Here is a 55,912-nt window from a genome sequence, read left to right on the forward strand (position 1 = left end):
CGGCCGGGGCGGGCGGGTGCTGGCCACCGATCTCGACACCACGCACCTTACGCCCACCGGCAACCTCGACGTACGCCGGCACGACGTGCGCACCGAGCCGCCGCCCGGCGACGTCTTCGACCTGATCCACGCGCGGCTGGTGCTGCTGCACCTGCCGGAGCGGCGGCGCGTGCTGGCCTCGCTGGCCGGCGCGCTGGCCCCCGGCGGGTGGCTGGTGGTCGAGGAGTTCGACTGCACGGCGCCGCTGCGGGTGCTGACCGCCCCGAGCGACGACGCGGCGAAGCTCTTCGCCCAGGTGACCGACGCGATGCTCGACATCCTCCAGAGCCACGGCGCCGACCTGGCCTGGGCGCAGGACGTGCACGGGGAGCTGGTGGCGGCGGGGCTGGTCGAGGTGGACACGGTCGTCCACGCGCAGAGCTGGCCCGGCGGCTCCCTCGGAGCGTCGCTGTACGGGACGAACTCCCGGCAGCTGGAGCCGGAGCTGCTCGACGCCGGGTTGTCGCCCGGCCAGCTGGAGGCGTTCCGCCGGCTGCTGCGGGACCCGGGGTTCGCCGTGATGTCGTACCAGTTCGTGTCGACGCGGGGGCGGCGGCCGGCGGCGCGGTGAGCGTCGTCCCGCCGCTACCGCCCGAGGAACTCCTCGATGACCGTGGCCAGCCGCACCGGGGTCTCGTACATGGCGTAGTGGCCCGCGTTGGCGAGCACCTCGAGCCGGGCGTTGGGGTAGTGGCGCAGCCAGGTCTCGCGCATCGTGCCGGCGCCCAGCGCGGGGTCGTGCTCGCCGACCACGGCGAGCGCCGGCACCGGGTTGCCCTTCACCTCGTCGGTGAAGTCGGTCCGCGCCCACGCGGTGAGGTAGGCGCCGAAGGCCTCCGGGGTGGAGTGGGCGAGGGAGAACCGGACCATCTCGTCGAGCCAGCGGCCGGACAGCCGGTTGCCGGTGGTGAGGTCGATGATCGCGCGGCGGTTGGCCGGGTCGGCGGCGGCGCCGTCGAACAGCGTCCAGCTCTGGAGGTCGAACGGCACGCCGCCCGCCGGGACCGGGCTGATGCCGACGAGGTGGGTCACCCGCCCGGGGGCGTCGGCGAGGACCCGCTGGGCGGCGCTGCCACCCATGGAGTGCCCGACCACCGAGAACGTGTCCCAGCCGAGGGAGTCGACAAGCGCCAGGGCGTCGCGGGAGATCTCGGCGATGGTGTGCTCGCCGGTGACGCCGGCGCGCTCGCCGTAGCCGCGGTAGTCCGGGAACGCCCAGGTGAAGCGCTCGGCGTCGATCAGCTCCGGCAGCCAGCCCCAGCCGCGCGCCGAGCCGAACCACCCGTGCAGGGCCAGCACCCGGTGCGGCCCGTGACCGACAGTGCGGTGGCTGATCGTCATGTGGGTGCCCCTTTCACCGGTGCGGCGTGGCGACAGTGAACGACCTGACGGCCCGGCGGGGAACACCGGCGTCGGATAGGCGACGGTGTCCGAGGTGACCGCCCGCCCCGGTCGGGGGTGGACGGTCACCTCGGAACGGGGATCAGATCAGGCCGCCCATGGCCGGGTCGCTGATGCTGGGCTTGCCGTTCTCGACGTGGCCGGCGTACCGGGCCGTGAACGCGGCGTCGGCGGAGACCGTCACGGTCAGGTCGTACCAGCCGTGCGCCCGCGACACCGACCACGACGGCGACTCCGTCCCGCCGGGCTTGAGCGACAGCCTGGTCCGCCGCGACGAGTAGCGGTCGGCGACGGTCACCTCGACCCGCTTCGCGCCCCGGTTCACCAGGGTCAGGCCGACGTGGTGGTCGCGCTCGTCGTACCGCGCCCGGACGTCGACACCGGCGCCCGCGCCGCCGGTGAAGCGGCGGAAGAAGCCGTTGGGGCCGTGCACCTCGAGGTCGTACCCGGCGGTGGCGTCCCAGGTGTCGCTCACCTGCCGGCCCGGCTCGACCGTGTAGGTGCGGGGCGGCTGGGCCGGGTCGGCCGAGCGGACCCCGAAGACGCCGGTGGCGCCACCGGAGTTGCGGAGGTCGAGGTGGAACGACGTGCCGGCGGCCCGCCCGTCCACGTGCAGGGTGTACGGGATGGCCCGGGCGGGCCGTACCCCCCGCTCCTGGCCGGGCAGCCGCGGGTCGGCCGGCGGCACCGGCGCCTCGTCGGGCTGGCGGGTGAGGTCGACCGGCTTGAGGTCGGCGGTGTCCGGCAGCTTGACCCGCGGCGAGGCGTTCGGGGTCCGGAAGTCGAACGCGCTGGTCAGGTCGCCGACCACCGCGCGGCGCCAGGGCGTGATGTTGGACTCGACCAGGTCGGCCCTGCCCTTGGCGAACCGGGTCTCCAGGAAGCGGATCAGCGAGGTGTGGTCGAACACCTGGGAGTTGACCCAGCCACCCCGGGTCCACGGCGAGACGACGATCATCGGCACCCGGATGCCGAGGCCGTACGGGCCGGCGGCCCGCCGACCGTCGCCGGGGAAGATCTCGTTGGTGGTGGGCACTGTCGACAGGCCCTCGGCGCGGCTCTGCGGCGGCGTCGGCGGCACCAGGTGGTCGAAGAAGCCGCCCTCCTCGTCGTACGTGATGAACAGGGCCATCCTGCTCCACACCTCGGGGTGGTCGGCCAGGATGTCGACGACCTGCGACATGTACCAGGCGCCGTAGTCGGGACCCCAGTTCGGGTGCTCGCTGTAGGCCTCCGGCGCGACGATCCAGGAGACCTGCGGCAGCGTCCCCTTCGCCACGTCGCGCCGGAAGTCGGCCAGCAGCGCCTCGGGGGAGCGGTCCTGCGCCACGATCTCGGTGCCGGTCTTCGCCTGGTCGGCGAGGGGGCTGCCGGGCCGGGCGTTCTGGTACTGGTGGAAGTAGAGCAGCGAGTTGTCCCCGTAGTTGCCGATGAACGGGTCCCCGGTCCAGCCCCAGTAGCCGTCGGCGGTCAGCCCGAGACCGGCGTCCTGGTAGACCTTCCAGGACACGCCCGCGCGCTCCAGCCGCTCCGGGTAGGTCGACCAGTCGTAGCCGGCCTCGGCGTTGTCGATGACCGGGCCGCCACCCTTGCCGTCGTTGCCGACCCAGCCGGTCCACATGTGGTAGCGGTTGGGGTCGGTCGAGGCCAGCACCGAGCAGTGGTAGTTGTCGCAGACGGTGAAGGCGTCGGCGAGGGCGAAGTGGTACGGCAGGTCGCCTCGGGTGTGGTGGGTCATGGTGACCACGCCCTTGTTGGGCACCCACCGGTCGTACCGGCCGCCGTTCCAGGCGCCGTGCGTGTCGGCCCACCCGTGCGGCGGGTCCGGCAGGAACGTCTGCCCGAGGTCCGGCACCTCGGGCCGGAAGGGCAGCAGGTCGGCGGAGCCGTTCGGCTGGTGCCAGACGCTCCGGCCCGAGGGCAGCGTCACCGGATGCGGATCCGCGAAGCCCCGGACCCCGCGCAGGGTGCCGAAGAAGTGGTCGAAGGAGCGGTTCTCCTGCATGAGGATGATGACGTGCTCGACGTCCTCGATCGAACCGGTCCGGTTGTTCGCCGGGATGGCGAGGGCCTTGCTGAAGTCCACCGGCAGGGCGGCCGCCGCCACCGGCGCGCTCATCATCTTCAGGAAATTTCGACGGTCAACACTTGCCATGACAGAGCACCCACCTGACTGACGCCGAACGATTGGCGGGTGCACGCTATTGGCGCCAGGTGGATCTCACGTGTCCGGAACGCGAGCGTTGCGCCAACGCCGGTCGAGCCGTGGGCCGGGACGGGCGGACCGTAAGGTCCACGAACCCTGGCGAGCCCCTCGCCTCCGCCCCTCCGGAGCCCGCACGTCCGAGCCTCGGGACGCCACCATCCCGCGTCAGCGCAGCGGGCCGTCTCCCGGGCCGTTCGGGTCGTCGACCAGGTGCATCGCGGCCTCCTCGGCGCTGGCCGCGCCCCCGTCGATGCCGGCGTCCCAGGCGACCGAATCCGCCTGCTCGTCCTCGCCGAGGCCCTCGTCGTCGGCGACCAGGCGCCCCGTCCGGGTCTCCCGCTCGTAGCCCCGACGGGTCAGCTCGTCCTCGTCGTCGGCCACCTCGGCGTACGGGTCGATGTCCGGTTCCTCCTGGGCGAGCAGGTGCGCGAGGGAGTCGCCGGCCCGCTCCTCGGCGGCCGTGGTGCCGAACCGGTTCGCGGCCGTCCAGTGGTCCGCGGCGACGATGCCGGTGTCGAGGGGATCGCCGGTCCGGTCGTCGAGGGTGTCGGAGGCGTCCAGGACACCGTCGTCCTCGGCCACGTTCCACTCGTCCGCGAAGTCCGTCCGCTCGGTCTGGCTCATGGCGATCCTCCCTGGTCAACGCCCAGCACTGCCGTTCAGCCTAGAACCCCCGCCGGGGCCGACGACGACCGCGGGGGTCCGGTCACAGCCGCCGCCCACGGGCGTCGCGGGCGACGATCCCGTCCAGTGGTGTCGCGGGGGCCAGCGCCCCCGGGTCGAACCAGAAGATCACCAGTCGCTGGTCCTCGCTCCACCGGGCCAGCTGGGCCTCGACGTGGCGGCCGTCGACGGTGCCGACGATCCGCGCGGCCGGCCCGACGAAGTACCCGAACGTGGGCACCGGGGTGTCGGAGGGCACCCGTCCCTGCGGGTCGTAGCCGATCTCGTGGAAGCCCGGCCGGCGGTCGCTGCCCGTCACGTCGTTGATCAGGTAGTCGGTGGTCAGCTCGCCGGTGGGGGAGCGCCGGCCGCCGACCAGGCCGATCGTCACACCGGGCAGCTCGGGCACGTCGACGGGAACGACGTAGAAGACCCGTTCGTCGTCGCCGTACCGGATGCCGGTGCCCACCACGGCCCCGACCGGCCGGGGCTCCGCGGGGCTGAGGGTCATCGGGCTGAGGGGCGTCGGGCCGGGGGTCGTCGGGCCGGGGTCGGCGGTCGCCGGGGAGGCGACGACGGGCGCGGTGGCGACCGGCCCGGGCCCGGGCGGCTCCGGGGGGCGGGTCCGCGCCACCGCACCGCCGACGCCGATCACCACGGCGGCGACCGCCACCGCCACGGCGCCGGTCCCGGCGACCCGCCGGCGGCGGCGCACCCGCCGGCCCTCCCGCATGATCCCGGCGAGGTCGAGACCGTTCCGGTCGGCCCGCTCGGTCGCCCGCATGGCGTGGCGCAGCTCGTCCGCCTCGTTCATCGCCGGGTCCCCTGCGGCTCCGGCGCGGTGAGGCCCGCGCCGCGCAGTTTGTCCAGCGCACGGGAACCGGTGCTCTTGACGGTGCCCACCGAGACGTCGAGTTCGCGGGCCACCTGGGCCTCCGGAAGGTCGAAGTAGTAGCGCAGGACGACGACGGCCCGCTCGCGCGCGGTGAGCGTGCCGAGGATGGCGAGCAGCCAGCGCCGGGTCGCCACCTCGTCCGCGACGTCGCCGCCGTGCCGCTCCGGGAGGTCCTCGGTGGGGTACTCCCGGATCGGCCGCCGCCAGGCGTCGACGAGATGGTTCACCAGCACCGACCGGGCGTAGCCGTACGCGTCGCCGTTGCGGATCCGCGACCACGACGCGTAGGTGCGGACCAGCGCGGTCTGGGCCGCGTCCTCGGCCTGGTGATGGTTGCCCGTCATCAGGAAGGCGGCGTGCACCAGCCGCGCGGACGCCGCCGTGGCGAACTCGACGAACTCCGCGTCACCCCGGGCCATGCCCGCCCTCTCCGCATCCCACCTGGTTCAGGACGGGTGAGTCGGGCGAAAGGTTGAGTCCCCGCCGGACCAACTTTGTCACCGGGTCACCCGTCCTCCTCCCCGCACACCACCCGGCGACGGCGAGGGAGACCGACGATGACGAGGACCGTGGACCGGGCTCGCGGTGGCGCGACGATGCTACTGCTGGTCGCGCTGCTGTCCGGCTGCGCGCTGCCCGCGGCCGGCCGGCCCGCCGGCCCGCCGCCCGCCGCTCCGGCCGCCACCGAGCGGGCGGCGGCGCCGGCTCCGGCGTCCGCGCGGCGGCCTCCGGTCCGGATCGGCTATCCCGGCCACGGCCACGGCCGGTGGCGGTTCGCCGCCGCGGAGCCCACCACCCCGAGGGGTACGGGCCGGCTGCTGCGCTACCGGGTCGCGGTGGAGGGCGACATCCACGGGCTGCCGCCGGCCGACTTCGCCGCCGAGGTCACCCGCACCCTCAGCGACCCGCAGGGCTGGACCGCGGACGGCAGGCTCGCCCTGCGCCGGGTCGGTCGGGACCAGCCCGCCGACTTCACCGTCTACCTCGCCACCCCCGGCACCCGGGACGAGCTGTGCCAGGACCGGCCGGACGGCTACACCTCCTGCCGCCACGGCGACCGGGTGGTGCTCAACGTCGCCCGCTGGGCCGGTGGTGTGCCGGGCTACGGCGCGAGTCTCGCCACCTACCGCCGGTACATGGTCAACCACGAGGTCGGCCACCGGCTCGGCCACGGGCACGAGCGGTGCCCGGGACGGGGCCGGCCGGCGCCGGTGATGCAGCAGCAGACCCTGGGCCTGCACGGCTGCACGCCGAACGCCCTGCCCTACCCGCACGGCCGGCGCTACACCGGGCCGCCGGGGACGTACGCCGACCCGGTGCCGCCCCGCGATCGCGGCCGGCCCGACTGACCGGGGCGGGGACCGCGCGTGGTGGGGGTCGGGCGGCGATGGTGCTTTAGTAGACGCCATGCCCAACCCCGCGATCCTCACCGTCGACGACGACCCGGCCGTCTCCCGGGCGGTCGCCCGCGACCTCCGGCGCCGCTACGGCGACCGCTACCGGGTGGTGCGGGCCGACTCCGCGGAGGCGGCGCTGGAGGCGCTGCGCGAGCTGAAGCTCCGCGGCGAGCAGGTGGCGGTGCTGATCGCCGACTACCGGATGCCGCAGATGAACGGCATCGAGTTCCTCGAGGCCGCCATGGATCTCTTCCCCACGGCGCGCCGGGTGCTGCTCACCGCGTACGCCGACACCGACGCCGCGATCAACGCCATCAACGTGGTCGACCTCGACCACTACCTGCTCAAGCCGTGGCACCCGCCGGAGGAGAAGCTCTACCCGGTGCTGGACCAGCTGCTGGAGTCGTGGACGGCCGGTGCGGCCACGGCCACCGCCGAGCTGCGCGTGGTCGGGCACCGCTGGTCGGCGCCGTCGTTCAAGGCCCGTGACTTCCTGGCCCGCAACCTGGTGCCGTTCCGCTGGGTGCTCGCCGACGAACGGGAGGGCGCCGAACTCCTCGCGGCGGCCGGGGTGACCGCGAACGACGTACCCCTGGTCGTGACGGCCGATGGCAAGTCGCTGGTGCAGCCGACGACGGCCGACCTGGCCGCGCAGGTCGGGCTGGCCACGACGCCGGCCGCGGAGTTCTACGACCTGGTGGTGGTCGGCGCCGGTCCGGCCGGGCTCGGCGCCGCCGTCTACGGCGCCTCGGAGGGGCTGCGGACGGTGCTGATCGAGCGGCGGGCCACCGGCGGCCAGGCCGGGCAGAGCAGCCGGATCGAGAACTACCTCGGCTTCCCCGACGGCGTCTCCGGCGCGCAGCTGACCGACCGGGCCCGCCGGCAGGCGCTGCGCTTCGGCGCGGAACTGCTCAGCGCCCGCGAGGTGGTGTCCCTGGAGGACGCCGGCGGGGCGCGGGTGCTGCGGTTCCCCGACGGCAGCAGCGTCGCCGCGCACACGGTGGTGCTCGCCACCGGCGTCTCCTACCGGATGCTGCCCGCGCCGGGGCTGGCCGAGCTGACCGGCCGGGGCTGCTTCTACGGCTCGGTGGCCAGCGAGGCGCCGAGCTGCTCGGGGGAGGACGTCTACATCGTCGGCGGGGCGAACTCGGCCGGCCAGGCCGCCGTGCACTTCTCCCGGTACGCCCGCCGGGTGCACCTGCTGATCCGCGGCGACGACCTGACCCGCTCGATGTCCAGCTACCTGATCGAGCAGATCGCCCGGATCGACACCATCGAGGTGCACCCGCACACCGAGGTGGTCGGCGGCGCCGGCCAGGAGCACCTCGAAGAGGTGACCCTGCGCGACACCCGCACGGGCGAGACCCGGCGGGCCGACACGTCGTGGCTGTTCGTGTTCATCGGCGCGGAACCGCACACCGACTGGCTCGACGGCGCGGTCGCCCGGGACAGCCGGGGCTTCGTCCTCACCGGGCCGGACCTGACCCGAGGGGGCCGCCGGCCCGCCGGCTGGGGCCTGCCCCGGGACCCGTACCACCTGGAGTCCAGCATGCCCGGCGTCTTCGCCGCCGGTGACGTGCGGGCCGAGTCGGTGAAGCGGGTGGCCTCGGCCGTGGGCGAGGGCGCCATGGCGGTCTCACTCGTGCACCGCTACCTGGAGGCGCAATGACCAGCGAATCCGACCGGCTCACCCCCGACGAGCTGCGGCGTCTCTTCCTCTTCGAGTCGCTCACCCCGGAGCAGCTCGCCCACCTGGCCGAGCACGGCCGGGTCGAGCAGCGGCGTGCCGGCGAGGCCGTCTACGTCGAGGGCGAGCCGGCCAGCTGCTTCTACGTGCTGCTCGACGGCACCGTGACCCTGCACCGCCGGGTCCAGGGTGACGAGATCGAGATCAGCCGGACCAGCCAGCCCGGCGTCTACGGCGGCGCCATGCAGGCGTACGTGGGCGACCTGGCCGAGCAGCGCTACCAGAACAGCCTCTTCGCGGTGACCGACTGCGACGTCTTCGCGCTCCCCGCCCAGATCATCGCCGACGCGATGCGCAGCTGGTTCCCGATGGCCACCCACCTGCTGGAGGGGCTGTTCATCGGGATGCGCAACACGCAGACCATCGTCGGTGAGCGGGAGCGGCTGCTGGCCCTGGGGGCCCTCTCGGCGGGGCTCACCCACGAGCTCAACAACCCGGCGGCGGCCGCGGTGCGGGCCACCTCGGCGCTGCGCGGCCGGGTCGCGAAGATGCGGCACAAGCTCGCCATGATCGCCGATGGCCGGCTCGACGGCCGGCGCCTGCACGACCTTGTGGCGTTGCAGGAGGAGGCGGTGAAGCGGGCCGCCGCCGCACCCGCGCTCACCCCGTTGGCCGCCAGCGACGCCGAGGACGAGCTGGCCGACTGGCTCGACGAGCACGGCGTCCGGGGCGCCTGGGAGCTGGCCCCGACGCTGGTCGCCGGGGGCATCGACAGCGGCTGGTTGAGCCAGGTGGACGCCGCGGTCGGGGCCGACGACCTGGAGTCGGCCATCCACTGGATCACGTACACCATCGACACCGAACTGCTCATGGGCGAGATCGACGACGCGGTCACCCGGGTCTCCGGGCTGGTCGGCGCCGCGAAGCAGTACTCCCAGCTGGACCGGGCGCCCTACCAGACGGTCGACGTGCACGATCTGCTCGACGCCACCCTGGTCATGCTCCACGCCAAGATCCCACCCGGGGTGCGGGTGGTGAAGGAGTACGACCGGGCCCTGCCCGCCGTTCCCGCGTACGCCGCCGAGCTGAACCAGGTCTGGACCAACCTCATCGACAACGCGCTCGGCGCCATGGCCGGCACGGGCACGCTGACCATCCGGACCGGCCGCAAGGAGGACCGGCTCATCGTGGAGGTCGGCGACACCGGCGGGGGCGTCCCGCCGGAGATCCGGCCGCGCATCTTCGAGCCGTTCTTCACCACGAAGCCCGTCGGCGAGGGCACCGGCCTCGGGCTGGACATCTCCTACCGGATCGTCGTCAACAAGCACCACGGGGACATCCGGGTACGCTCCGAGCCGGGCGACACCCGGTTCGTGGTGCTGCTGCCGCTGACGCCGGCCTGACCGGGCGCGGTCGCCGCGCGAACCGGCGTCGGCAGGGCGGCGGCTCGCCTCAGAACAGCGTCGTCGGGGCCACCGGCGCCGGCTCGGGCAGCGGCGCGACCTCGGGCAGGCGCGCCCGGACCTGGTCGTGGAAGCGGCGGGCGAGCCCGGGCGCGTCGGCGTTGTCCGGGGTGTGCACGAACACGGTCGGCGAACGGCCCTCGCGCAGCCAGCCGGTCACCACGTCGAGCCACGGCTGCCAGCCCTCGACCGTCCGCGCCGGATCGTCCCGGCCGAGGTAGCGGACGATCGGCCGGTCGGTCAGCGCGCGGGTCCGCAGCGGGAGGCGCGGCTTCTTCAGCCACGCCTCCCGCTCCGCGTCGCTGGTCGGCGGGGTACGGAAGAACGCGGTGGTGTCGAAGGGGATCCACTCCGCGCCGACCCGGGCGAGCGCGTCCTCCAGAGCGCGTACGGCGCCGGGGTCGGTGAAGAACGCGGGGTGGCGGACCTCGACGGCGTACCGGTGGGTGGTGGGCAGGCCGCGCAGGAAGCGGGCCAGCGTGGGCACGTCGCCGGGGCCGAACGAGCCTGGCAGCTGCACCCAGAGGGCGTGCGCCCGCTGGCCGAGGGGTTCGACGGCGTCGAGGAAGGCCCGCAGCTCCGCGTCGGCGCCGGTGAGCCGGCGCTCGTGCGTGACCACCTTCGGCAGCTTGGGCACGAAGCGGAAGTCGGGACCGGTCTGCTGGGCCCAGGACGCCACCGTCTCCCGGGACGGGGTGGCGTAGAAGGTGGTGTTCCCCTCGACCGCGGTGCACCACTCGGCGTAGGCGCGCAGCCGCTCGTGGGCCGGCAGCGGGTGCGCCAGGTAGCGCCCCGGCCAGGCCTTGTGCGTCCACATGGCGCAGCCCACGTGCAGGCGCATCCGACCCCTCCCACCGCTCGACGGCCCGGCGCGGCCAGCCGCGCCGCGGCAACGGTATCCGGGTCGTGCGTGCCCGGCGGATTCGACCGGGCCGCCGCCGGGCAGGAGGGATCGCGGAGGTGAGCGACGTGCGCGACGGGGAAGGTGTGCCGAGGTTGTGTCAGGTGGTGCTGGACTGCACCGACACGCGGGCGCTGGCGGAGTTCTACCGGTCGTTGCTGGGGCTGGTCTACCGGCCGGGCGACGAGCCGCCGGAAGCGGGTGACGCGGACGGGCGGGGCCCGGACTGGCTCGTGCTGAGGACTCCGCAGGGCGCCCCGCAGCTGGCCTTCCAGCGGGTCGACCGGCTGCCCGCGGCGACCTGGCCGGCGGGGGAGGTGCCGCAGCAGTTGCATCTCGACCTGACCGTGTCGTCGGTCGAGGAGCTCACCGCGCAGCACGAACGCGTCCTGCGGCTCGGCGGTCGCCTGCTGCGGGACCTGATCGACGACCCCGACGAGCCGCTGCGGGTCTACGCCGACCCGGCCGGCCACCCCTTCTGCGTCTTCGTGGGCTGAGCCGGGAAGCCCGCCGGGGCCGCCGTTTCCGGTCCGTTCAACCGCGGCCGGTGCCGTCCGCGAGCAGCCGCCCCCTCGCCCGGCGGCGCTGCTGTTTCACCAGGTAGAGCCGCTGGTCGGCGACGTGCAGCAGCCGGTCGAGGGTGTCGCCGTCGTAGGGGGCGGTGGCCGAGCCGACGCTCACGCCGGCCAGCCCGCGCAGGGCCGCCTCGATCCGGGCCGCCGTGGCCCGCGCCGATTCCCGGTCGGCGTCGGAGAGCACCACCACGAACTCGTCGCCGCCGATCCGGGCGAGGGCGTCCTCCGCCCGCAGCACGTCCTTGGTCGCCGCGACCACCCGGCGGAGCAGGTCGTCGCCGGCGGCGTGCCCGAGGCGGTCGTTCACCAGCTTGAAGTCGTCCAGGTCGAGGCAGAGCAGCGACGGGCCGGGGCGGCAGCCGGCGTGGAACAGGAACGTGGCCAGCTCGGCCAGGCCGCGCCGGTTCAGCGCGCCGGTGAGCGGGTCCAGCGATGCCAGCGCGCGCAGCTGGGACCGCTGCCGGGCGAGGGCCCGGGTCTGCGTGGAGCAGACCGAGGCCAGGACCAGCATGCCGGCCAGGTAGACGAACACGTGACCGGCGGGGGCCGGCGGCCCGGCGACGGCGACGACGAGGTACGACCCGACGGTGAGCACCTCCAGCCCCACCATGAGCCGCAGGTGCGGGGTGTACCCGGCGACGAACACGGACGTGGTGACGAAGCCCAGCGCGGCCGGCGACGTCACGCCGCCGTCCCAGTACGCGCCGAGCGCCGCCATCACCAGCGTGATCATCAGGAGGGTGAACGAGACCCGGTAGCTGGACGCCTTGGTGGTCACCCGGGTGGCCGCCCACGTGCCGACGGCACCGGCGGCCAGGCCGCAGCCGTACGCCGTGAGCATCAGCTCCCGGTTCGGCGCGCCGAGCGTCAGGAGGCAGTAGACGACGGCGACCGAGTGGGAGACGGCGTGGAGGGCCGCGCTGAGCAGGGTGCGGCGGCGGCGCTCTCTCATCCCGCCGTCCACCGTGTCCTCGACCGGGCGCCCGTGCCCGTGCGGGCACGACGTCGTTCGGCCGGCGCGATCGCGCCGACCGCCGGTGTGGACGCCACTCGGATGAGGCAGCTCACCACGTCGAAATTCAATGACCTGCATCAACGGCAGTCAAGAGACGAGTCGTTAACCAGCCGTTCATATCACGTACGGGAGTGCCGAGGTCACCCTGGGCTGACGGCGGGCGCCGGCGCCGGTGGCGCCGACGCCCGGCCGGTCACCGCTTGGCGTGTTCCTTCGCCATCTGCGGGCGTTCTCCCTTGCCGGTACGCCGCAGCGCGTCGCGCAACTGCTGCTCGGTCATCTTGGAGTTCCCCTCGATGCCCGCGTTGTGGGCCTGCTGCCGCAACTCGTGCAACCGATCGCGGTCACCCATGTCGAGCTCCCTCCGTGGGCTGGCGCGGGTGGCTCCGCGCGCCACTCCGACGTCGGCTTCCCGACCCGGCCGGGAACAAACGGGCGGCGCCCCTCACCGGCGCCCGCCGCCGTCGCGTGTGATGACGCTGAACTGGCCCTGGCTCTCCATCCGGACCTCCTTCACGTCGGTGAGGTCCTCGACGCCCTGCTGCCGGAGCTGGGCGTACAACTCGTCCTCGGTGACCAGCTCGCGGCGCATGTTGCGGTGCAGCATGCGGCCGTCGCGTACCAGCACGAGGGACCCCGGCTGGATGATCCGGGCCACGGCGGGAAAACGGTACGCCAGCAGGTCGAGCAGGTACGCCCAACCGATGATCACCGCGACCAGCACGACGCCGTCCGTGATCGAGGTGTAGTTGGCCGCCATGGCGTTCTGCGCGGCGTCGGCGATCAGCACGATGACCAGCAGGTCGGTCATGCCGGTGCTGCCGCTTTCGCGCTTCAGGAGCACCCGCAGGAGGAAGAACAGCGCCAGATAGATCACGCTGCCGCGCACCGCGATCTCCCACAGCGGCGTGTCGGGCACCAGCAGTCTCTGCCAGTCGCTCACCCGGTGCGCCTACCCGGCCGGTCCGCCGCTACACCGCCCCGGGTCACCGCCGCACGTGCTGCGGGAAGCACCCGGGTCCCGGGGAGGTCTAGGCGTTCGGCTCGGATCCGCTGCGGCCGACCGCGTTCGCCTGGTCCGCCACGGCGGTCAGGAGTGCGGTCAGCGCGGGAGCGGGTGGGGTGTCCCGGGTAACGGCGACCAGGCGGCGCCTGATCGCGCCTTCGGCGACGTCGCGGATCGCGACGGCGGGGTCGCTGGCGGGCAGGGTCAGGGCCGGCATCAGGGCGACCGCGGCCCCGGCGCGGACGAGTTCGAGTTGGATGTCGGCATCGTTGGCGCGGTGCCGTACGTCCGGTTCGTAGCCGCCCAGGGACCGGCAGGTCCCAACGACCATGGCGTGGTGACCGGTGCCCTCGGCGGAGGTGGCCCAGACCTCGGACCGCAGCTCAACGACCGGGACGGGGCCTCCCGCCCGGGCCAGCGGATGCGCCGCCGGCAACACGATCTTCAGCGGCTCCTCCAGCAGGACCGTGAAACGCAGCCCGGCCGGGCGCGGTCGGGGATGGCCGTCGTACTCGTCGCCGATGACCAGGTCGACCGCGCCCAGGCGCAGACCGGGCAGGGACTGTTCGAGTTCGAGCTCGAAGATCTTTACGCGGACCTGGGGGTGATCGGCTCGCAGGCGGGCCAGGGCCGGGACCAGCAGGCGGCGGGCCGCGGATTGCAGGCCGCCGGCGCGTACGGTGCCCCGGATGTCACCGGTCAGCGCGGCCAGGTCGGCTTCCGCTGCTTCGGCCGCGGACAGCAGCACGCGCGCGTGCTGGGCCAGCAGGTGTCCGGCGTCGGTGAGTCGTACGCCCCGGCCGGCCTTGTCGAACAGCTGGGCGCCGACCTCCTTCTCCAGGATGGCGAGCTGCTGGGAAACCGTGGAGGGGCTGTAGTCCAGCGCCGCGGCGACCGCGGCGAGGGTGCCGCGCTCCTCGAACTCCCGCAGGAACCGCAGCCGTCGAAGATCCAACACGGTGGGAATCCTAACGAGTTGGCTCCGGGAATCATCGCTGGACCTGACGGGTGCGGTCGCTGATCGTTGAGCCATGGGTCCAGCACTGTGCCTCCTGTCCGCCGCGGGGTTCGGCGCCATGGCGATCTTCGGCAAGCTCGCCTACGACGCCGGCGTCTCACCCGGCACGCTGCTGCTGGTGCGCTTCACCCTGGCCGCCGCACTGCTGGGGACGGTCCTGCTCCTGCGGCCGGGCCTTCGCCGCGCGGAATCGGGCCAGCACCGCGGCGGAGCGGCCAGCCGGCCGGCCATGACGCGCCGCCGCGTGCTGGCCACCGCCGTCGGGCTGGGCGCCATCGGCTACGCCACGCAGGCGAGCCTGTTCTTCTCGGCGCTGGAGCTGATGGACGCCTCGCTGCTGGCCCTGATCCTCTACACCTACCCGGTCCTGGTCACCGTGGCGGCGGTGCTGCTGGGCCGCGACCGGCTCACCCCGCGGCGGGGCGCCGCGCTGGTGGCCGCCTCGGGCGGCACGCTGCTGGTCCTGCTCGGCGCCGGGGGCGTGAGCTTCCACCCGCTCGGGGCGCTGCTGGCCTTCGCCTCCGCGATCACCTACACGCTCTACATCCTGGTCGCCGACACCGTCGTGCACCGGCTGGCGCCGGTGGTGTTGTCCGCCCTGGTGATGACCGGCGCCGCCGGCACCCTCGGCGCCCGCGCCCTGCTCACCGGCGGCGTCGACCTCGACTTCGGGGCGTCGGGATGGTTCTGGCTCGCCTGCATCGCCGTGGTTTCCACCGTGGTGGCGATGCTGGCCTTCTTCGCCGGGCTGAAGCGGACCGGCCCGTCGACCGCCGCCATCCTGTCCACCTTCGAGCCCGTGGTCACCGCCGCCCTGGCCGCCCTCATCCTCGGCGAAACCCTGACCCCGGTGCAGCTCGCCGGCGGCGCCCTGGTGCTGTCCTCCGTCGCCGTCCTCCAACTCCGACGCACCCGATCACGCACCGCGGCTCAACCCCTTGAGGCGCCTGACCGATTTCATTCGACGAGCCGTCAGGTGCCGGAGCCGGTCGGCGGCGGCCGTGCCGAACCGACTGCGGTGGCGCCGTAGACCGACGGCGCTCACCGGCCCCGGCTCACGCGGGTTCGGCGCAACGGCCAGGCAAGGGCAGGGAGACGTGGTGCAGAACGTGGCGGTCAAGGTGGTGGTCACCCCACTGCTGATCGGGGGCGCCACCCTGGCGGGGCGTCGCTGGGGTCACCAGCTGGGCGGCTGGCTCGTGGCGCTGCCCCTGACCTCCGGACCGGTGGCGTTCTTCCTGGCCACCGACCACGGCACCGGCTTCGCCGCGGTCACCGGGGCGGCGGCCGGGCGAACGTCCGGCGCCGCGGGCGGGCGGGCCCGGACGGCGCGCCCCGGACGCTCCCGCGGAACCCACCCGTCGGCGTCCCTGCGGGGTGGCGGGCGTCGATCCGGCCGGTGGACGGGCCCGGTCCGGGCGACGATGAGCCGCATGGGAATTCGGGCAGGGGGCGGCCAGGACCTGCTGGAACGGCGCGAGGACGTGCGGCAGGCCAACTTCCTGGAACTCTTCGTCGACCTGGTGCTGGTGTTCGCCCTGTCGGGCGTGGTGCGACGCGTGGTCCGCGACATCACCGCCGAGGATGCGGTCGTCCGCTGGCGGTCGCTGACCTACCTGCTGGTGCTGGCGATGCCGCTGATCTGGTTGTGGATCACCACAGCGCACATCACCAGCTGGTTCGACCCCCGGCGCCGCAAGATCCAGTGGCTGGTGCTGGCCAGCGCCTTCGGCCTGCTGGTCATGGCGGCGTCCCTGCCGGCCGCCTTCATCGGCCGCGGCTGGGCCTTCGTGCTGCCGTACGTGCTCCTGCTCTGCGGCCGGCCGCTCGTGCTCCTGCCGAGCCTGCGGGGCCATCCGCTCGGCCGGCTCTACCTGCGCTCGCTGCTCTGGTGCGGCGGCACGGCGGTGCTCTGGGTCGCCGGCGCGCTCGCCAGCGGCGGCGCCCGGGCCACGCTGTGGGGGATCGCGGTGACCGTGGACATCGTCGCCGCGCAGCTCCGGTGGCCGGTGCCGGGAATGGCCCGCCCGCCGATCAGCGCCTGGGCCATGGACAGCGGCCACCACCTGCCGGAGCGCTACCAGCAGCTGCTGTTGATCGCCCTCGGCGAGACCGTCCTCGCCGTCGGCGTCACCTTCACCGACCGGTCGATCGGCCCGGACACCGGGGCCACGCTGGCGGTCGCGTACGTCTCGACGGTGCTCATGTGGCGCATCTACTTCTACCGCTCAGGCCAGGTTCTCGCCGAGGCGGTGGCCGCGTCCGGGGACCGGCTGACCGCCGGCCGTGCCACCGGTGTCGCGCACATCGTCATGGTGATCGGGATCGTGGCCACGGCCGTCGGCTTCGAAGTCGTCATGGAGCATCCCGTCGGGCGGCCCGAGGCGGTCTGGCTGGCCGTGATCCTCGGTGGCCCGGCCTTCTTCCTGTACGGGCGCATCCGGCTGGAGCGGGTGGTGTTCGACCGGCTCTCGATCCGGCGGGTCGTGGCCATCGCCGCCCTGGCGGTCGCCGCGGTGCCCCTGTACCTCGCCGCGCCGCTGGCCGCCGCGGTCGTGGCCCTGCTGGTCCTGCTGGGCGTCGCCGTCGCCGACGCCCGCCACGCGGCCGGACGACCGCCGGAGCAGCCGTCCCCGGCCCACTGACGCACCGGCGGCCGGCTCCCGGGATCGACCGGTTTCAAGATCCGCCGCGAGTGCCGGAGCTGACTAGGCTGCCGGCATGGCAGACGAGGCGGTGCGCGCGCCCGCCGAGCCGATGCCCCCGTCGACCGCCGACCCGGTGGTGGCGGCGGTCCGGCAGGTGCTGGCGACGATCCCGGTGGGCTGCACCTGGCTGTTGCCGGTGCGGGCGCCGGACGGCGCGGTGGTCGACTTCCTGGTGGCCGCCGTCAGCGTCCAGGGGCGCGACGTCCACGGCCGGGGCGCCGGGCGGGTCGGCCAACCGCTCAGCACCCTCTATCCCGGCATGGTCGCCGGTCCGCTGTGGCGGGCGTACCACGAGGTGTTGGCCACCGGGGAGCCCGCCCACCTGCCCGACTTCCGGTACGCCGGCCGCGGCGCGGGCGTCGTCACCGACTCCGTCTTCGACGTGAGCGTGCACCGGGTGCTGGGCGGCCTGCTGGTGTGGTGGCAGCGCCTGGACGAGCACCGGCTCCGGCTGGCCCGCACCGAGCTGCTGGGCAGCCTCGGCTGGGCGGAGTACGACCTGGTCACCGGCCGCAGCGAGTGGTCACCGGGGATGTACCGCATCTTCGAGCGGGATCCGGCGCTGGGGCCGATGTCCCGGGCCGACCAGGGCGCCGCGCTTCTTCCCGCCGACCAGGGCCTGCGCGAGGCCGCCTGGCAGACGCTGGACAGCGGCGCGGCCTCGGACGTCACGGTGCGGTTCCACGCGGGCGGGACGGTCAAGCACCTGCGGATCCTGTCGGACGTGGCCCGCGACGAGGGCGGCGCGCCGGTGAAGGTCTACGCGGTGGTCCAGGACGTGACCGCTCGGGAGGACTCACGGAGCGCCATCGAGCAGCTCCGCGACCAGCTGCGGACCCGGGAGACGACCGCGCTGGCCGAGCACCGCCTCGCCGGCCAGCTCCAGAACCTCATCCAACCGGTGCCCCGCGAGCCGGTCACCCTGGCCGGCCTGGAGGTGCTGGTCGGCTACCTGCCCGCGGAGCGGGCGCTGCGGGTCGGTGGCGACTGGTACCACGCCGAGACGCTGCCGGACGGGTCGGTCCTGCTGGCGGTCGGCGACGTGGCCGGGCACGGGCTGGAGGCGGCCAGCGGCATGGCCCACCTGCGCTTCGCGCTTGTCGCCTGGCTGTCGATCGGGATCCGCGACCCGGCGGTGCTGCTCGGGCACATGAACCGGCTCTGCGGCCAGCTGGCGATCACCGCCACCGCGGTGCTCGCGGTCTTCGACCCGGCGACCCGGCACCTGACGTGGGCGCGGGCCGGGCATCCGCTGCCGTTGCTGTCCCGGGCGGGCGCGACCGGCGACCTCGGCCGGCCCGCCGGGATGCTGCTGGGCGCCGACCTCGCCACCCGCTACCCGGTGGTCACCACCGAGCTGCGCGGCGACGACGTGCTGCTGCTCTACACCGACGGGCTGACGGAACGCCGCGTGGGGAACCCCGAGGACCGGTTGGCGGAGGTCCGTGCCGCCCTGGCGGCGCTCTCCGGCCGGCCGGGGGCACGACCCCTGGCCCGGCTGCGCGACGCCCTGCACCGGCCCAGCCCGGACGACGACACCTGCACCCTGGCCGTCCGCGTGCTGCCCTGACCGTCGACGGAGGTCGCACCGCGCGGCGCGGCGTCGACCGTCATCGACATCCGGCCACCACCTCCATAGACTCCGGTCTTTCTGGTACCACGAGTCCAGGGAGGACCCACGTGTCGAGCGAAACCCGACCGCACGCCGCACCGCCAGTGCTGGCCCGTCTCGCCGGGGTGGCGGTGATCTCCGCCGCGCTGGTCGCCACCGGTGGCGTCGCCGCCTCTGCGGCGCCCGCCCAGCCCGGGCCCACGAAGGGCCCGTGCGCGTACACGCCGACGCCGGACGAGCCGGCCGCCCGGCCGGTGCCGCTGCCGCCGGACCCCCGCCGCACGCCCGACCGGGGCACGGTCCGGGTCACCCTGCGGACCAACCAGGGGCCGATCGGGCTGACCCTCGACCGCGAGCAGGCGCCGTGCACCGTGCAGAGCTTCCTGCACCTGGCCCGGCACCGGTTCTACGACCGGACGCACTGCCACCGGCTCACCGCGTACCCGACGCTCAAGGTGCTCCAGTGCGGTGACCCGTCCGGCACGGGCGAGGGCGGGCCGGGCTACCGGTACGCCGACGAGCTGCCCACGGACCTGCCGCCCGCGCCGACCGACCCGACCGGGGTCCGCCGCCTCTACGCCCGGGGCACCCTGGCCATGGCCAACGCCGGCCCGGACACCAACGGCAGCCAGTTCTTCCTGGTCCAGTCCGACTCGGCGCTGCGCCCCAACTACACCGTCTTCGGCACGATCGACGCGGCCGGACTGGCCACTCTGGACCGGATCGCGGCCGGCGGGATCGCCGCCACGCCCGAGGACCCGGCGCCGGTCGACGGCGCGCCGGCGCTGCCCGTGGAGATCTGCAAGGCCACCCGGGGCCGCTGACCCCCGCACCCGGCGGGGTGGAGCCCACCGCCCCGCCGGGTACCCGGTGGCGTCGACCCGCGTCGACCCGGCGGGCCCGAACGCGACCCCGTCCGCGGCCGGGCCGTCGGAGTCGCCGGAGCAGCCGGACGACAACGCCGTGACGGCGCGCTACTTCAGCGACATGTCCTCGGTCTGCGACGGCAGCGCGATCCTCAACGCCGCGCCGTACACCCCCGGCTCCCGGGCCAAGGCCTACACGTTCGCGAACTCGCCCGACCGGCCCTCGTACTGGTCCTACAAGTCGGTCAGCTCCACCAAGCCGTACTACAGCAAGAGCGCCGACTTCGCGTCGGTCGCGGTGGTCGGCTGCCTGAAGGTCGTCGACGGCAGCGAGGGCACGCCCAAGAAGTGCGACTACAAGAGCGACGGGAAGGTCGTCACGGTCTCCTACATCTCCTCGCGCTACGAGCTGACGTTCTACGCGGCGAAGACCGGCGAGAAGATCGGCGACGGCGGCGCGGTGAGCGCGCCGGCGAACCGGTGCCCGAGTTTCATCTCGTACAACAAGGTCACCATGAAGTCGTACGCCGCGCCGGACAGCGGCACCATCGAGGCGGCGCTGGACCGGTTCCTGTCCTGAGCCGGGACCGCCCGGCCGGGTCGGCGTCGCCGCCACCCCGGCCGGGCGTCCTCGTTTCCACCGGTCAGCGCTGGGCGCCCGCCGTGACGGGGGCCGGCCAGCTGCCGGTGAAGACCTGCGGCGTCGTCGCGCTGCGCGCGGCGGCGAAGCCGAACAGCTGGTCGACCCGGGCGGCCTCGGTGGTGCTCGGGTACGGGTTGGTGCAGCTGGTGCCGGCGCTGCCGCCGGACATCAGGATGGCGCAGTTGCCGTTGTAGTTGTCGGGCAGGCCGAGGATGTGCCCGATCTCGTGGGTCATGATGCGCAGCGGCGAGTACTGCTGCGCCTGGTAGTAGTCGATCACGACGCGGCCGTTGCCGAGGCTCGTGCGCTGGGCGTACGAGCCGCCGCCGTAGGTGTAGTAGATCATCAGGTTCGAGCCGCACTGCGCCATGTTGATGTTGTTCGTGCGGTTGTTCCAGATCGAGGCGGCCTGGACGGCGTAGCTGGCGAACGGCCCGGCCTGGCTGGTGTTGTAGCAGACGTTGCGGACGGCCGCGGAGGCCGGCGCCGCGTCGACGGTGACGGCGCCCAGCGTCGCCAGCGCCGCGGTGGCGACGGTGGCGAGGAATCGGGTGACCTTGGGCAGACGCATCGCTCACTCTCCTTGTGGGACGGGGTCGAGCGGGGACCGGCACAGCCTATATATCGCCCTGTGTCGATATCAAGCATCGACAGAAATCACTTCCTCGGAGCGCCCGCCCGCCGGAGCCGGTAGCCTGCGTCGATGACGCACGAGCGGGAGATCACCGAGCCGGTCGACCTGTGCCGGCCGGACGGGCGGTTGAACCCGGCGGCGGTCGGCTGGAGCCGCCGGCCGCTGCACCGGGCGAACCTGCGCGGCTGGGGGCGGGCCAAGCGCTGGGAGCACTGGGGCGTCGTCACACCGACGCACATCCTCGGCCTTGTCGCGTCGTCGCTGGACTACGCCGGCGTGCACAGCCTCTACCTGCTCGACCGCCGCACCGGGATCGAGCGGTCCACCGAGGCCGTCGTCCCGCTGGCCCGCGGCGCGGTGCTCCCGCCGGTCAGCGGCGCCGGCGCGGTGCTGGCCCGCGGCGGCGGTCTGGTCGTCCAGGTCGACCAGCGACCCGACGGCAGCACCATCCGGGCCACCGCGCCCGGCGTGGAGGTGGACCTGGTGGCGCCCCTGCCGCCGGGGCACGAGTCGCTGGGCGTGGTGGTGCCGTGGAGCACCCGCCGGTTCCAGTACACCCACAAGGACATCGGCCGGCCGGTGCGCGGGACGCTCCGGGTGGACGGCACGGCGTACCCGGTCGGCGCGGAGTCGTTCGCGGCGCTCGACCACGGGCGCGGCAAGTGGCGGTACGCGGTGAGCTGGAACTGGGCCGCCGGCAGCGGACCGGGCCGGGCCATCCAACTCGGTGGCAAGTGGACCGACGGGACGGGCGCGACCGAGAACGCGGTCTTCCTCGACGGGCGGCTGCACAAGATCGGCGCGGACCTGACCTGGAGCTACGACCGCGCCGACTGGCTGCGGCCGTGGCGCGTCACCGGCGACCGGGTGGACGTGACGTTCCACCCGTTCCACGAGCGCGTGGCGCGCACCAACCTCGGCGTGCTGGCCGGGGAGACCCACCAGTGCTTCGGGCACTTCTCCGGGTGGGCCGCCACGGACGACGGCGAGCGGGTGGACCTCGACGGCCTGGTCGGCTGGGCGGAGGAGGCCCGCAACCGCTGGTGACGGCGGATCCCCGCCGCGCCCGGGCCGGCGCGGCGGGGATCACGGCCGGTGCTCAGACCGGCAGCCGCCAGACCTGGTTGGCCCCGCCGAAGCAGTCCCAGATCTGCAGCCGGGTGCCGTTGGCGGAGCTGTTGTCGGTGGCGTCCAGGCACTTGTTCGACTGCGGGTTGCGCAGGGTGCCGTTGGACTGCGCCTGCCAGACCTGGGCGCCGCTGCCGTTGCAGTCCCAGAGCTGCACCTTCGCCCCGTTGGCCGTGGAGCCGCTGGCCACGTCGGCGCACTTGCCCAGCGCCCGCAGGGTGCCGTCGCCCGCCACCGTCCAGCTCTGCGCGCCCGTGCCGTTGCAGGTGTAGAGCTGGATCGCCGTGCCGTTGGCGGTGCCGGCCGCGGCGACGTCGACGCACTTGCCGCCGATGCCGGTGATCGGGCCGGTTCGCCCGCTCGGCGGCGGGGTGCCGCCGCCCATGACGGTGTCGTAGATCGCGCTGACCAGCGACGTGGAGCCCGTGGTGTCCTGGGACAGCTCCCAGTTCATCATCCCGCCGGCGTTGGCCAGCGCCCACTGGGTCTTGCGCTTCACGGTCGGCACCCCGTTGTAGCACTGCTGCGCGCCGCTCACCGTGGTGCAGTCGCGGTTGGCGTTGGCCGGGTCCATGCCGACCAGGGCCGAATAGGTGTAGTAGCCGGGCCGGCTGTAGAAGGGCACGCCGAGCACCGCCTTGGCGGCGGGCAGGCCGCGCGACTTCCACAGGTTGACGCTGTTGACCGACCAGTCGTAGTTGGCGTGCGGGCTGCCGCCGTCGTACGCCATGATGTTCAGCCAGTCGACGGACCCGAAGACCGCCGGGGGCACGCCGTCGACGTAGTAGCCCTCGGAGACCACGGCGGCGGTGAGCAGCTTGCCGCGGCTGTGCAGGGCGCTGCCGAGCTGCTGCATGAGCGCCGTGTAGTTGGTGGCCGAGGCGCCCGGGTCGGGATACTCCCAGTCGATGTCGACGCCGTCGAGGTTGTACTGGTTGACGAAGTTGACCACGTTGGTGACGAACGCGCCGCGGGCGCCGGAGTTCGCGGCGAGCGCCTCGAACGCGGAGTCGTTGCCGTCGTTCCAGCCGCCGATCGCGATCGACACCTTGACGTTGCTGGCGTGCCCGAGCGACACCAGCGAGGAGAGCTTGCTCGGGTTCTCCACGGGGCGCAGGCTGCCGTCGTTGTTGGGCAGCACGAACGCGTAGTTGATGTGGGTGAGCTTGCCGTACTGGATGCTGTTGACGCTGCCGCTCCAGGACGGCATGTAGCCGACGCTCTTGAAGTTGTTCGGCAGGACGACGGCCTCGGCGGCGGTCGGGGCCAGCGCGAGCGTCGCGGTGGCGGTGGCGAGCGCGAGCAGGCCGGCGGCCACGGGGGAGCGGCGGCGGGGGCGCGGTGCGGACATCGAGGGCCTTCCCGGTGCAGGGGGCGCCGCAGCGCCCGGCCGGCGCTGGTCGGGGCCGGCGCGGCCGGGCGGTACGGGTCGGACGGGGGACGGTTCCTCGAGGTGGACCAAATATTAAAGAGTATTAACTAAGCCGTCAACGATGTCCTTCGATGAATCCGGGCGGGGTGGTCAGCGCAGGCGGACCGGTCCGGCGTCGATGCGGACGCGGAACAGGGCGTAAGGCTTGCGCCGCAGGTCGGCGCCGCACTGGTACTTCGCCTGCCGGTGCAGCTGGTTGGCGGTGACGTAGAGGTAGCCGTCGGCGGCCACCGACATCGTGTCGGGCCAGAGCAGCCGGGGGTCGTGCACCACGGTCTCGAACTCGCCGTCCGGCCGGCGGCGCAGCACGGCGTTGTGCTCGTAGGAGGTCAGGTAGAACGCACCGGAGTCGTCGGTCTCCAGGCCGTCGGAGCCGCCGCCCTTGTCGCCCTCGTCCACGACCGTGGCCGCCACCTGCTCCTCGCGTAGCGTCCGGTCGGCCAGGGCGTCGGTTGCCACGCTGTACCAGCGGCGCGAGGCGAGCGGGCAGTAGTGCAGCCGGGAGCCGTCGGCGGAGATGGCGATGCCGTCCGAGCCCATTTCGACCGGCTTCGGCGGCCCGTCGGCCGGGCGCTCCAGGAACGGCCGTCCCTCCACGACCGGCCGGAACGAGTCCAGCGGCTCCGCCTTCGTGGACGGGTGGTCGTGCAGCCGCCGCCACGATGCGCCGGTGGCCAGGTCCACCACGACGATGCCGTTCGGCCCGGAGTCGGAGGAGTCGGTGAGGTAGGCGAGGCCGGCGTCGCCGCGGCGCAGGTCGAAGCGCACGTCGTTGAGGTACGTGGTGGGCAGCGCCACGTCGGTCGGGAAGGTGATGACCTGCCCGACGGTGTCGGTGTCCAGGTCGACCCGGATCAGCTTCGGGCCGCCCGGCTTCGTCGGCTGGAACATCGGGCTGCCGGTGTCGACCACCCAGAGCCGGTCCGCCGGGTCCACCACGATGCTCTGCACCGAGACGAAGGCGTGCGCGTCGTCGTCCCCGGACGGGCTGTTCCAGGCCTCGTCCGGGAAGGGCACCTCCCGGCCGTCGCGCAGCTCGACGACGGTCGCCGGCACCTCGTCCCCCCAGTGGGGGAAGTTCACGAAGACCCGGCCGGTGTGCGACACGCTGACCCCGGTCGGCATCGGCCCGGTGAAGGTGTGCACGAGTTCGAGATCGCCGACCGGCTCGCCGCCCATGGGTCCGTTCATCCGCCGCTCCTGACTGTGAGGCCCCCGGCCTTCCCGTCGGCGCGCGGCGCAAACGTCGGCGGCTCACACCGCCGAAGGGGCGGCCCCCGACCGGGGGCCGCCCCTTCGGCATCCGCTCAGGAGACTGAGGCGGGGAACCGCTCCCAGACCCGGTGCGCCGCCATCAGCTGCTGCACCGTGTCGAAGACCTCGGCGCCGGAGTCGCCGGTGACCACACCGGGCGTGCCGGCCACCTCGGCCTGGCGCAGCACCTCGGCCCCGGCACCCCAGGCGCCGATCGCCTTGGCGTGCCGCCAGGCCTCCTCGACCAGCAGCAGCACCCGCGGGTCGACGGTGGTGGAGCCGGCCGCGCCCGCCTTGGCGTCCCGGGCGGGCAGCGCGTCCGGCGCGGGCGCCGGTGCCCCGGCCAGCAGGACCGCGTCGAACTCCACGGACCGGCCGGTGGCGAAGGTGCGCTGCACCGGCAGGTCGCCGACCGTGCCGCCGTGCGCGGCGACCAGCAGCGGCACCATGCCGGCGGCGAACACCGCCCGCCGAACCTGGCTCACCCCGTCGAGGTCGCTGTCCGCGTCCACCACGATGCCCACCATCCGGCCGTCCGCCGGCCACTCCCGGCCGACCTGCGACAGGGCCGGGCTCGGCTGCACCTCGGCCAGCGGCACGGTCGGCTTCGGCACCGGCAGGCCCAGGCCGGTGGCGACCTGCTCGCACAGCACCGGGTCGATGTTGGCCAGGCACTGGAGCTGGCGCTCCTTGATCGCCTGGTGGTAGCACTTGCCCAGCTCGAAGGTGTACGCCCGGATGATGTGTTCCTTCTCCACCGGCGACATGCTCAGCCAGAACAGCCGTACCTGGCTGTAGTGGTCGTCGAACGAGGCCGGGGCCGCCCGTACCTTCGGGGCCTCCGCGACCGTGACCGGCGTGTCGACGAACGCGTTCTCGCGGTCGCCGGCCGGGAAGGGGTTGCCGGCGTCGAGCGAGTTCGGCCGGTAGGGCGCCACGCCCGCGTGCACCGCGTGCTGGTGGAAGCCGTCCCGGAGCATGTCGTTGACCTCGGCGTGCGGCCGGTTGATCGGGATCTGGGTGAAGTTCGGCCCGCCGAGGCGGGTGAGCTGCGTGTCGAGGTACGAGAAGAGCCGGCCCTGCAACAGCGGGTCGTTGGTGACGTCGATGCCCGGCGGCAGGTGCCCGAGGTGGAAGGCGACCTGCTCGGTCTCGGCGAAGAAGTTCCGCGGCGTCCGGTTGAGGGTGAGCCGGCCGACCGGCTGCACCGGCGCCAGTTCCTCCGGCACGATCTTCGTGGGGTCGAGCAGGTCGATCCCGGCGAAGGTCTCCTCCGGGGTGTCCGGGAAGACCTGGATGCCCAGCTCCCACTCCGGGTACGCGCCCGCCTCGATGGCGTCGTAGAGGTCGCGGCGGTGGAAGTCCGGGTCGATGCCGCCGATCAGCTGCGCCTCCTCCCAGGTCAGGGAGTGCACGCCCAGCTTCGGCTTCCAGTGGAACTTGACCAGCACCGTGGCCCCGGCCTCGTTGACCAGCCGGAACGTGTGGACGCCGAAGCCCTCCATGGTCCGGTAGGAGCGGGGGATGCCCCGGTCGGACATGTTCCACATGGTGTGGTGCTGCGCCTCGGTGTGCAGGGAGACGAAGTCCCAGAAGGTGTCGTGCGCGCTCTGCGCCTGCGGGATCTCCCGGTCCGGGTGCGGCTTGCCGGCGTGGATGATGTCCGGGAACTTGATCGCGTCCTGGATGAAGAACACCGGCATGTTGTTGGCGACCAGGTCGAAGGTGCCCTCGTCGGTGTAGAACTTGGTCGCGAAGCCGCGGGTGTCGCGGACCGTGTCCGCCGACCCGCGCGAGCCGAGCACCGTGGAGAAGCGGACGAAGACCGGGGTCTCCGTGCCCTTCTTCAGGAAGCCCGCCCGGGTGACCTCCTCGGCGGTGCCGTAGGCGACGAAGACGCCGTGCGCACCGGCGCCGCGCGCGTGCACCACCCGCTCCGGGATGCGCTCGTGGTCGAAGTGGGTGATCTTCTCGCGCAGGTGGTGGTCCTGGAGCAGCACCGGGCCGCGCGGGCCGGCCTTGAGCGAGTGGTCCGTGTCGCGGAGCCGGGCCCCGTTGGCGGTGGTGAGGTAGGCGCCCTGCTGCCCCTTCGCGATCTTCGGGACGCCGGTCTCCGCGCCGGTCGGGGTGCGCGTGTCCGGGGCGCCCTGTTCCTCCTTCGGCGGCAACGGACCGTGCGGCGTCGTCGGCTCCTCGACGGACGGTGGGGCGCTGCCCGGCGCGCCGGGCACGTCCGGGGTCAGCACGTCGGTGACCTTCTCCGTGGCGGCCTCCACGACATCCTTGACGACCTTGGCGGGCTTGCTGGAATCCATCGGGGCCTGTCCTCCGTGGGGGGAAAATGACCGGGCCCTCACGGCCCTACCCTTGGCCGGACCGGGCAAACCCGGATCACCCGGGCGGGTGGGAGTCGTCACGCCCGGCCGGCGGCGCCACCGGGTCAGGGCTGCCGAGGCACGGCCACGGCCGTGACCACGAGCCCGCCGGCGACCAGCCAGCGGCCGTGCAGCGCGGCCAGCGGCGGGCCGCCGTCGGCGCGGGTGCCGTCGACCAGCACCCGGGCCGTGAAGCGCCCCGCGGCCGGGTCGACGGACAGTTCGGCGTCCTCGAAACCGAGCCAGCGCCCGGTCAGCGGGTACCACGCCTTGTAGACGGATTCCTTGGCGCTGAACAGCAGCCGGTCCCAGTGCACGGCCGGGTGGGCGGCGCGCAGCCGGGCCAGCGTGGCCGGCTCGCCGGCCGTGGTGACCACCTGGGTCACGCCGTCGGGCAGCGGCTCGTGGGGTTCGGCGTCGATGCCGAGCCCGGCCAGCGCGGTGTCCGGGGCGACCGCCGCGGCCCGGTAGCCGTCGCAGTGGGTGATGCTGCCGACCACGCCCGCCGGCCACCGCGGCTCCCGCCCGGGGCCGGGGCGGATCGGCGCCGGGGCGTACCCGAGGCGGGCCAGGGCCTCCCGGGCGCAGCGGCGGGCCGTGACGAACTCGCGGCGGCGGGCCTCCACGGCCCGGGCGAGGAGGTCCTCCTCACCGGGCCAGGTGGCCTCGCCGGGGATGTCGGCGAACGCCTCGACGGCGACCGCCGGTGGCGGGAGCAGGGCCTCGATCACGCGGCGCCGCCGAGGATGCGCCGCATCGGCCGGGGCTCGCCACCCCGCCGGCCCCACTCGCGCGGGTAGCCCAGCGACACCTCCTCGAAGCGCACCCCGTCGTAGTGGGTGGTGCGGGGGATGTGCAGGTGCCCGTAGACCGCCACGGCGGCGCGGTGCCGCAGGTGCCAGTCTGCGGTGCGGTCGGTGCCGCACCACTGGGCGAACTCCGGGTACCAGAGCACGTCGGTGGGCTGGCGGACCAGCGGCCAGTGGTTCACCAGCACGGTCGGCAGCGCCGGGTCGACGGCGGCCAGCCGCCGCTCGGTCTCGGCGATGCGCTCCCAGCACCAGGACTCCCGGTCCGGGTGCGGGTCGGGGTGCAGCAGCATCTCGTCGGTGCACACCACCCCCGCTGCGTACGCCGCGCGCAGCGACTCCTCCTTCGAGTTGGTGCCGGGGGCCCGGAACGAGTAGTCGTAGAGCAGGAACAGCGGCGCCACGGTGACCGGCCCACCCTCGCCGTGCCACACCGGATAGTCGTCCTCGGGGGTGAGCACGCCCAGGTCGCGGCACATCCCCACCAGCGCGTCGTAGCGGGCCCGGCCGCGCAGGGTCACCGGGTCGGCCGGATGGGTCCACAGCTCGTGGTTGCCGGGCACCCAGACGACCCGGGCGAACCGGTCGCGGAGCTGCCGCAACGTCCGCTCGACGTCCGCGAACACCTCGCCCACGTCGCCGGCCACGAGCAGCCAGTCGTCCGCCGACTCCGGCCGCAGGCCGTCCACGACGGTGCGGTTCTCGGCGTACGACACGTGGAGGTCACTGACCGCGAACAGCGCACCCGTCACCCCGCCGATCTTGCCAGCGCCGCTGGCGGATCGGTAGGCGCGGACTTGAGGGCTGTCGGGGGTCCGACGCAGAATGGCGGGCATCGGTGTCGCGACCCCGGCGGCGGCGCAGGGCCGCACGGGCTGAAACGTCGACTCTTCACGAAAGGGGCGACGGCATGCACCCGATGCTGCGCCGGCTCGACGACCTTGCCGCCCATCTCGCCACCCGGCCGGACACCGTGGCCCTGCTCGGCCTCGGCTCGGCCGGCGCCGACCACGACCGGCTCGACGACCACTCCGACCTGGACTTCTTCCTCGTCGTCGCCGACGGCGCGGTGGGCCGCTACGTCGACTCGACCGACTGGCTGGCGGCGCCCTGCCCGGTGGCGTACAGCTTCGCCAACGAGCGCAACGGCCGCAAGGCGCGCTACGCCGACGGGATCTTCGTGGAGTACGCCGTCTTCACCGTTGCCGAGCTGGCCCGGTTGCCGTTCACCGGCGCCCGGGTGGTCTGGCAGCGCCCCGACGCCCCGGCCGGGCTGGCCGACAGCGGTGCGCCGCCGCGCCCCGCCACGCCGTACGACACCGTGGAGTTCCACCTCAACGAGGCGCTCACCAACCTCTACGTCGGCCTGCACCGCGAGCTGCGCGGGGAACGGCTCACCGCCGCGCGGTTCATCCAGTCGTACGCGGTGGACCGGGTGCTCGCCCTGCTGCGGCTCGCCGAGCCGTCGGCGGCGCACCGGCGGGACCCGTTCGACCCGAGCCGCCGGGTCGAGCAGGCGTACCCGCCGGAGGTGCTGCCGCTGGCCGCCATGGTCCCCGGCTACCGGCACAACGCGGCGGCCGCCCGGGCCACGCTCGACTGGCTGGCGGCCCGGTTCCCGGTCGACCCGGCCGTCGGCGAGCCGATCCGGGCGCTGCTGGCGGACGCGGGGCCGGTCAGCTGAGCAGGTCGGCGAACCGGTCGGTGGCGCGGAGCAGCTCCCGGGCGATGCCCGGCTCGGCGGCCGAGTGGCCCGCGTCGGGCACGATCCGCAGGTCGGCCTCCGGCCAGCGCCGGGCCAGGTCGTACGCGGACACCGGCGGGCAGCACAGGTCGTAGCGGCCGTTGATGATCACGGCGGGCAGGTGGCGGATCCGGTCCACGCCGTCGAGCAGTTGCGTCTCGGTGAGGAAGCCGCCGTGCACGGCGTAGTGGGAGAGGATCCGCGCGATCGGCAGCGCCTGCTCCTCGGCGGTGAAGTGGGCGAGCACCCCCGGGTCGGGGCGCAGCGAGGAGTTGACCGCCTCCCAGCGCCCCCAGGCGACCGCGCAGGCCCGGGCCCGCGCCTCGTCCGGCCCGTGCAGCCGCCGGTGGTACGCCGCCAGCACGTCGTCCCGCTCGGCGGCGGGGATCGGGGCGACGAACCGCTCCCACTCGTCGGGCTGGAGGTGGCGCAGGCCGCCCTGGTAGAACCAGTCCCGCTCGCTGCGCCGCAGCAGCAGCACCCCGCGCAGGACCAGCCCGGTGACGCGCTCCGGGTGGGTCTGGGCGTACGCCAGGCCGAGGGTGACCCCCCACGACCCGCCGAACACCAGCCAGGAGTCGATCCCGAGCCGTTCCCGGATCGTCTCCAGGTCGGCCACGAGGTGCCAGGTGGTGTTGCCCCGCAGCTCACCGAACGGGGTGCTGCGCCCCGCGCCGCGCTGGTCGAACAGCACCGCGCGGTAGCGCAGCGGGTCGAAGAACCGCCGCGCCGCCGGCACCAGCCCGCCGCCCGGCCCGCCGTGCAGGAAGACCACGGGTACGCCGTCCGGCCGGCCCACCTCCTCCACGTGGAGTTCGTGGCCGTCGCCGACGGCGATCCGGTGGGTGGCGTACGGCTCGACGGGCGGGTACAGGCGTGGCTCGGTCATGCCGGACCATCCTGCCCGCTCGGTGCGGGCCGTGCGGGGGCGGTCAGCAGGCGACGCTGCTGCCGAGGTTGTCGAGCAGGGCGTCGGCGACCCAGCCGGACACCCCGGTCGTGCTGTCCCTCAGGTAGGTCCAGGTGTAGGTGGTGTGCCCGTTCGCGCTGACCCGGTCGCCGTTGGTGTAGCAGTGGAAGTCGACGCTGTGGCTGAGCTGGCCGTAGCCGAGCGAGCCGCAGGTCGTGTGCGGGCCGGTACGGATGTTGACGTTGGTGGCGTTGAAGAGCGAGCCCAACTTGGTGTCGATGTTGGAGTGCCCGTGGCTGCACGTCGCGCTCGCCGGGCCCGCCGCGCTCACCACCGCCACACCGGTGCAGCCCAGCGTCAGCGCGACCGCCGCCGCCATCGAGGAAGTCTTCCGCATGTCGATCAACCCCCGAACGTGAGAACCCCCACACGTACAGTGATCTGAATATTTGCATCTTCCACGTTCGGGGGCAAGGGCCGGCTCAGCGGGCCAGCAGCGCGCGCAGCTCCTTCACCACCTCGGCGGGAGCCTCCTCGGCCATGAAGTGGCCGTACGACACCGGCACGTGCCGCAGGTCCGGCGCCCAGGCCCGCCAGCGCGCCGCCGCGTCGAAGCCGAGCGCGGCACCCCAGTCCTGCTGGAGCACGGTCACCGGCATCCGCAGCACCCGGCCCGCCGCCCGGTCCGCCTCGTCGTGGGCGAGGTCGACGCCGGCCGACGCGCGGTAGTCCGCCACGATCGAGGGGACCGCCGCCCGGCAGGCCCGCAGGTACGCGGCGCGCACGTCGGCGGGGATCGCGTCCGGGTCGCCGGCCCAGAGGTCGAGGAAGTGGCCGAAGAACTCGTCCGGAGCGGCGCCGATCAGCCGCTCGGGCAGCCCCGGCGGCTGGGCCATCAGATAGAGGTGGAAACCGACCGCGGCGGTGACGCCGTGCATCACCTCCCAGGTGTCGAGGGTGGGCAGCACGTCCAGCGAGGCCAGGTGGGTGACCGTCTCCGGGTGGTCCAGGCCGGCGCGGATCGCCACCAGGGCGCCGCGGTCGTGCCCGGCCAGGGCGAACCGGTCGTGCCCCAGCGCCCGCGCCAGCGCCACCACGTCGGCCGCCATGGTCCGCTTGGCGTACGCCGTGCCGTCGGTGTCGGCGGGCTTGTCGCTGTCGCCGTACCCCCGCAGGTCGGGACAGATGACCGTGTGGTCGGCCGCGAGGTCCGCGGCGACGTGCCGCCACATCAGGTGGGTCTGCGGGAAGCCGTGCAGCAGCACGACCGGGCTGCCGCTGCCGCCCACCGCGGCGTGCAGGGCGACGCCGTCGGCGACGGTGACGCGCCGCGACTCGAATCCGTTGATCATGAGGTGTCCTCTCCGGGTTGATCGGGTCTCGTCGAGCCTGCCCGGCGCCCGTCAGTGGCCGATCAGCATCGGATGAGTGCCCTGGTCGGGCCGCCGGTGCGCGCGCACCGGGCTGCCTAGAGTGGGCGGGGTGACCAGCCAGCAGCGCGTACCCGGAGTGACCTTCGGGGTGCTCGGGCCGCTGGTGGCCGCGGGCGAGCGGGGCCCGGTGGCGCTGAAGGGCCCCCGGCAGCGCGCCGTGCTGGCCCGCCTGCTGGTCGCCCGGGGCCGCGTGGTGCCCGTCGACCGGCTCGTCGGCGACCTGTGGGCGGAGCCGCCGGAGGGCGCGATCGGCGCGGTCCGCACCTTCGTGGCCGACCTGCGCCGGGCCCTGGAGCCCGACCGGCCCCCGCGGCAGCCGGCCCGGCTCCTGGTCACCGCCCCGCCCGGGTACGCGCTGGCGGCCGCCCCCGAGGCGGTCGACGCGGGCCGGTTCGAGGCGGCGGCCGGTGCGGCGGGGGAACTGCTCGCGGCCGGGCGGGCCGGCCCGGCGCTGGCCGCCCTGGACGGCGCGCTCGCCCTCTGGCGCGGCCCCGCCTACGCGGAGTTCGCCGCCGAGCCGTGGGCACGGGCGGAGATCGACCGGTTGGACGAGCTGCGGATGCTCGCCGTCGAGCGGCGCGGCGAGGCCCTGCTGGCCCTGGGCCGCGCCGCCGAGGCCGCCGGCGACCTGCGCGCCCAGGCCGCCGCGCAGCCGCTGCGGGAGGAGACCTGGCGGCTGCTCGCCACCGCCCTCTACCGGGCCGGCCGGCAGGGCGACGCGCTCGCCGCGCTGCGGGAGGCCCGGGCCGTGCTGGTCCGGGAGCTGGGGGTGGACCCCGGCCCCCGGCTGCGCCGCCTGGAGTCGGACATCCTCGCCCAGGCCCCGCACCTCGACCCGGCGGCGGTCGCCGTCCCCGCCGCGCCACCGGCCGGGACAGCGGGGGAGGAGGGGCGCCCGTTCGTGGGACGCGCGGCCGAGCTGGCGACCCTGACGGGGCTGGCCGAACAGGTGTCCCGGCGCGGCCGGCCGGCCCTCGCCCTGGTCTCCGGTGACGCCGGCGCGGGCAAGACCGCGTTCGTCGAGGCGCTGGCCGACCGGCTCGCCACCGCCGGCTGGACCTGCGCCGTCGGGCGGGTCCCGGAGTACGAGGGCGCACCGGCCGCCTGGCCGTGGACGCAGCTCGCCGCCGCCCTGCCCGAGCCGGCCGGGGCGCCGGCGACCGGGCCGGCGCCGCGGGCCACCGACGGCCTGTCCGGCACCCCGGTCCCCGGCGGCGTGTCCGGCGACACCACGGCGGACGCGCCGGGCGCCGCGGAGCCGGCCGTGGCCCGCTACCGGCTGCACCGGATCGCGGGCGCCCGGGTCGGCGCGGCGGCGCGGCACGGGCCCGTGCTGCTCGTCCTCGACGACCTGCACCGGGCCGACGAGGACACCCTCGACCTGCTGACCGCGCTGTTCACCGGCCCGGAGCCGGTGACCGGGCCGGTCCTGGCGATCGGCACGTACCGGGCCACCGGAATCACCCCGGCGCTGACCGGAGCGCTGGCCCGGCTCGCGCCCACCGAACCGGTCCGCGTCTACCTGGGCGGGCTCGCCGAGACGGAGACGGGCGACCTGGTCCGGGCCGTGGCCGGCGCGGCGGACCCGGACACCGTGCGGGCGCTGCACCGGCGCAGCGGCGGCAACCCGTTCTTCGTCCGGGAACTGGCCCGGCTGCTCGCCGCCGAGGGCGCCGCCGCGGTGGAACGCGTCCCGGCCGGCGTGCGGGACGTCATCCGGCACCGCCTCGCCCAACTGCCCGAGCCGACCCGGACGGTGCTGGCGCAGGCCGCCGTGCTCGGCCGCGACCTCGACCCGGACGTGCTGGCCGCGCTGGCCGGCGAGGACGCCACGCTGGACGCCGTGGACCGGGCGGCGCAGGCCGGGTTCCTCACCGCCGACGGCACCCGGTTCGCCCACATCCTCGTCCGCGACACCCTCTACACCGACCTGTCGGCGCCGCGCCGGGCCCGCTGGCACGCCGCCGTCGGGGCGGTGCTCGAACGGCTCCGGCCCGACGACGTCACCGCCCTGGCCCACCACTTCGGACAGGCCCCCGGCCCGGACGCCGCGACCCGGGCCGCCCGGTACGCCACGGCCGGAGCGGTTCGGGCCGAGCGGCGCTGCCACCCGCACGAGGCGGCCCGGCTCTGGGAGCAGGCCGTGGCCGCCCACGACCGGGCCGGCGGGAACGACGTACGCGGGCGACTGGCGGCGGTCATCGGCTGGGGCCGCACCCTCGCCGTCACCGGCCACCTCGACCGGACCCGCCGGCTGCGGGCCGAGGCGGTCGCCACCGTCGAACGCCTCGCCGACCCCGGGCTCACCGCGGACGTGCTGGCCGCGTTCGACGTGCCGGCCGTCTGGACCCGCAACGACGACGAGGAGCTGTCCCGGCGGATCGTCGCCGCGGCCGGGGCCGCCCTCGCCGCGCTCCCCGCCGACCAGGCGGCCCGGCGTGGCCGGCTGCTCTGCACCCTCGCCCTGGAGCTGCGCGGCGACATCGGCGACCGGGGCCGGCGGGCGGCCGCCGAGGCGGAGGAGATCGCCCGCCGCCTCGACGACCCGGCCCTGCTGGCCTTCGCGCTCAACGCCCGCTTCATGCACGCCTTCGACCGGGCCGGCCGGGCACCGGAACGCGCCCGCATCGGCGCCGAACTGGTCGACCTGGCCGCCCGGCACGGGCTGGTCACCTTCGAGGTGCTGGGGCACCTCGTCGCACTCCAGGCGCACTGCGCCCGCGCCGACCTGGCCGCCGCCGACACCCACGCGGCCGCCGCCGACCGCCTCGCCGCGCGCTACGAGCTGCCCCTCGTCGGCGTCTTCACCGCCTGGTACGCCGCCCTCCGGCTGGCCGTCGCCGGACGCGGCGCCGAGGCCGAGACCGCGTACCGGGCGGCGGCCGTCCGGCTCGACGCCGGGCAGATGCCCGGCATGGCCGCCGGGCTGCTGCCGTTCGCCCTGCTCTGCCTGCGGCTGTCCACCGGCGACGACCCCGGACCGGCGCTGGCCGACGCCGACCACGCCGGCCCGTACGCGCCGTGGGTCCGGCCGCTGGCCCTGCTCGCCGCCGGGCGTCGGGACGAGGCCGCGGCCGCGCTGCACGCCCTGCCGCCCTCGCCGCACGACCTGCTGCGCGAGGCCCGGCTCTGCGTGGCCGCCCGGGCCGCCCTCGCCCTCGACGACCGCCCCACCATGGCCCGGCTGCACGCCGCCCTGCGCCCCGCCGTCGACGAGCTGGCCGGCGCCGGCAGCGGGGTGCTCACCGTGGGTCCGGTGGCCCGCCATCTCGCCGACCTCGCCGCCGCCCTCGGCTGACCGACGGCGGGGACGGGTCAGGCGTTGGCGGGGACGCCGCCCTCCGGACCGGCCGCCGGCTCCCCGGTGACCTCCGCCCCGGGGGCGGGCCGCTGCGCCGGGGTGCGCACCGCGAACGCGTCGAAGCTCGGCCGGTCCAGGGAGGCCCGCTCCAGGAACGGCTCGGCCGTGGGCCGGTCGCCGTCGGCCGGCTCGCCGGGCTCCGGGTCGGCCGGTACGGCGGGAGCCGCCGGCGCGACGGGGACGGCCACCAGGGCCGGAGCGGGCACCACCACCGGAGTGGCCTCCGCGGGCGTCGCGGCCGGACGCGGCGCCACCATCGGGTACTCGGCCGTCTCCACACCGCCCGCGGCGGCCGCCATCACCGCCGCGGCGGCCAGGTCGGCGACCCGCTTGGCCTCCCGCTGCACCCGGGCCCGGGTCTCCTTCGCGTGCTGCTCGGCCAGGTCCGCCGCCCGGCGCGCGTCCTCCAGCCGCTTGGTCTCCGTGACCAGGTCCCGGCGTACGCCGACCAGCTGCTCCTCCAGCGCGGCGCCCTCCTGCTCGACCGTCGCGATCTCCTGGCGGGTGTGCTCCAGTTGCTGGGCGACGGTCTCCAGCTCGGCCTGGAGCTGGGTGAGCGCCTCCTGCCGCTGCTGGATCTCCTGCTGCACCGTGGCGAGCTGCTCCTGGTGCGTCGCGTTCTCCTCGTCGGCCTGCTCGCGGACCTCGGTGGCGTACTGCTGGGCCTCGGCGACCAGGGCGGCGATGTCCCGCTCGGCGGCGCTGGCCCGGTCGGCCAGCTCCTGCTCGGCCGCGGCCCGCTGCTCGTCCAGCTCCCGGGTCATGGTGGCCTGCCACTGGGCCAGTTCCTGCTGTGCCTTGCTCCGGTTGGCCTGCACCTCCTGCTGGATCTGCGTGCGCGCCGCCTTCACCAGCGCCTCCGACGCGGAGCGGGCCTGCTCGACCTGCTGGGCGCTCTGCTCGGCTACCCGCTTCGCCTCCTGCTGGGCGCGGTCGTGGGCCGCCTGCCCCTCGACGCGCAGCTTCTCCGTCAGCTCCCGGATGGCGGTCAGCTCGGCCTGCGCGGCGGCGTGCCGCTCCTCGTCCGCCCGCTCCTGCTCGGCCCGGCGGGTGGACAGCTCCTCGGCCAGCTCGCGCCGGTCCCGCTCCGCCTCGTCCCGCGCGCTGGCCAGCACCTTCTCCGCCTGCGCCTGGAGGTCGGCCGCGCGCTTCGTGGCCGTCTCGGTGATCTGACCGGCCTGCTTCTCGGCCAGGTCGAGGATCTGGTCGACCATCGGCCCGAGGTCGCGGAAGGACGCCCGGTCCACCTGCGTGGGGCGCTGGCGCAGCTCGGCGACCTCGGTCTGCGCGCGCTGCGCCTGTGCGGTCAGCTCCCGCAGCTGCGCGTACGCGCGGTCCCGGTCGGCCGTCACGGCGGTCAGCTCGCCGTCCATCTGCTCGACGTACCGGTCCACCTGGCGCTTGTCGTAGCCGCGCAGCGCCTGGTCGAAACTCGGTCGCGCGGACACGTCGTCGTGGTGTGCGAACGGTTCCTCGCCGTTGGACATGCGCCATCCTCCGTCGGTTCGCCAGCGCCAGGCCGGCGGATGACCGCCCCGCAGGGCGTGATGAGGCGCAACGGTACCGCCGTCGGCGCGCGGGTTCCGCCCCGCCCCGCCCACGACCGCGAACGCGGGCCGACTCAGACCGGGAAGTACGGATTTCCGGCGGTCAGCCGGACGGTGAAGCCGTCGGCGTCCCGGTGCAGCGCCACATGATTGCACGACTGGTGGCTGATCCACAGGCCCAGGCCACCGGCGGCGCCGTTGCCCGCGGGCAGCAGGCCCGCGTAGGGGTCGCTGGGGCCGGGACCCCGGTCGTGCACGGTCACCACCATCCGGTCCGGCGCGCTCCACAGCCGCATCCGCACCGGCGGCACGCCGTGCCGCAGCGCGTTGCTCACCACCTCGCTGACCGACACGACCAGGTCGTCGAGGTGGTCGGCCGGGAGCTGCCCCCGGTGCGCGGCGCGTACGGCGTCCCGTGCCTCGGCCGCGGTCGGGTCGACCAGCTCCACCGTCGGCGCCGTCCCCTGCACCGGGTCGGGCCGCATGAGGCGGTGCTCGGCCAGGTAACTCGCCGGTTCGGTGTAGACGTCGGTCGGCACGTGGCTGCCGTCCGGCAACGCCACCCGGGGGTGGGTCCGCGTCACGTCCGCGAGCACCCCGGGCGCGGTGCTCCGGGTGTCGTACGCGCACATGCTCCACAGCGGGAAGTCGTCGTAGGCGTGGTTGATGGCCGACTCGTAGCGGGCCCACCAGTCCCAGGTGGCGCCGAGCACGGCCGGCGGCAGCTCGCCGACGATCCGGATCTGCCGGGCGCCGTCGGCCACGTACGAGCCCAGCAGCTTGCGGTAGGCGCGGATCGCGGCGGTGGGGCGGGCGTAGAGGTCGCCGCCGGGCAGGAAGGTGACCGCGGCGCCGGCGGGCAGGGCCCGGCGGACCAGATCCGCGTTGTGGCCGCCGAAGCCGACCACTGTCGGCTCCCCGGCCTCGACCCCGCCGAGCAGGAACGGCAGCACCACGGCCAGCAGGTGCTCGTCGGAGTCGTAGAGGATCGCCTCGTGGTAGTAGCCGACGTGACCGGCGGCGGCGCCCGTCCTCACCGGACCACCTCCACCCGCACCTCGGCCAGGTCGAGCAGCTCGACCAGCCGGGCCGCGGCGGTGCGCGAGGTGCGCAGCACGGCGACGGCGTTGTGCCGGCGGGCGTGCCCGCCCAGGTGCAGCAGGCTGCGGTGGTCGACGAAACGCAGGTCGGTGGCGTCGAGCACGAGCCGGCCGCCCACCGGTCGCGGGTCGGCCCGGTCCAGCGCGGCGGCGAAGAGCCGGTGGTTGGACGGGTCCAGTTCGCCGGCGAGCTCGACGACCGCCTCACCGCCCCCGGCGTGCAGCCGGAACAGCACGTCGGTGTTGGTCTCGGGGTGCATGCAGGCCAGCTCGGCGATCGCCGCCTCGCTCAGCTCGCGCCGGTCGTAGGCGCAGACGGCCGACATCGGGTGGTATCGCATCCAGCGGTCGATGAGGTGCTCGTAGCGGGTGAAGGCCTCCCGCTGGGCGGCGGTGCGGACCAGCGTGGTGGCCTCGGCGAACACCCGCAGGCCGGTGTAGCCGGCGGCCAGCGCGTCGGTGGTGGCCTTCGCGTACGCCCGGACCTGCTTCTCCGGGTCCACGATCTCGTCGTGGCGGTAGGCGTCCTCCACCGGGAGCAGCCGGAGCGCGCGCCGGCGCAGCGCGGCGTCGAGACCGGGGAGGCGGTCCAGCCGGCGGGCCAGGGCGCCGGTGTTCCCGGGGGCGACCAGCCAGACCTGCTCGCCGGCCGCGAGGCCCGCGGCCAGGTGGGCGACCGCCCGGGCGTCCAGGGCCGCCGGGTCGTCGTAGGCCAGGCAGGCGTGACCGTACGTCGTCGACGACACGCTCCCGCTGGTCACTCGGCCTCCCCCACGCGGCCAGTCTAGGTCCACCCGCCCCTTGGGCACCTCTCGGCCGCCGCCGCACCGCGGCCCGGCGGGGACCCACCGGGCCGGGCGGCGGCGTCAGACGAGCTGGAGGTTCCGCCAGGCCGTCGACTCCAGCGGGGGGTCGCCCAGCTCGAACTCGGCCCAGTTGTTCCAGTAGGCGACCGCGTCCACGTCGTTCTGCTGCCGCAGCCAGGTCACGTGGTCCCGGATCGCCTGCGCGCGGCCCGCGCCGGTGGTGTCGGCCGTGGTCCGGCTCAGCCCGTACTCGGGCACCAGCAGCCGGATCCCCGGGTACGCGGCGCGCACCTTGCCGAACGCCACCCCGAACATCCGCGCCACCGGCCAGTACGTCGCGGTGTCCCGCGAGTAGCAGTCCACGCCGTAGTGGGTCATGCCGGGGTAGCCCCAGTCGGTCGGGCTGCCACGCCCCTCGTCCAGCCAGTAGCGGGTGACGATCGGTCCGTGCCCGAGGACCCAGCGCCGGTTCCGGTGTGCGGCGACGATCTGCGCCACCCGGGTGGCGGTGGTCCGGTACGTCGCCGGCGCCACGTCGCCCATCGGCTCGTGGTACCAGGTCAGGTAGATCGGCCGGCTCAGCCCGTCCAGCCAGCCGGTCAACTGCTCGACGTCGTCCTTCCACGAGACGTGCATGACGGCCGACGGCGCGTCGACGAACTTGCCGGCGTTCAGCGGGGGCAGCTCCGGCAGGGCGTCCGTGTCCCCGCCGTCCGTGCCGAAGTCGCGCATGTAGCGGATGCCGGGATACTCGGCCACCGCCCGCTGGGTGCGCGCTCCCTTCTCCGCGCTCATCCCGACCAGCAGCGGCACGGTCAGGGTGGTGGCGGCCGTGCCGGTGCGACCCATGGCGTCCCGGGCCGTGGCGGTCAGGGTGACCGTGCCCCGGCCGGCCAGCACGGTCACCGTGAAGCGGGTCGGGTCGGTGGGGTTCGGCGTGACGGTGACGCCGGGCGAGGTGCTGCCGAGCTGGATGGTCAGCGGCACGCTGAGATCCACCCGGACGGGGCTGTCCCAGGCGGCGCCGGTGGGGTCGCTGACCCGGCCGGAGAGGGTCAGCAGCCGCGAGTCGGGATGGTAGGCGTCCACGCGGACGGTGGTGGACTGACCGGGCAGCAGGACGGTCGGATCGGCGGTGACGGAACGGATGACGGGTGCGGCCATGGGATGCCTCCTTGAAGGCGTGCTCGGGAGCGCTCCGGCCGCACGTCCTCGGGTGGCCAGGACGGCCTTGACCTGCTCTTTTACCAGCTTGCGTCGGTCCGGCGGCATCGCCATCGGCGGCGGCAGATGGCGCAAAACCCGGTCCCGGCGGCATCCTGGACGGCGTGAAGAGCACCGTGCGGGAGCTGACCGGACCGGACTGGCCGCGGCTGTGGCCGATGCTGCGCGACATGGGTGTCGGCGACGAGCCCGCCGAGGTCCACCGGGAGCGGTTCCTGCTGCTGCTCGCCGACCCGCGGTGGGCGCTGCTCGGCGCCGTCGACGACGACGGGCTGATCGGGTACGCCGCCGCCCAGGACCACGGGCCGCACCTGCGCACCGGGGACGCGCACCGCACGGTCCGCCTGCACGACCTGCACGTACGCCCGGACCGGCGCCGGAGCGGCGTGGGCCGCGGGCTGCTGGCGGCGGTGTCGGAGTGGGCGGCCGGGCGGGCCCGCCACCTGGAGTGGCAGGCGCACCGGGAGCGGGCGGCGCCCTTCTACGAGCGGCTCGGCCACCACGGCGACCCCTGCCCGCAGCCCGACTATCCGACCTTCCTGGTCGACTTCGGCCCGCGCTGACCCGCTGCGCGGTGCGGGAGTCAGGCGAGCGGGTGGGAGATGCCCCGGGCGTGGTCGGTGACGGCGGCGCCGACCACCGTGGCGGTCACCGGCAGCACCTCCAGGCAGCGGCGCACCGCCGCGGCCATCAGCGTGTTCGGCACCCGCATGGACAGCGTGCAGTGGGGCACCCAACGGCCCGGCTGGTAGTGCTCCACCAGGCCGATGCCGGCGCGGGCCAGCCGCTCGTGCACCGCACCGTGGTGGGCCAGCAGCTCCGGCGTGGGGGCCGGCCCGAGCCAGAGCACCCGCCCGACGAACTGCCCGGCGTGCTGGAACTCCAGCCGCAGCGGAGCGGCCACCACCATCCCGTCGAGCGCCTCCGCGACCCGGTGCGGGTCGAGACGCGGCGCGACGGCCAGCGAGACGTGCGGCCGGTGCCGCTGCTCCAGCAGCGACCTCATGCTCTGCACGCCCTCGGCCTCCAACGCGTCCCAGAGCACCCGGATCCGCCGGGTGGCGTCGATGTCGAGATACAGCTCCAGCGCCGCAACCACGCGATCAACCCTAAGGGGGTGGGTTTGCCGCCCGGCCTGGGCGGTACAGCCCCCGGTGGTACCGACGGCGGAGGAGTGTGGGACCCGTGGACGTGAACGACCTGCTGACCGAGGCGTACGGCCGCCTGCCCGACCTGGTGGCGGGGGCGCTCGACGGGCTGAGCCCGGAACAGCTGCGGCAGGCCCCGGCCGCCGGGTCGAACCCGGTGAGCTGGCTGGTCTGGCACCTCACCCGGATCCAGGACCACCAGGTGAGCGAGGTGATGGGGGAGGAGCAGCTCTGGGTCGGCGGCGAGTGGGCGGGGCGCTTCGGGCTGACCGCCGACCCGGACGACACCGGATACGGGTACGGCCCCGAGCAGGTCGCCCGGGTGCGGCCGGAGGACGGCGGGGTGCTGCTGGACTACCACCGGGCGGTGGTGGACCGGACCCTGGCGTACCTGGCCGGGCTGCGCCCGGCCGACCTGGACCGGGTGGTCGACGAGAACTGGGACCCGCCCGTCACCCTCGGGGTGCGGCTTCTGAGCGTGCTGGACGACGACCTCCAGCACGTCGGCCAGGCCGCGTACGTGCGCGGGCTCATCCAGCGGGGCTGACCGCCGCCCGGGCGCGGCGCAGCGCGGCGTGCCCGAGCAAGGGTCGCGGCCGGTCCAGCTCGCCCCGGTCCTCGTCCCAGCGGGCCGCGTAGAGGTCGGTGCGCGGGTCGAACAGCCGGCGGCGGTACCCGTCGACCTGCGCGGCGGCCAGGTCCGTCCGGCCGGCCAGCGCGAGCAGCGGCACCACCATGTAGACCGTGTCCGCCCACACCTGGCGGCTGCCGAGCAGGTGGAACAGGGTGCCGTCGGCGGCCCGGGGCGCCCGGGTGACCAGCCAGTCGAGCTGCGCGTCCAGGGCGGTGGCATAGCGCTGGTCCCCCTCGGTCGTGGCGTCCCCGGTCATCCCCATTCCTCCGGAATATCCGACCTCCGGCCCGGCGCACCAGCCCGGCTCACCCCGACGGGGTGAGTTGGGCTCACCCGACCCGCGGGAACCCGGCGGGCGGCGGAGCCGCGCGGCGACCGGCCGTGCACGACGACACGGGGAGGGACCCATGAGCGACTCGGCGGCGGAGTACCTGGCCCGACGGGTCCCCGGCCACCACCCCGACCTGCCGGAGACCACCGTTGGCACGCTCCGGCTGGACATGCGTGACGGCGCGCGGACCGACCACTGGTATCTGACGATCGACCACCAGGAGGTCCGGGTGGCGCGCCTCGCGGACGATGCGGACCTCGTGGTGCGTGCCGACCGCGAGGTGTTCGACCGGATGGCCGCCGGCCGGCTGCACGCGAGCGCGGCGCTGCTGCGCAACGACTTCACCGTGCAGGGCGATCTGCGGCTGCTGCCGTCGCTGCGCCGGCTCTTCCCGGGCCCGCCCGGCGCCCGGCATCCCCGCGAGGTGGGTTGCGCCGGGGTGGGGACGCGATGAAGGAGCTGGTGGGGGTCCTCGCCGGTAACGCCTTCGCGCTCAGCGACGCACACGGTGACATGGAGGTCGAACCGTACGCCCCGATCGGCCTGTTCTCGCTCGACACCCGCTTCCTGTCCCGCTGGGTGCTCACCCTCGACGGGGAGCGGCTGAACGCCCTGTCCCGGGACGAGCTGGCCTACTTCGAGACCCGGTTCGTGCTGGTACCCGGCGCCGCCAGCCACTACGTGGACGCCGACGTCTCGGTGCTCCGGCACCGGTCCCTCAACGACAGCTTCAACGAGCGGCTCACCGTGCTCAACCACTCGGCCGAGCCCGCCGAGTTCACCGTGCGGATGGACATCGGCAGCGACTTCGCCGACACCTCCGAGATCCTCCGGCCCGGGCCGCGCCGGCCGGCCGTCGTCGCCGACGCGGAGCGCCGGCAGCTGCGGATCTGCTACGAGCGGGACCGGTTCGGCCGGGAGACCATCGTGTCCAGCACCGCGCCCGTGGAGATCGACCAGCAGGGCATGACCTTCCGGATCCGGGTCGCCCCGAACGGCGCCTGGCACACCGACCTGCACGTCAGCATGATCGTGCACGGCGCCGGGGGGCGGGACCTGCGGTCCAGCCTTCAGGCCCACCGCCGGCACATCCGCCAGGACATGCGCGAGGACCTGGCCCGCTGGTTCGACCACGCGCCGCAGCTCGTCGCCGAACGGGAGGCGCTGACCACGGCCTACCGGCAGGCGCTGACCGACCTGGCCTCGCTGCGGTACGAGCCACTGTCGTACACCGATCGGGTGCCGGTGGGTGGGCTGCCCTGGGCGATGGCGCTGTACGGCCGGGACGCCCTCGTCACCTGTCTGGAGACCCTGCCGTTCACACCGGAGCTCACCCCGGCGACGCTGCGGCTGCTCGCCCTGCTCCAGGGCGGGCAGCTCGACGACTACCACGACGAGGAGCCCGGGAAGATCCTGTCCGAGCTGCGGTACGGCGAGTCGGCCGCCTTCGACGAGCAGCCGACCGGGGCGTACTACGGCGCGGCCGACACCACGCCGCTGTTCGTGATCCTGCTCGACGAGTACGAGCGCTGGTCCGGCGACGCCGCCCTGGTCCGGCAACTGCGGCACCCGACCCGGATGGCGCTGGACTGGCTCGACGAGTACGGCGACCTGTGCGGTGACGGCTACCTGCGTTACCAGCCACGCAACACGGTCAACGGGGTGGTCAACCAGACCTGGCGCAACTCGCCGGAGGCCGTCGTCGACCGGCACGCCGTCGAGCCGCCGTACCCCCGGGCGACCTGCGAGCTGCAGGGGTACGCCTACGACGCGAAGATCCGGGGCGCCCGGCTGGCCCGGGAGTTCTGGGGCGACCCCGGATACGCCGACCGGCTGGAGGCCGAGGCCGCGCGGCTGCGCGAGCGGTTCCACCGGGACTTCTGGCTGCCGCACCGGGGCTACTACGCGTTCGCCCTGACCCCGGACGGGGAGCCGGTGGACGCGCTCACCTCCCACCTCGGGCACCTGCTGTGGAGCGGCATCGTGGAACCGGAGCGGGCCGACGCGCTGGCCGCCCACCTGTGCGGCCCCGAACTCTTCTCCGGCTGGGGGGTGCGCACCTACGCCACCGGGCAGCGGCCGTACAACCCGGTCGGCGCGCACCTCGGCGCGGTCTGGCCGTCGGACAACGCGCTCGTCGCGGCGGGCCTGCGCCGCTACGGGTACGACGCCGAGGCGGCCCAGGTCGCCGCCGGCATCTTCGCCGCGGTGGAGACGCTCGGCGGCTCGGTGCCGGAGGTGATCGCCGGCTACCCGCGCGGCCTCACCAAGTACCCGGTCCAGCTGCCGGTGGCCGGCCGGCCCCAGTCGTGGGCCTCCGGCGGCCTGCTGATGCTGCTCGGCACCATGCTCGGGCTACGGCCGTGCGGGGAGAACCTCCTGGTGAACCCGTACGTCCCCGACGGCTACGGGCGCATCGAGCTGCTGGACGTGCCGGGCCGCTGGGGGCGGGCCGACGCCTACGGCCGCGACCGCACCACCGGCCCGCGGGTCCGGGTCGGCGGCGCCGCCGGTGAGCGGCGTGGCCCCGGGTGACCGGCGGCCGGGCGGCGCCGCCGCTCAGCGCGGCCCGGCCGTACTCTCCTCGGGCGCGGCGGCCGGCGCCGGCTCCGCCGGCACCGCGCGGACCCGCCCGGCCAACCCCCGGTCCAGGCCGACGAAGACCAGCCCGAGCAGCCAGAACGCGACAGCGAAGAAGAGCGCGCTGAACCCGACGCCCCCGTAGCCGAGCTGCCCGACGTCGAGGAACGGGTACGGGTAGCGGTGCACGAGCAGCCCCCGCACCAGGACGAAACCGAGGTACGCGAGCGGGAACGCCAGCCACCACGCGGCGTACCGCGGGCGCAGGCGGCCGCGCCGGTCGAACAGCGCCCAGTCGGCGATCGCCAGCAGCGGCACCACGGTGTGCAGGAACTGGTTGCCCCACCACTCGCCCGGCCCACGGTGCGGCTGGATCATCGCGAACGGGCTGGCCGGGTTGGCGAGCACCAGGTGATAGACGGTGCCGGTGATGGTGATGTAGAGGGTCACGGCGCCCTTGAGCGCGCTCGGCGGCTCCGGGCGGCCCTGCCAGGCCCGCCAGGCGGCGTACCCGGCGAAGACGCCGACCGCCACGTTGCTCTGGATGGTGAAGTACGGCAGCAGGCCGGTCACCGTGGCCGGGCCGAGCGCGGTGAGCACGATGCCGGCCACCACGCCGAGCACGACGGCCAGGCGGAAGGGGATCGCCAGTCGGCGACGCCGCGGAGTCACCGGGGCACGCTACCAGCCGGTCCGACGCCGTTCACCGGACCGAGCCCGGCGCGGGCGGTGCGGTCCGCCCGACCCGGCGCGCGCCCGGTCAGAGCCGGGAGGGGCGGACCGACTTGGGCTTCTGCTCCGGCCGGTTGCCGGGGTGGGTGGTCGTCGCGAGACCGGCCGTCGGGCCGCTGGGCGTGGCCTCCGGTGGGCCGGTGACGCGGGCGGTGGGCCCGGTGCTGGTGCCCTGCGTCGGATCTTCGCTCGGCTGCGGCGTAGCCGGATTGGTGCCGGATCCGGTCGGCTTGCCCTTCCCGTCCAGCAGCGCGTCGCAGTAGCCGGCCACCCTGTCCCGACCGCCGGCCGCCGCGATCAGGGCGGCGAAGGGCGGGGCCTCCAGGGCATGACCCCGGTCCGCGTTCTTCTTCGCCCGGTAGGCGGTGCAGAGCCCGGCCAGCCCGGACGGGGTGCCCGGGCTCCCGGTCGGCGCGGCGCCCGGGGTGGTCGGGGTGGCCTGGTGGCTCGGGCCGGCGGTCGGCGTGGCCCGCCCGTCGTGGCCGGCGCCGGGGGAGGGCGTGCGGCTGGCGCCCCCGCCGCCGGGCAGCGGACCCGTCAGGTTGCCGGTGGCGGCGGCCAGGGCCACCCCGCCGCCGGCGGTGGCGAGCACGGCGGCCAGGGCGAGCCTGGCGCCGAGCCGTCCGACGTGGAACCGTCGTGGGGGGCGGGACACCGGCACCGGGGGCGTGCCGCCGGCTTGCGCCACGCGGAACGCCTGGAGGGCCGCCCCCTCGCCGCTGAGCTCGTGCGGGCGGGGAGCGGCGCGGACGGCGGCGAGGAACCGCACGAGCACCTGCGGACCGTCCGGTGCCTCGGCGACGGGACCGACGAGCAGGCGCTCGACGGTTTCCTGGTCCATGCGGTGTCCGTTCATCTCGTGTCCCTCAGCGCCGCCACCGGTCGTGGCGTCACACCGGAACCCGCCGCCGGCCCGGTTCGGGCGGGTGATGTCGGTCACCGCGCGTCGGTCAACCCATGGTCTTCGCCCCGTCGATCGACTCCCGGAGGATGTCGGCGTGCCCCGCGTGCTGCCCGGTCTCGGCGATGAGGTGCAGCAGCACCCGGCGGACCGTCCAGGTCGCACCCGGCTCGAACCAGGGTGCGCTCGGCAGCGGGTGCGCGGCGTCGAGGTCGAGCGTGGTGACCAGGGCGTCCGTCTCGGCGGCCACCCGGTCGAACTCGGCGAGCAGCCCGGCCAGCGTCTCGCCCGGGAGCATCCGGAACTGGCCGGCCCAGTCGACCGGCTCGCTCTGCATCGCCTCGGCGCCGCCCACGGCGAACCGCATCCACCGGTGCTCGGTGAGGGTCACGTGCTTGAGCAGGCCGCCGAGGCAGAGCTCGCTGGCCGTGCTGCGCCGCGCGGCCTGCTCGTCGTCGAGCCCCGCCACGGTCTGCCGGAGGAACCCGCGGCGTAGCTGGAGGGCGGCGAGCAGATCAGCCCGCTCGCCGGTGAGGACCTGGTCGGAGACGCTCATGCCGCCCGCCTTTCGCTTGAGGACCGGGTCACCGTACGACCCACCACCGACACTCTCCCGGCTCCACACCGGACGTCCCGGGTTGCCGTTTCGTCCGGATCGCGGTGCACTGAATTACATGGGTGTCATCAAGGTGGGCACCTCCTCCTGGGCCGACCAGATGCTGGTCCGTTCGGGCTGGTATCCGCGTGCGGTCAACACCCCGGCCGGCCGGCTCGGCTGGTACGCGGAGCGGTTCGGTCTGGTCGAGGTGGACACCTCCTACTACGCGATCCCGGCGCCGGAGACCACCGCGGGCTGGGCGGCCGCCACCCCGCCGGGCTTCACCTTCGACGTCAAGGCGTTCCGCCTCTTCACCGGCCACCACACCCCGGTCGACGCGCTGCCCCGGGACCTGCGGCCGGCCGGCGGTCCGAGCCGGATCCGCTGGCGCGACCTGTCCGCCGGGGCGTACGACGCGCTGTGGGACCGGTTCCACGCGGCGCTGGCGCCGCTCGCGGCGGCCGAGCGGCTCGGCGCCGTGCTGCTGCAGTTCCCGCCCTGGCTGGCCCGCGGCGACGCGGCCCGGCGGCGGATCCTGTCCGTGGCACGGCGGTGCCGGCCCTGGCCGGTGACCGTCGAGCTGCGGCACTCCTCCTGGTTCACCGAGGACGCCGTGGTCGACACCGTGACCTTCCTGCGGGAGCACGGGCTCGGCTACGTCTGCGTGGACATGCCCCAGGGACACACCTCCTCGGTGCCGCCGATCCTCGTCGCCACCGCCGACCTGGCCGTGGCCCGGTTCCACGGGCACAGCAGCGCCTGGGAGAGCGGCGACAAGCAGGAGAAGTTCCGCTACGCCTACGGGGAGGAGGAGCTGCGGCACTGGTCCGTGCTGCTGCGCGAACTCGCCGACCAGTGCGCCGAGCTGCACGTGCTGCTGAACAACTGCTGCGGCGACCAGGCCCAGCGGGACGCCGCCCGGCTGGCCGGGCTGCTCGGCGTCACGCCCGCCACCACCCCCGCTTGAGGTTTCCGCCGGTAACCCCCGGGTACCGGCGGTGCCGGGGACCGACAGCGAGCGGTGCCGAGGACCGACAGCGAGGGGGACGCGTGGACGAGCGACGGGACGAGCCCGGCGGCCTGACCAGGGACGGCCGGGATCCCCGGGCGACCCGGGAGGCCGAGGAGGCGCACGGCGGCAGCATGGCCCCGGGCCTGGTGGACGACACCGGGCACCCCGTGGCCGAACCGCCCGTGCCGGAGAACGAGCCGTCGGCCCTGGGCCGGCCGGGTGAGGAGGACGGCACCGGTTCCTGACCCGTGGGTCGACGCCCGGGGCGGTCGCCCCGGGCGTCGGTCACCTGTGGATCACCTGCCGGCCATGGCCATCGGTCGTTTGGTCGCGGCCATCCCGGCGACCTTGCCGATGCTCTTCGGCGCCATCGCCAGGCCGCCGGCCCGGTTGATCAGGCCGCGGAACACCTGTCCGGGCTTCTGCTGCTCACCCATGTACGCCGACACCACCACGAGGGCGCCGGTCATCGCCGGGATGGCCCACTGGAGCAGCTTCATCTGCCGCTGCGAGCTGGCGACGTTCGCCGGCGTCTGGTAGTTCGGCTCGGTGGCCCCCTCGACGGGTGGCCCGCCCGCCTTCTGCAGCCGCATGCCGAGCAGCCGGCTGTAACCGGTCACTGCCAGGGCGCCGATGGTCAGCGCGGTCTTCACCGTGCTCATCCTCCCCACGCCGGACTGGGCGGCAACGCGTGGGCTCTCCGTGACGAGTTCGCCGACCGCGCCGGCCAGGTGCGCCCCGATGGCCGCCGCGTTCACCGGGGTCCACCGGGCCCAGCCGGCCGAGGCGACCGGCAGCCGCTTGGTCGAGTCGTCGATCTTTGCCGCCGCGCCGTTGACGCCCAGCGCGCCCATCAGTGAGCCGCCGAACCAGGCCGCCAGGCCCAGGTCGTGCATCGAGCGCAACGCGGTGTGCCGTTCGGACATCTGATCCCCCTCCGCCGTGTTCGGGCGGTGCGGCTTACCCACCTTTCGCGCGGCTACGCACCCGTCTTCCGGCCACGGGGCATCCGACCGGCCGGCGGCGTCGTGGGTCAGCGGGGCAAAGACGTGGCGAACGCGGCGACCCGGGCGGCCAGTGGGGCCGCGGCGCGTACCCAGGTGAAGTGGTCCAGCGGGCCGCCCGCCTCGGCGGCCGTGTAGCGGTGCCGCGTCACCGGGGCGGCGGCGAGCTTGCCGCAGAGGTGGTCCATCGTCTCGTGCGGCGTGTACTGGTCGTCGTCGACGCTGACCGCGAGCACCGGGGTGCGGACGCGCCGGACGGCCGCCTCGGCGTCGACCCCGTCGAGCACCGGGAAGCGCCCGGTCCGCGCGGTGTGCGCCCAGTCCCGGATCACCCCGCGGGCCTGCCGGCCGCCGAACCCCCAGCCGGGCCAGACGCCGAGCAGCCGGGCGACCGCCGCGATGCCCTGGGTGTACGGCAGCACACCCCAGCCGCGCAGCCCCGGGTACCCGCGCCACCACGGGATGCCCACCGCCACGAGGGCCAGCCCGTCGACCCGGTCGGCGTCGTGCAGCGCCTGGTGCAGCACCGCGACCTGCCCGCCGAGCGAGTGTCCGAGCAGCAGCCGGGTCCGGCCGTCCAGCCGGGGCTTGAGCGCGTCGAGCACCGCGCCGACGTCGGTGGCCAGCTCGGCGTAGCCGTACCGGCAGGTGCGGGCCGGGGCCGGCGTGCTCTCGCCGGTGCCGCGCAGGTCGGCCACGACGACGGCCAGGCCGGCGTCGCGCAGCGCGGTGGCGAACGGCCGGTAGTAGCGGGCGCGGACGCCCATGGCGGGCCAGATCACCACGACGGGCGCGCCGGGCGGTCCGTCCGGCTCCGGGTAGACCTGGACGCCGATCCGCGCCCCGTCGACGTCCACGAACTCCTGCGTGTACTCCCCGCTCACCGGCTCAGCCTACGGCCGGAGGCTACCGGCGGGTAGGAAGGGGTCGGCCGCCGCCTGCGCCGGGATCCGCCGCCCGGCCACCGGCCGCGACCGGGCGGCCGCGGTCACCCGGTCGACCGCCGCCAGCACCGCCGGCACGTCCAGCTCGGCCAGCGCCGGGTGCACGGCCACGCCGTCCCCGGCCGGGCGCGGCCCGGCCCAGAGCGCCTCGTGCCACGGCCGGTCCGGCGGCGGCCCCCACTGCGCGGGCGGCACCGGGCCGAAGAGCAGCACCGACGGGGTGGCGTAGGCGGTGGCCAGGTGACCGGTGCCGGTGTCCCCGCAGAGCACCAGGCGGGCGTGGGCGACCAGCGCGGCCAGCTCGCCGACGTCGGTCGCGCCGGCCAGCACCGCGTCGGCCGGCAACCCGGCCCGGCGGGCCACGCCGGCGGCGAGGTCCCGCTCGCCGGGGCTGCCGGTGACCACCACGCGGTGGCCCCGTCCGGCCAGCTCCCGGGCCGCCGCCGCGAAGCGCTCCGGCGGCCAGCGCCGCTGCGCCGCCTTGGCGCCCGGGTGCACGATCGTCACGCCGGTCGGCAGCCCGCCGGGCCCGGGGCGGCGCAGCGCCAGGTCGGCCCGGTCGGCGCGGATCCCGTACCAGCCCAGCATCCGGCACCACCGGTCCACCTCATGCTCCCCGGCCCGCCACGGCGGACCGTCGTGCCACCCGGCCTCGGCGTTGGCGAAGGCCAGCAGCCGCCGCGGCCGGACCCCGGCCAGCATCCGGTGCGACTGCGGCCCCCGGCCGTGCAGGTTCACCGCCACGGCGGGCGGCGGGCCGGACCAGCCGAGGTGGCCCAGCCCGTCGGCGACGACCTGCCGGTCCACGCCACCGACCAGCTCGACCAGCGGGGTCAGCCAGCGCGGCGCGACCAGCGCCAGCTCGGTGCCCGGGTACGCGGCCCGCAACGCGCGCAGCGCCGGCACCCCGGTCGCGAGGTCGCCGACGCCGAGCGCCCGGAGCACGAGGATCACGGGTACGAGGACTCCTGCTCGGCGCAGACCACCAGCTCGCGTACGGCGCAGCCGGGCGGCTGGGCGAGGGCGAACAGGACCGCCTCGGCGGTGTCCGCCGGATCGTTGAGGATGGCGTCCGGACCGGGCTTGTACCGCTCGTCCCGGTCGTCGAAGAACGCCGTCCGCATCCCGCCCGGGATCAGCAGCGTGACGCCCACCGTGCCGGCCAGCTCGGCGGCGAGCGCCCGGGTGAAGCCGACCACCCCGAACTTCGCCGCGCAGTACGCGGTCGCGTCGCTGACCGCCTTGACGCCCAGCGTGGACGCCACGGTCACCACCGTGCCGTGCGCCCGCTCGAGGTGCGGCAGCGCGGCCCGGACCACCGCGGCGGTGCCGAGCAGGTTGATCGTCACGATCCCGTCCCAGGTCGCGCCGTCCACGTCGGCCAGCCGGCCCGGCACGTCCATACCGGCGGCGGTCACCACGCCGTCGAGGCCGCCGGCCTGCTCCGCGACCTGCCGGGTGGCCGCCTCGGCGGCCCGCGTGTCGGCCAGATCGCACTCGACCCACGGCACCCCGTCGGCCGGCGCCCGCCGGTCCAGCACGTACGGCCGGCCACCGGCCTTGCCCACGGCCGCCACCACCGCCGCGCCGAGGCCACTCGACCCGCCGGTCACGAGGACGGCCCGTCCATTCAAACCCCTGCTCATGCCGGCACTCCGCTTCGCTCCGTGCCGCCCTGAGGCACCAGTGCACCGCGTTGACCATTCGCTCGCTGACGCTCGCTCATACCGCTCCCTTGACGAGGTGGAGGCCGCGCTGGCGCGCGGCCGAGATGGTGCCGGTGGTGGACCGGCCGGCCAGGAACGGCACGGTGACGACCCGCCCGCCCCAGCGGCGTACCAGCTCCGCCTCAGGCAGCTCGGGCGCGCCGTCGCCGGCGTAGTCGCCGCCCTTGACCCAGACGTCGGGGCGCAGCCGGGCCAGCACCTGGTGCGGGGTGGGCTCGTCGAAGACCACCACCGCGTCGACACAGTCCAGGGCGGCCAGCAGCCGGGCCCGGTCCTGCTCCGGGTTGACCGGGCGCTCGGGCCCCTTGAGCCCCCGGACGCTCCGGTCGGAGTTGAGGCAGACCACCAGGCAGTCGCCCAGGCGGCGGGCCGCCTGGAGGGTGGCCAGGTGACCGGCGTGCAGGATGTCGAAGCAGCCGCCCGTGGCGACCACGGTGCCGCCGTCGGCGCGTACCTTCGCGACGAGCTCCTCGCCGGCGGCCCGTGGTGAAGGCTGCTCCGGCGCCCGGTGCAGGCCGGCCGCCCCGCCGGCGGCCACGTACGCGGACGCCGCACCGACCGCCGCCTGCACCGCCTCGGCGACCGACGCGCCGTCGGCCAGCGCCAGCGCGGCGGTGGCGGCGAACCGGTCCCCGGCGCCGCAGGTGTCCTCCACGTGCGCCACGGTGGACGGCGGCGGCACGACCAGCGGCGCGGTGCCGGAGTGGCAGAGCACCGCCCCGTCCGGCCCCGTGGTCACCGCGACCGCGCCGATCCGCCACCGGCGGCGCAGCTCCTGACCGGCGCGGGTGGCGGTGGAGAGCGCCGGGCCCGTCCCGGCGTCGCCGGTGAGCTGCCGCAGCTCGGCCAGGTTGGGGGTGGCCAGCCGGGCCCCGGGCACCGCGGCGGCGCCGCGCGGGTGCGGGTCCCAGACCACCGGAGCGGTGGCGCCGGCCAGCGCCGCGCGCAGCGTCGGCTGCCGCAGCAGCCCGCGACCGTAGTCGCTCACCAGGACGGCCCGGGCCCGGGACAGCAGCTCCAGCACCGCCTCCGGCGGCTCGCCCGGCGGCTGGGGGTCACCGCCCCGGTCCAGCCGGAGCAGGGTCTGCCCGCCGGCCCGGAGCCGGATCTTCTCGGCGGTGGCGCCGGGCAGACGGATCGGATAGAGCTCGATGCCCGCCGCGGTCACCAGCTCCGCCAGCCGTGCCCCGCCGGCGTCGTCGGCCAGCCCGGTCACCAGGGCCACCTCGGTCTCCCGCGCGGCGGCGAGCAGCGCGGCCAGCCCAGCCCCGCCCGGTCGCTCGGCGGCGGACCGTTCGTCGAGCACCGGCACCGGCGCGTCCGGGGCGACCCGGCCGACCACGCCGGTGACGTCCCGGTCCAGCAGCGCGTCGCCGACCACGACCAGCGGACGGGTCACGACAGCACCGGTCCCGTGCCGGCGGGCCCGTGCCCGTCGGCCGACTGCCCGTTGGCCGAGTGACCGTTGGCGCCGTGCCCGTCGAGGCGGTGCTGGCGCGCCCTGGCCCGGGCGTACCCGTCCAGGCCGTAGCCGTCCAGCGCCCGGCCGCCGCCCGGGTGCGGCCCGGAGGCGACCCCGGCAAGCAGGTGGCCGTCCGGTCCGGCGGCGCCGCTGCCGTCCCGGTCCCCGCCCGTGGAGCCGGGTGACGGCGCCCAGCGCGCGGAATTCCCTGGCCGGGGCGCCGGGACGGAGGCGGTCGGCAGCTGCCGGATCAGCGGCAGCGCCTGGTCCACGTACTCGCAGAGCAGGTGCGTGGAGACCAGGTGCAGCTCCTGCACGACCTGGCTGTCCGGGGACGGCACGGCGAGCACGTCGTGGCACTGCTCGGCGAGCGGGTTGGGGGCGGGGCCGGTGAAGGCCCAGCAGCGCAGGCCGGTGTCGTGTGCGGCGCGGGCAGCGGTGAGGAGGTTGGTGCTGGTGCCGCTGATGGACAGGAGCAGGAGGATGTCGTCGGGTCGGCCGTGGGCGCGGACCTGGCGGGCGAAGATCTCGTCGTAGCCGTAGTCGTTGCCGATGGCGGTGAGGGCGGAGGTTTCGGCGTGCAGGGCGATGGCGGACAGGGGTTCGCGGTCGTCGCGGAGTTTGCCGACGAGTTCGGCGGTGAGGTGCTGGGCCTCGGCGGCGCTGCCGCCGTTGCCCGCCACCAGCAACCGCCCGCCCCGGGCCAGCGTCCAGGCCAGCTCGGTGCCCCAGGCGGCCAGCCGCTCGGCCTCCCGCCGGTACGGCAGCAGCGCCGCGGCCAGCCCGGAGAGATGGGCGTCGAGGGTGTCGTGACGGGTCATCAGGCCACCGCCGGCGCCGGCCGGGACACCGTGGCCAGCGCGGCGTAGACCGCGCCGAGCTGTTCGGCGCAGCGCTTCCAGGAGTACCGGCTGCGGATCCGGTCCAGCGCCGCCGTGGCGTACGTGAAGCGGCGGACCTTGTCGGTGAGGAGCCGGCGCAGCGCGGTGCCGAGCGCGCGGGGGTCCCGCGGCGGCACGAGGTCGCCGGTGAGCCCGTCCACGACGCTGTCCGCGATGCCGCCTACGTTGGTGCCGACCACCGGCACACCGCAGGCCATCCCCTCCAGCGGGGTGAGCCCGAACGGCTCGTACCAGGGGGCGGCGACCAGCACGTCGGCCGAGCGGTACCAGGAGGGCATCTCCTCGCGCGGCACCGCGCCGACCAGCTTCACCCGGTCGGCCACGCCGCACGACTCGGCCAGTGCGGACAGCCGCCGCGCGAACGCGTCGGCGGGGAGCAGCTCGGCCGGCGGGCCGCCGACCACCACGCACTCGGCGTCCGGCACCGCGGGCAGCGCCCGGACCACCTCGAGGAAGCCCTTCCGCTCCACCATCCGGCCGACGGTGAGGATGCGGTGGCGGCCCGGGGTGCGGGGGGCGACCGGGCCGTCGGGGCGGAACACGGCCTGGTTGACACCGGACGGGACCAGCGCCATCCGGGACCGGGGCACACCCATCCGGACCAGCTCGGCGACCTCGTCCTCGCACTGCACGACGACCCGGTCCACGGCCCGGCCGAGTGCCCGCTCGTAGCCGATCCGCCCCGGTGGACTGGTGTCCCGCATGCCCTGGTGCCGGCGCTTCACCGTGCCGAGCGCGTGGTACGTGAGCACCGTCGGAACCCCGGTCCGCCGGCCGGCGTGCACGGTGGCCAGGCCGCTCATCCAGAAGTGCGCGTGCGCCACGTCCGGAATCCAGCCGCCGCGCCGCCACGAGTCGGCCAGCCAGCTGCCGAACTCGCCCATGTACGGCAGCAGCTCGTCCTTCGACACCCGCTGCGCCGGGCCGGCGGGCACGTGGCACACCCGGTAGCCGTCCGGGGTGGACACCACGTCGGGCAGGGCGGTCGAGTCCCGGCGGGTGTAGACGCGGACGTCGTGCCCCTCGCCGACAAGCGCGGCCGCGAGTTCCGCCACGTGGGTGTTCTGGCCGCCGGCGTCCTCCTCGCCGAGCGCGGCGAGCGGACTGGCGTGCTCCGAAATCATCGCGATGCGCATGTCTCCTCCTCCATGATCAGGTCCCAGTCGGCGAGGAACCGGTCGAGCCCGAAGCGTTCCTTCGTCACCTCGCGTGCCCGCGCCCCCAGCCGGTACGCGGCGTCGCGGTCCTCGGCCAGCCAGCGGGCCGCCTCGACGAGCGTGTCCACGCGGGTGGAGAGCACCCCCGCGTCCGGGGGCACGGCGTCCACGGCCTCGGTGGTGGCCAGCGCGACCACCGGCATGCCCATGGCCATGGCCTCGACGAGGCTCAGCCCGAGCGACGTCCAGCGGCACAGGTGCAGGTACGCGCGCCGCCGGGCCACCTCGACGTGCATCCGGTCCTGCGGCAGGTCGTCGTGCGTGGCGAGCCGGTCCACCGGCAGACCCAGCCGGTCGGGCAGCCCGGTCACACCCATGCCGAAGACGTCCAGCGGCGCGACCGCGGCGAAGCGCGGCATCAGGTCGGTGCCGGTGACCCGCCAGCGGCGTACCGGCTCGTTGGTGACGACGGCGAGGCGGTCCAGCTCGCCGGTCCACTCCACCGCGGGTGGCACGATGCCGTGCTCGACGACCGCGGTGCGGGTGCCGCCGTTGTCCCAGAACAGTTCGTTGAAGTGCGTGACGTGGGTGAGCAGCAGGTCGTCCCGGTCGGCCATCGGGTGGCGGGTGTCCGGCACGTCACCCTTCGGGGTGTTGTGCTCGACGTAGACGGCCGGCACGTCCCGGCCGGGCCGGCGACCCAGCCACCGTTCGGCCAGCTCCAGCTCCTCGGGCCGTTGCAGGATCACCAGGTCGACCTCGGCCCGCCCCAGCTCCTCCGGGGTCACCTCGACGGCGTTCCCCGGCCAGGCGTAGGTCCGCGCCCGACCCCGCCCGTACGGGCCGCGGTCGGGCGTGACCGGCACCAGGTACCGGTGTCTCCCGTGCACGAACGACGTCGTCCAGGAGCCGTGCACGTGCCACAGCA

General features: G+C 74.9%; 53 protein-coding genes and 2 pseudogenes (2 of these 55 only partly in view). 19 read left to right on the forward strand and 36 right to left on the reverse strand.

Annotated elements, in window-relative coordinates; genetic code table 11:
• Positions 1-610, forward strand: partial view of a methyltransferase domain-containing protein gene (locus ABZ452_RS14830; protein WP_357942704.1) — the 3' portion only. 200 nt of this gene lie to the left of the window's left edge; only the last 610 of its 810 coding nucleotides appear in the window; its start codon lies beyond the left edge, outside the window; it ends in the stop codon at positions 608-610.
• 14 nt (positions 611-624) lie between these two features.
• Here ABZ452_RS14830 and ABZ452_RS14835 read toward each other — a convergent pair whose 3' ends face one another.
• From ABZ452_RS14835 to ABZ452_RS14855, 5 genes are all read right to left on the reverse strand, one after another.
• Positions 625-1,380 carry an alpha/beta hydrolase gene (locus ABZ452_RS14835; protein WP_357942706.1) on the reverse strand — a complete coding sequence of 252 codons (756 nt, stop codon included), beginning with the start codon at positions 1,378-1,380 and terminating at the stop codon, positions 625-627.
• Positions 1,381-1,522: 142 nt separating this feature from the next.
• Positions 1,523-3,595: a phosphocholine-specific phospholipase C gene (locus ABZ452_RS14840; protein WP_357942708.1), complete on the reverse strand. Its 2,073-nt coding sequence runs from the start codon at positions 3,593-3,595 to the stop codon at positions 1,523-1,525.
• A 216-nt stretch (positions 3,596-3,811) separates the two neighbouring features.
• Positions 3,812-4,270, reverse strand: coding sequence for a DUF5709 domain-containing protein (locus tag ABZ452_RS14845; RefSeq protein ID WP_357942710.1), 459 nt, complete (start codon positions 4,268-4,270; stop codon positions 3,812-3,814).
• Between the two features lie 82 nt (positions 4,271-4,352).
• Positions 4,353-5,123 (reverse strand): hypothetical protein, encoded by a 771-nt coding sequence (locus tag ABZ452_RS14850; protein WP_357942712.1) that lies wholly within the window; start codon positions 5,121-5,123, stop codon positions 4,353-4,355.
• Positions 5,120-5,623 carry a SigE family RNA polymerase sigma factor gene (locus ABZ452_RS14855; protein ID WP_357942714.1) on the reverse strand — a complete coding sequence of 168 codons (504 nt, stop codon included), beginning with the start codon at positions 5,621-5,623 and terminating at the stop codon, positions 5,120-5,122. Before ABZ452_RS14855 ends, ABZ452_RS14850 begins: the two co-directional genes overlap by 4 nt.
• Before the next feature lie 138 nt (positions 5,624-5,761).
• On the opposite strand from ABZ452_RS14855, the gene ABZ452_RS14860 reads away from it, so the two are divergent.
• From ABZ452_RS14860 to ABZ452_RS14870, 3 genes are read left to right on the forward strand one after another with little or no spacing between them, the layout of a single operon-like run.
• Positions 5,762-6,553 carry a DUF3152 domain-containing protein gene (locus tag ABZ452_RS14860; protein WP_357942716.1) on the forward strand — a complete coding sequence of 264 codons (792 nt, stop codon included), beginning with the start codon at positions 5,762-5,764 and terminating at the stop codon, positions 6,551-6,553.
• Between the two features lie 58 nt (positions 6,554-6,611).
• On the forward strand, positions 6,612-8,270 hold the full coding sequence (locus tag ABZ452_RS14865; RefSeq protein ID WP_357942718.1) for an FAD-dependent oxidoreductase: 1,659 nt from the start codon (positions 6,612-6,614) through the stop codon (positions 8,268-8,270).
• Positions 8,267-9,691: an ATP-binding protein gene (locus ABZ452_RS14870; protein WP_357942720.1), complete on the forward strand. Its 1,425-nt coding sequence runs from the start codon at positions 8,267-8,269 to the stop codon at positions 9,689-9,691. The genes ABZ452_RS14865 and ABZ452_RS14870 overlap by 4 nt, the downstream gene beginning before the upstream one ends.
• A 49-nt stretch (positions 9,692-9,740) precedes the next feature.
• Here the strand turns inward: ABZ452_RS14870 and ABZ452_RS14875 are convergent, their stop codons facing one another.
• Complete coding sequence (locus ABZ452_RS14875; protein ID WP_357942842.1) at positions 9,741-10,568, reverse strand: DUF72 domain-containing protein; 828 nt, start codon at positions 10,566-10,568, stop codon at positions 9,741-9,743.
• Positions 10,569-10,720: 152 nt separating this feature from the next.
• On the opposite strand from ABZ452_RS14875, the gene ABZ452_RS14880 reads away from it, so the two are divergent.
• Positions 10,721-11,149, forward strand: coding sequence for a VOC family protein (locus tag ABZ452_RS14880; RefSeq protein WP_357942844.1), 429 nt, complete (start codon positions 10,721-10,723; stop codon positions 11,147-11,149).
• Between the two features lie 37 nt (positions 11,150-11,186).
• Here ABZ452_RS14880 and ABZ452_RS14885 read toward each other — a convergent pair whose 3' ends face one another.
• From ABZ452_RS14885 to ABZ452_RS14900, 4 genes are all read right to left on the reverse strand, one after another.
• Positions 11,187-12,179: a GGDEF domain-containing protein gene (locus tag ABZ452_RS14885; protein ID WP_357942722.1), complete on the reverse strand. Its 993-nt coding sequence runs from the start codon at positions 12,177-12,179 to the stop codon at positions 11,187-11,189.
• A gap of 256 nt (positions 12,180-12,435) precedes the next feature.
• Positions 12,436-12,594, reverse strand: coding sequence for a hypothetical protein (locus ABZ452_RS14890; RefSeq protein ID WP_357942724.1), 159 nt, complete (start codon positions 12,592-12,594; stop codon positions 12,436-12,438).
• A 93-nt stretch (positions 12,595-12,687) separates the two neighbouring features.
• Positions 12,688-13,185 (reverse strand): YetF domain-containing protein, encoded by a 498-nt coding sequence (locus ABZ452_RS14895; RefSeq protein WP_357942726.1) that lies wholly within the window; start codon positions 13,183-13,185, stop codon positions 12,688-12,690.
• An 88-nt stretch (positions 13,186-13,273) separates the two neighbouring features.
• The gene (locus tag ABZ452_RS14900) at positions 13,274-14,206 is read right to left on the reverse strand and encodes a LysR family transcriptional regulator (RefSeq protein ID WP_357942728.1); all 933 of its coding nucleotides are present in this window, start codon (positions 14,204-14,206) and stop codon (positions 13,274-13,276) included.
• A 73-nt stretch (positions 14,207-14,279) separates the two neighbouring features.
• Here ABZ452_RS14900 and ABZ452_RS14905 point away from each other — a divergent pair, with 73 nt between their 5' ends.
• The 5 genes from ABZ452_RS14905 (at position 14,280) to ABZ452_RS14925 (ending at position 20,032) form a co-directional block, all read left to right on the forward strand.
• A complete protein-coding gene (locus ABZ452_RS14905) occupies positions 14,280-15,296 on the forward strand; it encodes a DMT family transporter (protein WP_357942730.1) in 1,017 nt (338 codons plus the stop codon).
• Between the two features lie 70 nt (positions 15,297-15,366).
• Positions 15,367-16,911, forward strand: a complete 1,545-nt coding sequence (locus tag ABZ452_RS14910; protein WP_357942732.1) for a low temperature requirement protein A — start codon at positions 15,367-15,369, stop codon at positions 16,909-16,911.
• A gap of 76 nt (positions 16,912-16,987) precedes the next feature.
• The gene (locus ABZ452_RS14915) at positions 16,988-18,544 is read left to right on the forward strand and encodes a SpoIIE family protein phosphatase (RefSeq protein WP_357942734.1); all 1,557 of its coding nucleotides are present in this window, start codon (positions 16,988-16,990) and stop codon (positions 18,542-18,544) included.
• Positions 18,545-18,654: 110 nt separating this feature from the next.
• Positions 18,655-19,410, forward strand: a complete 756-nt coding sequence (locus tag ABZ452_RS14920) for a peptidylprolyl isomerase (RefSeq protein ID WP_357942736.1) — start codon at positions 18,655-18,657, stop codon at positions 19,408-19,410.
• A 46-nt stretch (positions 19,411-19,456) separates the two neighbouring features.
• Positions 19,457-20,032 (forward strand): hypothetical protein, encoded by a 576-nt coding sequence (locus tag ABZ452_RS14925; RefSeq protein WP_357942738.1) that lies wholly within the window; start codon positions 19,457-19,459, stop codon positions 20,030-20,032.
• Between the two features lie 64 nt (positions 20,033-20,096).
• Here the strand turns inward: ABZ452_RS14925 and ABZ452_RS14930 are convergent, their stop codons facing one another.
• On the reverse strand, positions 20,097-20,666 hold the full coding sequence (locus tag ABZ452_RS14930) for a snapalysin family zinc-dependent metalloprotease (RefSeq protein WP_357942740.1): 570 nt from the start codon (positions 20,664-20,666) through the stop codon (positions 20,097-20,099).
• A 132-nt stretch (positions 20,667-20,798) separates the two neighbouring features.
• Here ABZ452_RS14930 and ABZ452_RS14935 point away from each other — a divergent pair, with 132 nt between their 5' ends.
• Complete coding sequence (locus ABZ452_RS14935; protein WP_357942742.1) at positions 20,799-21,776, forward strand: DUF2804 domain-containing protein; 978 nt, start codon at positions 20,799-20,801, stop codon at positions 21,774-21,776.
• A gap of 52 nt (positions 21,777-21,828) precedes the next feature.
• Here the strand turns inward: ABZ452_RS14935 and ABZ452_RS14940 are convergent, their stop codons facing one another.
• The 5 genes from ABZ452_RS14940 to ABZ452_RS14960 form a co-directional block, all read right to left on the reverse strand.
• Entirely contained in the window at positions 21,829-23,208 is a 1,380-nt protein-coding gene (locus tag ABZ452_RS14940; RefSeq protein WP_357942744.1) for a glycosyl hydrolase family 18 protein, read from the reverse strand.
• Positions 23,209-23,379: 171 nt separating this feature from the next.
• Positions 23,380-24,480, reverse strand: a complete 1,101-nt coding sequence (locus ABZ452_RS14945; protein ID WP_357942746.1) for an L-dopachrome tautomerase-related protein — start codon at positions 24,478-24,480, stop codon at positions 23,380-23,382.
• A gap of 116 nt (positions 24,481-24,596) precedes the next feature.
• The gene (locus ABZ452_RS14950) at positions 24,597-26,858 is read right to left on the reverse strand and encodes a catalase (protein WP_357942748.1); all 2,262 of its coding nucleotides are present in this window, start codon (positions 26,856-26,858) and stop codon (positions 24,597-24,599) included.
• A 125-nt stretch (positions 26,859-26,983) separates the two neighbouring features.
• Complete coding sequence (locus tag ABZ452_RS14955; protein ID WP_357942750.1) at positions 26,984-27,649, reverse strand: 4'-phosphopantetheinyl transferase superfamily protein; 666 nt, start codon at positions 27,647-27,649, stop codon at positions 26,984-26,986.
• Positions 27,646-28,479 (reverse strand): metallophosphoesterase, encoded by an 834-nt coding sequence (locus ABZ452_RS14960; RefSeq protein ID WP_357942752.1) that lies wholly within the window; start codon positions 28,477-28,479, stop codon positions 27,646-27,648. Before ABZ452_RS14960 ends, ABZ452_RS14955 begins: the two co-directional genes overlap by 4 nt.
• A gap of 158 nt (positions 28,480-28,637) precedes the next feature.
• Between ABZ452_RS14960 and ABZ452_RS14965 the strand changes: the two genes are divergently transcribed.
• Positions 28,638-29,411: a hypothetical protein gene (locus ABZ452_RS14965; protein ID WP_357942754.1), complete on the forward strand. Its 774-nt coding sequence runs from the start codon at positions 28,638-28,640 to the stop codon at positions 29,409-29,411.
• Here ABZ452_RS14965 and pip read toward each other — a convergent pair.
• The 3 genes from pip to ABZ452_RS14980 all read right to left on the reverse strand — a co-directional run bounded on the left by pip (position 29,404) and on the right by ABZ452_RS14980 (position 31,733).
• Positions 29,404-30,360, reverse strand: a complete 957-nt coding sequence (gene pip / locus ABZ452_RS14970) for a prolyl aminopeptidase (RefSeq protein WP_357942756.1) — start codon at positions 30,358-30,360, stop codon at positions 29,404-29,406. The genes ABZ452_RS14965 and pip overlap by 8 nt on opposite strands.
• A 43-nt stretch (positions 30,361-30,403) precedes the next feature.
• Positions 30,404-30,778 carry a hypothetical protein gene (locus ABZ452_RS14975; protein WP_357942758.1) on the reverse strand — a complete coding sequence of 125 codons (375 nt, stop codon included), beginning with the start codon at positions 30,776-30,778 and terminating at the stop codon, positions 30,404-30,406.
• 85 nt (positions 30,779-30,863) lie between these two features.
• Positions 30,864-31,733: an alpha/beta hydrolase gene (locus tag ABZ452_RS14980; protein WP_357942760.1), complete on the reverse strand. Its 870-nt coding sequence runs from the start codon at positions 31,731-31,733 to the stop codon at positions 30,864-30,866.
• 130 nt (positions 31,734-31,863) lie between these two features.
• Between ABZ452_RS14980 and ABZ452_RS14985 the strand changes: the two genes are divergently transcribed.
• Positions 31,864-35,112, forward strand: coding sequence for a BTAD domain-containing putative transcriptional regulator (locus ABZ452_RS14985; protein WP_357942762.1), 3,249 nt, complete (start codon positions 31,864-31,866; stop codon positions 35,110-35,112).
• 17 nt (positions 35,113-35,129) lie between these two features.
• On the opposite strand, the gene ABZ452_RS14990 is transcribed toward ABZ452_RS14985, so the two are convergent.
• The 4 genes from ABZ452_RS14990 to ABZ452_RS15005 all read right to left on the reverse strand — a co-directional run bounded on the left by ABZ452_RS14990 (position 35,130) and on the right by ABZ452_RS15005 (position 39,792).
• On the reverse strand, positions 35,130-36,662 hold the full coding sequence (locus tag ABZ452_RS14990) for a hypothetical protein (RefSeq protein WP_357942764.1): 1,533 nt from the start codon (positions 36,660-36,662) through the stop codon (positions 35,130-35,132).
• A gap of 134 nt (positions 36,663-36,796) precedes the next feature.
• The gene (locus ABZ452_RS14995) at positions 36,797-37,759 is read right to left on the reverse strand and encodes a sensor histidine kinase (protein ID WP_357942766.1); all 963 of its coding nucleotides are present in this window, start codon (positions 37,757-37,759) and stop codon (positions 36,797-36,799) included.
• Complete coding sequence (locus ABZ452_RS15000) at positions 37,756-38,583, reverse strand: MEDS domain-containing protein (protein ID WP_357942768.1); 828 nt, start codon at positions 38,581-38,583, stop codon at positions 37,756-37,758. The genes ABZ452_RS14995 and ABZ452_RS15000 overlap by 4 nt, the downstream gene beginning before the upstream one ends.
• 105 nt (positions 38,584-38,688) lie before the next feature.
• A complete protein-coding gene (locus tag ABZ452_RS15005; RefSeq protein WP_357942770.1) occupies positions 38,689-39,792 on the reverse strand; it encodes a hypothetical protein in 1,104 nt (367 codons plus the stop codon).
• Positions 39,793-39,956: 164 nt separating this feature from the next.
• Here ABZ452_RS15005 and ABZ452_RS15010 point away from each other — a divergent pair, with 164 nt between their 5' ends.
• Positions 39,957-40,415, forward strand: coding sequence for a GNAT family N-acetyltransferase (locus tag ABZ452_RS15010; RefSeq protein WP_357942772.1), 459 nt, complete (start codon positions 39,957-39,959; stop codon positions 40,413-40,415).
• A 20-nt stretch (positions 40,416-40,435) separates the two neighbouring features.
• Here the strand turns inward: ABZ452_RS15010 and ABZ452_RS15015 are convergent, their stop codons facing one another.
• Positions 40,436-40,951, reverse strand: a complete 516-nt coding sequence (locus ABZ452_RS15015) for a 2'-5' RNA ligase family protein (RefSeq protein WP_357942774.1) — start codon at positions 40,949-40,951, stop codon at positions 40,436-40,438.
• A gap of 86 nt (positions 40,952-41,037) precedes the next feature.
• Here ABZ452_RS15015 and ABZ452_RS15020 point away from each other — a divergent pair, with 86 nt between their 5' ends.
• Positions 41,038-41,547, forward strand: a complete 510-nt coding sequence (locus ABZ452_RS15020; RefSeq protein ID WP_357942776.1) for a DinB family protein — start codon at positions 41,038-41,040, stop codon at positions 41,545-41,547.
• Here ABZ452_RS15020 and ABZ452_RS15025 read toward each other — a convergent pair.
• Positions 41,531-41,890 (reverse strand): glycoside hydrolase family 88 protein, encoded by a 360-nt coding sequence (locus ABZ452_RS15025; RefSeq protein ID WP_357942778.1) that lies wholly within the window; start codon positions 41,888-41,890, stop codon positions 41,531-41,533. The two genes, ABZ452_RS15020 and ABZ452_RS15025, sit on opposite strands and share 17 nt — an antisense overlap.
• 151 nt (positions 41,891-42,041) lie before the next feature.
• Between ABZ452_RS15025 and ABZ452_RS15030 the strand changes: the two genes are divergently transcribed.
• Positions 42,042-42,419 carry an SCP2 sterol-binding domain-containing protein gene (locus ABZ452_RS15030; RefSeq protein ID WP_357942780.1) on the forward strand — a complete coding sequence of 126 codons (378 nt, stop codon included), beginning with the start codon at positions 42,042-42,044 and terminating at the stop codon, positions 42,417-42,419.
• Positions 42,416-44,500: a glycogen debranching N-terminal domain-containing protein gene (locus ABZ452_RS15035; protein ID WP_357942782.1), complete on the forward strand. Its 2,085-nt coding sequence runs from the start codon at positions 42,416-42,418 to the stop codon at positions 44,498-44,500. The genes ABZ452_RS15030 and ABZ452_RS15035 overlap by 4 nt, the downstream gene beginning before the upstream one ends.
• 24 nt (positions 44,501-44,524) lie before the next feature.
• Here the strand turns inward: ABZ452_RS15035 and ABZ452_RS15040 are convergent, their stop codons facing one another.
• From ABZ452_RS15040 to ABZ452_RS15050, 3 genes are all read right to left on the reverse strand, one after another.
• Entirely contained in the window at positions 44,525-45,217 is a 693-nt protein-coding gene (locus ABZ452_RS15040; protein ID WP_357942784.1) for a Pr6Pr family membrane protein, read from the reverse strand.
• 88 nt (positions 45,218-45,305) lie between these two features.
• Entirely contained in the window at positions 45,306-46,118 is an 813-nt protein-coding gene (locus ABZ452_RS15045; RefSeq protein ID WP_357942786.1) for a hypothetical protein, read from the reverse strand.
• Between the two features lie 109 nt (positions 46,119-46,227).
• Complete coding sequence (locus tag ABZ452_RS15050) at positions 46,228-46,734, reverse strand: DinB family protein (RefSeq protein WP_357942788.1); 507 nt, start codon at positions 46,732-46,734, stop codon at positions 46,228-46,230.
• Positions 46,735-46,852: 118 nt separating this feature from the next.
• Here ABZ452_RS15050 and ABZ452_RS15055 point away from each other — a divergent pair, with 118 nt between their 5' ends.
• Positions 46,853-47,743, forward strand: coding sequence for a DUF72 domain-containing protein (locus ABZ452_RS15055; protein WP_357942790.1), 891 nt, complete (start codon positions 46,853-46,855; stop codon positions 47,741-47,743).
• 83 nt (positions 47,744-47,826) lie between these two features.
• Entirely contained in the window at positions 47,827-48,033 is a 207-nt protein-coding gene (locus ABZ452_RS15060; protein ID WP_357942792.1) for a GTPase activator, read from the forward strand.
• 51 nt (positions 48,034-48,084) lie between these two features.
• Here ABZ452_RS15060 and ABZ452_RS15065 read toward each other — a convergent pair whose 3' ends face one another.
• The 8 genes and pseudogenes from ABZ452_RS15065 to ABZ452_RS15100 all read right to left on the reverse strand — a co-directional run.
• Positions 48,085-48,714 carry a hypothetical protein gene (locus tag ABZ452_RS15065; RefSeq protein ID WP_357942794.1) on the reverse strand — a complete coding sequence of 210 codons (630 nt, stop codon included), beginning with the start codon at positions 48,712-48,714 and terminating at the stop codon, positions 48,085-48,087.
• Between the two features lie 107 nt (positions 48,715-48,821).
• Positions 48,822-49,676 (reverse strand): alpha/beta fold hydrolase, encoded by an 855-nt coding sequence (locus tag ABZ452_RS15070; protein ID WP_357942796.1) that lies wholly within the window; start codon positions 49,674-49,676, stop codon positions 48,822-48,824.
• 105 nt (positions 49,677-49,781) lie between these two features.
• Positions 49,782-50,690: pseudogene (locus tag ABZ452_RS15075) on the reverse strand (glycosyltransferase family 9 protein); the annotation flags it as partial.
• Entirely contained in the window at positions 50,687-51,370 is a 684-nt protein-coding gene (locus ABZ452_RS15080; RefSeq protein WP_357942846.1) for an SDR family oxidoreductase, read from the reverse strand. The pseudogene ABZ452_RS15075 and the gene ABZ452_RS15080, both read right to left, overlap by 4 nt.
• 88 nt (positions 51,371-51,458) lie before the next feature.
• The gene (gene rfaE2, locus ABZ452_RS15085) at positions 51,459-52,862 is read right to left on the reverse strand and encodes a D-glycero-beta-D-manno-heptose 1-phosphate adenylyltransferase (RefSeq protein ID WP_357942798.1); all 1,404 of its coding nucleotides are present in this window, start codon (positions 52,860-52,862) and stop codon (positions 51,459-51,461) included.
• A gap of 317 nt (positions 52,863-53,179) precedes the next feature.
• Positions 53,180-53,746, reverse strand: a pseudogene (locus tag ABZ452_RS15090) (SIS domain-containing protein); the annotation flags it as partial.
• Positions 53,746-54,963 (reverse strand): glycosyltransferase, encoded by a 1,218-nt coding sequence (locus tag ABZ452_RS15095; protein ID WP_357942800.1) that lies wholly within the window; start codon positions 54,961-54,963, stop codon positions 53,746-53,748. The pseudogene ABZ452_RS15090 and the gene ABZ452_RS15095, both read right to left, overlap by 1 nt.
• Positions 54,948-55,912, reverse strand: the 3' portion of a protein-coding gene (locus tag ABZ452_RS15100; protein ID WP_357942802.1) for a glycosyltransferase. 10 nt of this gene lie beyond the right edge of the window; the window shows 965 of its 975 coding nt (coding positions 11-975); its start codon lies off the right edge, out of view — the gene reads right to left on this strand; its stop codon occupies positions 54,948-54,950. The genes ABZ452_RS15095 and ABZ452_RS15100 overlap by 16 nt, the downstream gene beginning before the upstream one ends.

Source organism: Micromonospora sp. NPDC005707, from assembly GCF_040631005.1.
Classification (GTDB): domain Bacteria; phylum Actinomycetota; class Actinomycetes; order Mycobacteriales; family Micromonosporaceae; genus Micromonospora.

Coding starts and splice junctions, on each gene's coding strand:
- ABZ452_RS14935 (WP_357942742.1), top strand. CDS start 20,799: ATGACGCACGAGCGGGAGATCACCGAGCCGGTCGACCTGTGCCGGCCG.
- ABZ452_RS15045 (WP_357942786.1), bottom strand. CDS start 46,118: ATGGACCAGGAAACCGTCGAGCGCCTGCTCGTCGGTCCCGTCGCCGAG.
- ABZ452_RS14865 (WP_357942718.1), top strand. CDS start 6,612: ATGCCCAACCCCGCGATCCTCACCGTCGACGACGACCCGGCCGTCTCC.
- ABZ452_RS14860 (WP_357942716.1), top strand. CDS start 5,762: ATGACGAGGACCGTGGACCGGGCTCGCGGTGGCGCGACGATGCTACTG.
- ABZ452_RS15065 (WP_357942794.1), bottom strand. CDS start 48,714: ATGTCCGAACGGCACACCGCGTTGCGCTCGATGCACGACCTGGGCCTG.
- ABZ452_RS14850 (WP_357942712.1), bottom strand. CDS start 5,123: ATGAACGAGGCGGACGAGCTGCGCCACGCCATGCGGGCGACCGAGCGG.
- ABZ452_RS14885 (WP_357942722.1), bottom strand. CDS start 12,179: ATGAGAGAGCGCCGCCGCCGCACCCTGCTCAGCGCGGCCCTCCACGCC.
- pip (WP_357942756.1), bottom strand. CDS start 30,360: ATGACCGAGCCACGCCTGTACCCGCCCGTCGAGCCGTACGCCACCCAC.
- ABZ452_RS14890 (WP_357942724.1), bottom strand. CDS start 12,594: ATGGGTGACCGCGATCGGTTGCACGAGTTGCGGCAGCAGGCCCACAAC.
- ABZ452_RS14980 (WP_357942760.1), bottom strand. CDS start 31,733: ATGATCAACGGATTCGAGTCGCGGCGCGTCACCGTCGCCGACGGCGTC.
- ABZ452_RS14950 (WP_357942748.1), bottom strand. CDS start 26,858: ATGGATTCCAGCAAGCCCGCCAAGGTCGTCAAGGATGTCGTGGAGGCC.
- ABZ452_RS14845 (WP_357942710.1), bottom strand. CDS start 4,270: ATGAGCCAGACCGAGCGGACGGACTTCGCGGACGAGTGGAACGTGGCC.
- ABZ452_RS14990 (WP_357942764.1), bottom strand. CDS start 36,662: ATGTCCAACGGCGAGGAACCGTTCGCACACCACGACGACGTGTCCGCG.
- ABZ452_RS14875 (WP_357942842.1), bottom strand. CDS start 10,568: ATGTGGACGCACAAGGCCTGGCCGGGGCGCTACCTGGCGCACCCGCTG.
- ABZ452_RS14940 (WP_357942744.1), bottom strand. CDS start 23,208: ATGTCCGCACCGCGCCCCCGCCGCCGCTCCCCCGTGGCCGCCGGCCTG.
- ABZ452_RS15050 (WP_357942788.1), bottom strand. CDS start 46,734: ATGAGCGTCTCCGACCAGGTCCTCACCGGCGAGCGGGCTGATCTGCTC.
- ABZ452_RS15030 (WP_357942780.1), top strand. CDS start 42,042: ATGAGCGACTCGGCGGCGGAGTACCTGGCCCGACGGGTCCCCGGCCAC.
- ABZ452_RS14975 (WP_357942758.1), bottom strand. CDS start 30,778: ATGCGGAAGACTTCCTCGATGGCGGCGGCGGTCGCGCTGACGCTGGGC.
- ABZ452_RS14840 (WP_357942708.1), bottom strand. CDS start 3,595: ATGGCAAGTGTTGACCGTCGAAATTTCCTGAAGATGATGAGCGCGCCG.
- ABZ452_RS14915 (WP_357942734.1), top strand. CDS start 16,988: ATGGCAGACGAGGCGGTGCGCGCGCCCGCCGAGCCGATGCCCCCGTCG.
- ABZ452_RS14965 (WP_357942754.1), top strand. CDS start 28,638: ATGCACCCGATGCTGCGCCGGCTCGACGACCTTGCCGCCCATCTCGCC.
- ABZ452_RS15025 (WP_357942778.1), bottom strand. CDS start 41,890: ATGACCGGGGACGCCACGACCGAGGGGGACCAGCGCTATGCCACCGCC.
- ABZ452_RS14835 (WP_357942706.1), bottom strand. CDS start 1,380: ATGACGATCAGCCACCGCACTGTCGGTCACGGGCCGCACCGGGTGCTG.
- ABZ452_RS15095 (WP_357942800.1), bottom strand. CDS start 54,963: ATGCGCATCGCGATGATTTCGGAGCACGCCAGTCCGCTCGCCGCGCTC.
- ABZ452_RS14930 (WP_357942740.1), bottom strand. CDS start 20,666: ATGCGTCTGCCCAAGGTCACCCGATTCCTCGCCACCGTCGCCACCGCG.
- ABZ452_RS14870 (WP_357942720.1), top strand. CDS start 8,267: ATGACCAGCGAATCCGACCGGCTCACCCCCGACGAGCTGCGGCGTCTC.
- ABZ452_RS15055 (WP_357942790.1), top strand. CDS start 46,853: ATGGGTGTCATCAAGGTGGGCACCTCCTCCTGGGCCGACCAGATGCTG.
- ABZ452_RS14905 (WP_357942730.1), top strand. CDS start 14,280: ATGGGTCCAGCACTGTGCCTCCTGTCCGCCGCGGGGTTCGGCGCCATG.
- ABZ452_RS14945 (WP_357942746.1), bottom strand. CDS start 24,480: ATGAACGGACCCATGGGCGGCGAGCCGGTCGGCGATCTCGAACTCGTG.
- ABZ452_RS14855 (WP_357942714.1), bottom strand. CDS start 5,623: ATGGCCCGGGGTGACGCGGAGTTCGTCGAGTTCGCCACGGCGGCGTCC.
- ABZ452_RS15035 (WP_357942782.1), top strand. CDS start 42,416: ATGAAGGAGCTGGTGGGGGTCCTCGCCGGTAACGCCTTCGCGCTCAGC.
- ABZ452_RS15005 (WP_357942770.1), bottom strand. CDS start 39,792: ATGGCCGCACCCGTCATCCGTTCCGTCACCGCCGATCCGACCGTCCTG.